This window comes from Maribacter zhoushanensis (assembly GCF_029350975.1).
GTDB classification, from domain to species: domain Bacteria; phylum Bacteroidota; class Bacteroidia; order Flavobacteriales; family Flavobacteriaceae; genus Maribacter; species Maribacter zhoushanensis.
Window position 1 is genome coordinate 57,672 of sequence record NZ_JARKMR010000006.1, and the last position, 57,224, is coordinate 114,895.

The following is a 57,224-nucleotide window of genomic DNA, read 5'->3' on the forward strand; positions in this document are numbered from 1 at the left end:
AACGTTAGGGGCGTGATTACCACCTTTTTGTTCAATTGTAATATAACCAACTGCATTTTCAGCGTATGGTAATGCCAGCAACTTTTCTTGATCACCAGCTTCTTCAATAATACCTAAGTTTATCATTTTGCCGTTAACCTCTGCCCACATTTGAAAACATTGGCTTTCAGGAATATGAGGTAATTTGCTAACGTTGATATAAGATAATTTCTTAACCGGGTTTATATAAGCAACAGCTTTTAAATCTTTTGCTTTCTGATTACCCTTAACATTATACTTTTTAGTTTGTGGGTTGTTTAGAACAATGAACTGGTTACGTACATCTTCTAACTGCTCCTTCATGTTTTCCTCAAGCAATTTTATTTTATTGCTAACCACACTGTTCTCTTCTTGCAAACTCTGGTTTTGGTTCCAGAAAAAAGTAGAGATGCCTATAAACATAATTGCGGTAATACTTGCCGCGATAGCATAACTATAGAATCTTTTTCTGCCTTTACGTTCAGCTTTTATTCTAGAGTTGATTTTATCTTTTAAACCTTGTGGAGCTTCAATAGCATGAAGTTTGGCGAAGATTTCAAGATTATCCTGTAATTCGCTATAGGTTTCCCTTACCTCTGGGTACATGGCAATATAGCGCTCTACCTGTAGGCTTTCCAACTCGGTAGTTGTTCCCAAAAGATACTTTTCTAATAAATCAGAATCAAGGAAAATTCTTATTTTGTCTTTCATAATACGAAATTTAATAACATGGCAACTAAGGCAGGGCCGTAGATTTTGCCTAACTCGCGTAATCCAATTTTAAGTCTAGACTTAATAGTTCCCAAGGGAATGTCCAACTCATCACTAGCTTCTTGTTGGGTCATGCCTTGAAAGAAAAGAGCTTCTAGAACAATTTGATATTTATCTTCAATTTTGTCTAGATGTTCTCTTACATCCATTAACTCTGGCCTAGTACTTTCCACGCCTAAAGTATATACGTCAGAAACGTCTATTTGGATTTCTTTATCAGATTTTGTGTTGACACTTCTTAATTTGTCAATGGCAGTGTTACGTGTAATTCTAAAAAGCCAAGTAAATAGTTTCGCTTTTTTAGGATCATAAGAGTCTGCTTTTTTCCAAATCTTCACGAAAGATTCTTGAACAACATCTTGTGCTAAATCTGGGTCACGCACCACCTTATTAGCCACACCTAGTAGGGTGTCGGCATAATTATCATACAAGAGAGAAATCGCTTTTTCGTTTCTTTCCTGTAGTAATTCAACAATATGGTTTTCTAATAGAGTGCTCATAATTTAAAAGATGTACATATTTTTTTTAAGATGAACATCCAAATGCTAACATTGAACCGTATATGATTAAACGCTAAATTATAAAATTGATTGTTAACGATGCGTTTTCTAAAAATATATATTGAATAAGTGGTCGGCTGGTAACTGCCCACTTTGTTTTTGGTTGGTTTGGTTTGGTAATAACCCCTGTAATTTTTACAGGGGTTATTTTATTAAATTAACCTCAGGACTTATTTCAATATTGAACTTTGTTTTCACGGCATCAATAATTTTTTCCGCTAAGTTTAAAATATCCTTACCAGTTGCGTTGTCATAATTTACAAGAACCAATGCTTGATTTTTATGAACACCAGCATCACCAAAACGTTTTCCTTTAAAACCGCATTGCTCAATTAACCAACCTGCCGGTATTTTGTAATACTCATCTGACACTTTATAAAAAGGAGCTTCAGGATTTTTTAATGCAAATTCTTTAAAGATTTCTTTCTCAACTATTGGGTTTTTAAAGAAACTGCCACTATTACCAAGAACTTTTGGGTCTGGTAGTTTACTTTGTCTTATGGCAATGACAGCATTGGAAATATCTTTAATACTGGGGTCAGAAATGGAATCTTTTTCTAGTTGTTGTTCAATGGCGCCATACCCTGAATTAATTTTATGGTCTTTTTTAGAGAATGAAAAGGTAACCGAAGTAATTACATATTTATCTTTTCCTTCATTTTTAAAAAACGAATCTCGATACCCAAACTTACAATCTTCTTTAGTTAACGTAACCAGTTCTTGATTTTCTATGCTAACAGCTTCGCAACTAACAAAGCAATCTTTTAATTCAACGCCATAGGCCCCAATGTTTTGTATGGGAGCAGTACCAGTGTTACCAGGTATTAAAGACATGTTCTCTAATCCTCCAAAATTTTGGTCAAGAGCCCACATGACCATATCATGCCAATTTTCACCTGCCATTACCTGTACTTCTACAGTCTCATTAGATTCTGAGATGATTTTCTTTCCCTTTAAATCTACATGAATAAATAATGCTTCAATATAATCTGAAAGTAACATATTGCTACCACCACCAATGATAATCTTTCTATCATAATCTTGGTTGCCCAGAATATCTTGTAATTCTTCAATAGACGTAACTTCAACAAAAAATCTTGCTGTAGCATCAATACCAAAAGTATTGTAGTTTTTTAGGGAAAAGTGTTCATGTACAATCATTAACCTTTATAGCTTTTTAGTGCTTCCTTTAAAATTTGAACAGCTCTTTTTAAACTATCTTGGTCTAAAACATAGGCAATTCTAATTTGGTTTTTACCCAATCCGTCTGTAGCGTAAAACCCAGCTGCTGGTGCTACCATAACAGTTTCGTTGTCAATATTAAAATCTTCTAACAACCATTGGGCAAAATGATCGGCATCTTTAATAGGTAGTTCAGCAATACAATAAAAAGCACCTTGTGGCTTTGCAATTTTAATGCCTTCGATTTTTTCTAACTCCGCTATTAGAATATTTCTTCTTGCAACATATTCCGTTTTAACCTCGGCGAAATAACTGTCAGGTGTATCTAAGGCCGCTTCGCTTGCTATTTGTGCATATGTAGGGGGTGATAATCTAGCCTGTGCAAACTTCATTGCCGTGGCAATAAACTCCTTATTTTTAGAAACTAGGTAACCAATACGTGCACCACACATGCTGTATCTTTTAGATACAGAATCTATTACTATGGCATGTTCTTCTAAACCTTCTTCCTTTAAAATAGATGTATGGGTTTTGTTGTCATAAGTGAACTCTCTGTAAACTTCATCGGCAACTAGATATATGTTATGCTTTTTAACTAAAGCTGCTAATTTTTGAACTTCTTCTTGGCTGTATAGATATCCGGTTGGGTTACCAGGATTGCATATTAAAATAGCTTTGGTTCTAGGCGTAATTAATTTTTCAAAATCCTCAATTGGCGGTAGCGCAAAGTTGTCTTCTAACTTAGAAACTACCGGTACAACGGTTACACCGCAAGCAGTGGCAAATCCGTTATAATTAGCATAAAAAGGTTCGGGTATAATAATTTCATCATCTGTATCTGCAATAGTGTTCATTGCAAAAGACAATGCTTCAGAACCTCCGGTAGTTACAATGATATCCGTAGCGCTTACTTGTATATCGTTTTTAATGTAATACTTGGCAATTTTGGTTCTAAAGGTCTCTGATCCTTCAGTACGGCTGTATTCCAATACATTAATATCATTATTTTTTACAGCATCTAAAGCTTGTTGTGGGGTTTTTATATCTGGTTGTCCAATGTTTAAATGAATAACCTTAACTCCTCTTTTTTTTGCATTTTCAGCAAATGGAACTAACTTTCTAATAGGTGATTGAGGCATGGTAAGCCCCTTATTTGAAACAGATGGCATATAAATTGAATTTTTCACAAAAGTGATAAATGATTATGGTACTTACAAAGTAATTAAGCTTTTATTTGGATTTGGCAATACTGTTAAAATTGAGTGTTATAACAAATTATTACGTATCTTAAAAAGGGTTAACTAATTCATATAGATTATGTTACGTAAAAGAGGTGTTCTTCTAATTCTATTGTTTTGTTGTTTTTCGTGGTTAGCAATAGGTCAAAACTATCAATTACCTGCAGGAAAGAAATTTGATAAAGTCAAGTTTCAGTTGATTAATAATCTCATGGTAATACCTATTAATGTCAATGGAACGGAATTGTCATTTGTATTGGATTCTGGAGTTGGTACACCCATATTGTTCAATTTGGCGGATCAAGATTCTATTCAGCTAAACAACGTAACAGAAATTACCATTAATGGGTTAGGGGAGGGTGAGCCTATAAATGCGTTAAAGTCCACTGGTAATTTTATTCAGATGGGTGATGTTAAGAATGTGTCTCAGAACATTTATGTGGTGATGGATGCCGGTATAAATTTTTCTCCAAGTCTTGGTGTTCCTGTTCATGGAATAATAGGTTATGACTTGTTTAAAGATTTTGTGGTTGATATTAATTACATAAAACGTACTATAAAATTTCATGACCCCGAACTTTATAAGTACAAAAAATCAAAGAATACGCGTATAGTAGATATGTCGGTCATTAGAAAGAAAGCATATTTAGATGCCTTTGTCATGATAAGTAAGGACGAGGAAATACCTGTAAAAATGTTGTTGGATACCGGCAGTAGCGATGCGGTATGGTTATTTGAAGATGAAAGAATTCAATTACCGGATAAACATTACCAAGATTTTTTAGGAAAAGGTCTTGCTGGTAATATTTATGGTAAGAGAACTAAAATCAATCATTTAAAGATTTCAGATTTTGTACTGAGTGATGCTAAGGCTGCCTTTCCTGATATGGAGACGTTTACAACAATTTCAGATTTTGGAGGTAGAAACGGTAGTTTAGGTGGTGAGGTTATAAAACGTTTTAATGCGGTGTTCGATTATAAGAATGAAAAATTAATCTTGACTAAGAATGCCAATTTCAGTAAAATGTTTCAATACAATGTTAGTGGTATTGATTTACAACATGCCGGTATGCGCTATGTGTCAGAACGAATTACAAATTCAAACGGAGTAGTAAATAGCGATGCTAAGACCTATGGGGATGTGCAGATTATTCTTCACGGGGCAACAAGGTTAAGCTTGGTGCCAGAGATTATAGTTTCGGGAATACGCCAGGGGAGTCCCGCACATTCGGCAGGGTTAAGAGAAGGTGATGTCATCTTGGCGGTAAACGGTAGGCGCATCCACCGATATAAATTACAAGAGATTATGCATATGCTCAATGTCAAAAAAGATAAAAAAATTAAGGTACTTGTAGAAAGGTATGATAGTGACCTACTCTTTAGTTTTGAGTTAAAACCTTTATTTGACGAACAATAAAGCACAAAAAAATGCCCAACTTCTCAGTTGGGCATTTAGTTTTCTAAAAGTTCTTTTATTTGGTACCGGTAGCAGCTTGAACTTCTCCTTTTATTTTTAAAACTTTTGTAGGAGTGTCAGCGTTAGAAATAACCGTAATTGCTTTACGGATAGGACCAACTCTATTGGTATCATATTTCACTTGAATTTCACCTGTTTTACCTGGTAAAATTGGGTCTTCTGGTTTTTTTGGAATTGTACAGCCACAACTAGAACTTACTTTACTTACAATAAGTGGAGCAGTACCGGTGTTTGTAAATTCAAAAACTCTTACTCCGTCTGATCCTTTAGCGATTTCTCCGTAATCAACGGTTTCAGATTTAAACTCTATTTTGGCAGCTGCATCTTGTGCAGTTAAACTAAAACCTAGTAAGCCAACAAATAATACAAGTACTATTTTTTTCATCATTTATAATTTTGGGTGGATGTCAAAATTAAATCTTTTCAGATCAACCTCAAAATCCTTTTGTTATACTCTAACGTTACTTATTTTTGTTTCGTATTTATCTTTGGGTGAAATTTAGCTGAAATGACCGTTAGAATGTCAGTTCGGCTTTAATTTTTAATAACCCAGTTTATTATTATTCAAAAACTGTTCCAAAAAATGGAAATTCCTTCAAAATATAATCCGCAAGCCACAGAATCGCAATGGTATGATTACTGGATGAAAAACGGCTACTTTCACTCAGAACCAGATGAGAGAGAACCTTATAGTATTGTAATACCGCCGCCAAACGTAACCGGTATTTTGCATATGGGGCATATGTTGAACAATACCATACAAGATGTTTTAATAAGAAGAGCCCGCCTTTTAGGTAAGAATGCTTGTTGGGTACCAGGTACCGATCATGCCTCTATTGCTACAGAAGCAAAGGTCGTTGCCAAATTAAAAGAGCAAGGCATCAATAAAAATGACCTTACTAGAGATGAGTTTTTAAAACATGCCTGGGATTGGACAAATGAATATGGTGGTATCATTTTAGAGCAGTTGAAAAAACTGGGATGTTCTTGTGATTGGGACCGTACTGCGTTCACCATGGATCAAGAGCGATATGATAGTGTAATAAAGGTATTTATTGATCTTTATAACAAAGGTTTAATTTACCGTGGGTATAGAATGGTGAATTGGGATCCAGAAGCGCAGACAACTTTGTCAGATGAAGAAGTTATTTATGAGGAGAAACAAGGTCTTTTGTACTATTTGTCATATGCTATTGAAGGGTCAGATGAAAAGGTGACTATTGCAACCACAAGACCTGAAACTATATTAGGCGATACAGCAATATGTATAAACCCTAATGATGAAAGGTTTACCCATTTAAAAGGTAAGAAAGTAATTGTACCAATTTGCAATAGAGTAATACCTATAATTGAAGATGAGTATGTAGATGTTGAGTTTGGTACAGGATGTTTAAAAGTAACGCCAGCTCATGATATAAATGATAAAGCGTTAGGAGAAAAACATAAGTTAGAAACTATTGACATATTTAATGATAATGCAACCTTAAATAGTTTTGGATTGCATTATGAGGGTAAAGATCGTTTCGTTGTAAGAAAAGAAATATCTAAAGAATTAGAAGATTTAGGTGTTTTGGTTAAAACCGAAACCCATATTAATAAAGTAGGTACTTCAGAAAGAACCAAGGCTGTCATTGAACCAAAGTTGTCAGATCAGTGGTTTCTGAAAATGGAAGATTTGGCAAAACCTGCTTTAGAAGCGGTAATGGAAAGTGGCGATGTAAAATTGCATCCAAAGAAATTTGAAAATACGTACCGTCATTGGATGGAGAATGTTCGCGATTGGAATATTTCTAGACAATTATGGTGGGGTCAGCAAATACCGGCGTTTTACTTTGGTGACGGTCAAGAAGATTTTGTTGTAGCGGCTAACATAGCAGATGCATTAAAACTTGCAAAAGAAAAATCGGGTAAATCAGATTTACAGGAAAGTGATTTACGACAAGATGCCGATGTGTTAGATACTTGGTTTTCGTCATGGTTATGGCCAATGAGTGTGTTTGGCGGTATTATGGAGCCAGATAATGAAGAGATAAACTATTATTACCCAACAAACGATTTAGTAACTGGTCCGGATATTTTATTTTTCTGGGTAGCAAGAATGATTGTTGCCGGTTATGAGTTTAGAGGAGAAAAACCTTTTGAAAATGTTTATTTCACCGGATTGGTGAGAGATAAGCAACGTAGAAAAATGTCAAAGTCATTGGGTAATTCACCTGATGCTTTAAAGTTGATAGAAGACTATGGTGCGGACGGTGTGCGAGTAGGTCTATTATTAAGCTCGGCTGCAGGTAATGATTTAATGTTCGATGAAGATCTTTGTCAGCAAGGAAAAAACTTTGCCAATAAAATCTGGAACGGTTTCCGATTGGTGAAAGGTTGGGAGATTGCAGATATTCCTCAGCCAGAGGCTTCAAAGCTTGGTTTAGAGTGGTATGAGTCTAAGTTGAATAAAACATTATTAGAGATAGAGGATCATTTTAGCAAATTCCGTATTTCAGATGCTTTAATGTCTATATATAAATTGGTTTGGGATGATTATAGTTCTTCTTTATTGGAGATTATTAAGCCTGCGTATCAACAACCTATAGATAGAACTACCTTCAATAAGGTAATAGTGTTATTTGAGCAGAACCTTAAACTTTTGCATCCTTTCATGCCATTTTTGACAGAAGAAGTTTGGCAACATATTGCAAAAAGAGATGAGACTGAAGCTTTGGTAATATCAAAATGGCCAACTGTAGGTAAAATTGACGAAGAGTTAATTGCTCAGTTCGATTTTGCAGCCGAAGTGATTTCTGGTGTTAGAACTATAAGAAAGAACAAGAATATTCCAATGAAAGAAGCTTTGGAATTATCAGTGTTAAATTCTGAAAATGCAAGTAACCGTTGGGATGTCGTAATTGCTAAACTTACCAATGTATCTGAAATCAGTTACCTAGATGAACAGTTAGAAGGGGCATTGACTTTTAGGGTAAAGAGTAATGAGTACTTTGTGCCAATGGAGGGTGCTATTGATGTAGAGGCAGAAATTGTTAAGATTAATGAAGAACTGAAATATACTAAAGGCTTTTTGATGTCTGTTCAAAAGAAACTTTCTAATGAACGATTTGTTAATAACGCTCCTGAAAAGGTTATAGCTATAGAACGTAAAAAGTTAGCGGATGCCGAAGCTAAAATAGAAACGTTGGAAAAAAGTTTAGCTAGTTTAGGCTAATACTTAATCTTATAATCAACGAAGCCTCATTTCTATTCAGTTAGAAATGAGGCTTTTTCTATTGTTAAAAGTATTTAGGTAGTCATGTTGTTTTCGTACTTTTAAATAGAACAAAAAAGCTAAGAAAATGAAACCACTTAAAAAAGAAGATATTAAGCAAGAGGTATTTGATCTTTATGATGCCTATGCCCATAATAAATTAGAACGCAGAGACTTTGTGCAAAAATTATCTATGTATGCCGTTGGCGGTCTCACAGTGCCTTCTTTAATGAGTTTTTTAATGCCAGATTATGAGAATACCTATTTGGTGGATAAAAACAATCCAGATTTAGATTCGGGTTTTATTACCTATAATTCTGAAAAAGGAGGTGGTGAAATAAAAGCTTTATTGTCCAAACCCAAATCTGCTGAAGTTAAATTACCTGGTATAGTGGTTGTGCATGAAAATAGAGGATTGAACCCTTATGTTGAAGATACAGCCAGAAGAGCTGCCTTGGCTGGTTTTATTACCATAGCACCAGATGCATTGAGTCCGTTAGGAGGTTATCCCGGTAATGATGATGAAGGTCGTGCAATGCAGAAAACGCGCGATAGAAATGAAATGCTTGAAGATTTTATAGCAGCATTTGAGTATTTGAAAAATCACGAAGGTTGCAATGGTAAAATTGGTGTAGTAGGTTTTTGTTTCGGTGGATGGATTTCTAATATGATGGCAGTAAAAGTGCCTGATTTATCTGCAGCGGTACCATTTTATGGAGGGCAACCAACAGAAGATCTAGAAGATATTAATGCACCATTATTATTACAATATGCAGGTTTGGATGAACGTGTAAATGCGGGATGGCCGGCATATGAAAAAGCATTGAATGAATTAGGGAAAGAGAATGTAGCTTATTTCTATGACAATGTAAATCACGGCTTTCATAACACGTCTACGCCTAGATATGATGAGCCAGCGGCAGAATTGGCCTGGTCACGTACTATAGATTTTTTCAAAGAAAAATTGGTATAAAGAATTGAATTTAAGTACTTATGAATGTGCTTGTTTTGGTGAAGTTTCTGATTTAGAGCTAGTAATCAATTTGTTTGAGTTAAGCTAACACGGCTAATCCCTTTAGTTTTGTAGTATAAACAATCTAAAAAACACACATTATGAGAAGTCTATTATGGTTAGTAGCAGTTATTTGTATAATTATATGGTTATTGGGAATGTTAGGTATAGTACCTGGTCTTGCAACCGGTAGTTTAGTCCACATTTTATTAGTAATAGCGGTTATCGTTATTCTTTATAATATCATTTCAGGTAAAAAGGTATTGTAAGTAAAATTTCACAAACCAATTTTATCAAAAAAAATAAACGAACCCTTGATTAATTTCAAGGGTTTTTTTATGCTTAAATGGTATCTTTAAGACTATGATTAGACCTTACGTACTTGCCGAAACAAATTGGGAACACCTGAAAGATGAACAAATAGAATTGGCAATTTTGCCTTGGGGAGCCACAGAGGCGCATAATTATCATTTGCCATATGGTACCGATAATTACCAAGTACAAAGTATGGCCGAGTCAGCTGCTGGTGTTTCTTGGCAGAAAGGAAAGAAGGTAATTGTATTGCCTACCATACCTTTTGGTGTAAATACCGGTCAGAGCGATATTTATTTAGATATGAATCTAAATCCGTCTACTCAATTAGCTATTTTAAAAGATTTGGTGACAGTATTAGATAGGCAAGGCATAAAGAAATTACTGTTGTTCAATGGTCACGGCGGAAATAATTTTAAGCCTATTATAAGGGAGTTAGGTTTGTTGTTCCCAGATATGTTCATCAGTTTTTGTTTCTTTCCACCAATGTTCGATAAATCTAAATATTTTAAAGAAGAAGGTGATCATGCCGATGAAATGGAAACTAGCTTAATGCTTTATTTAAGACCTGATTTAGTATTGCCCAAGGAAAAATGGGGTAGTGGTAGTGCTAAGAAATTTAAAATAAACGCTTACAATGAAGGTTGGGCGTGGGCAGAAAGACAGTGGTCTAAGGTTAGTAGTGATACGGGTATTGGTAATCCAGAATTTGCTACTACTGAAAAAGGAGAGCGTTTCTTTAAAGATGTTTGTGCAAAATTAGATGATTTGTTTTGCTCCCTTTGCGACGCCGATTTAGACGATCTTTATCATTAATTTTTCACAACTATTAAATGTTCTGCAGTAGATTCTTTCATCGCAGAACGTTTTAGATGAATGTCCAAATCAATTTTTAAGGAAAAGAGGGCGCTTAGAATAATAATGTTTTTAAATATGTATTGTCCTGCTAGAGTAAAAACCAATTCACCTTTGCCAAAGATTTCTTCAGGCATTAAAAATAGAGGCGTAAACGTAAATAGAATATGAATTATAGCTATGCTGATGATAATTCTAGGTTTCCAGTTAAGTAGAAGAAAAATACCTATAAGCGTTTCGCCCACTGCTAATAATAGTAATCCCCATTGAGAAGGTAGTATTCCTAATGTTAATATGCCAATGGTGTTTTTTGCTAAATCTTCTGCCGGGCTCAAATGTGGTATAAACTTTATGAATCCAAAAATTAAATAGACAATGCCAATAGAGATTCGAAGAATATTGGACTTTAATTTTTCTAATCTTTTCATTGAATGTTAGTCAATTGTTTAAGAATCATTTTAGACCATACAAAGACAGTACTAGCTAAACTAAGTATTACTAGTTAATTAGTATTTAATTCTTTGTTGGCTAAATCAATGTAAGATTGCATGGCTTTTTTCTTGCTCATGTTCTTTGCCTGAATTAGTGCATTTGCTTTAAAAGCATTAATTAATGGAGTTTTACTGCCAGGATTGTCAAAATTAGCATTTGCAATCTTATAGTATGCATATAGTTTTAAAAGTATATCTGCCGGTATTGGTTCAGTATAGTTATTGACCAAAGTAACGATCTCCTCAAATTCAATACGTAATTTCTTCATTTTCGTTTGGGTCAACAAAAGTAGCTATACAAGTCTCATTACCTTTAACCTTTTGGTTTAGCTTTACATTAATTTGGCAATCTAAAGGTAAAAACAAATCGACTCTAGAGCCAAATTTTATAAATCCTGCATCATCTCCCTGTTGTACGCTTTCTCCTTTTTCGGCATAATTTACAATTCGTCTGGCAAGTGCACCAGCTATTTGTCTGTATAGGATTTCGCCAAACTTAGGGGTTTTTATAACTACAGTGGTTCTTTCGTTTTCTTCACTTGATTTTGGGTGCCAGGCAACTAAGAATTTACCAGGGTGATATTTGGAAAAAGTAATTAAACCACTAGCGGGATATCTAGTTACGTGAACATTGACCGGTGACATAAAAATAGAAACCTGTCTTCTTTTTTCATTAAAATATTCTTTCTCTAAAACTTCTTCTATAACTACAACTTTCCCATCTACAGGTGAAAGAATTTCATTGAAATCCTTTCTTGCCAATCTCTTTGGATTTCTAAAGAATTGCAAAATTATAATGAGTAAAATTAGACCAAGAATTTGTATAGCTAATTTTAGCCATGCTATGTCAATAAAGTAGTGGGCCAAGATTATACTTGAACCTATAATCAAAAAAGAAAACAATATTATTTTTTGTCCCTCTCTATGAAACATAACTGAATATATTTAAAGTTAAATAAGCAAATGGTGCGGCAAAGACCAAGCTGTCCAAGCGATCTAACATACCGCCGTGGCCAGGCAATATAGCCCCACTGTCCTTTACGCCTGCAGCTCTTTTAAATTTAGATTCTATTAAATCTCCTAAACTACCGGCTACTACAATAACTGTTGCAAGAATCATCCATTGAACAGGACTGATAAGAGCTTCAAAAGTAGCCATTAAATAAGCTGCCGCTAGTGCAAATATAAAACCTCCTAAAGTACCTTCAATGGTTTTTTTAGGAGAAACTGAAGGAAAAAGTTTAGTTCTACCAATACTCTTACCTACTAGGTATGCAAATGAGTCGTTTACCCATATTAAAATAAAAATACCCATAATCAATAGTTTCGCAAAAGCATCATTCTTGTAGGGTATCATTGTGAGAAAAATACAGCCTCCGCCTATATAAAAAAGACCAATTAGGAATTTTAAAGTCGTATTAAGTTTTAAAGGTTTTTTAGCAAAAAGATTGTACAACAGATAAATATCTACAGCTATGGTAATTACCATAAGAATGGTAATGATCTGTTGATCTTTGACTAAATAGATATAAACCCACCATAACGCTAAATAGGCAGCGAAAATATGGTATCCTTTTAAATGTACTAGTTTTTTGTACTCATATAAACAAGCCAAACCAAAGGTCATAAATAAAAAATCAAAAGCATCAGAACTTAAAAAGACTGCTGACAATAATAAGATTATGTACACAGCCCCTGTTAGTGACCTTCTTAGAATTTCTTTCATACTATAAATCTTCCAGAAGTAAAAGATAAAGATTTTTAGTACTACTACCATATGTTAGAAAATCATCTGAGTTTTCCGCGGTAGCTTTAAAGTGCTTTAATGTAGTTATATTGGCCGGAATTTTTTGACCGTATTTTTTCTTGATAGTTTTTAAACCTTCTCCTATAGATTCAATTAGTTGGCTTGTAGTGGCAAATACTACAACATTGCTAGGTAGTTCATTAACCTTTTTTTCTAAAAGTTGATTAGAACACACTAAAATACTTCCATTTTGGGCAATGAGATGTTCGCAAGTAGTAAAGAATACTTCGCTGTTACGCGCATTATCTGTAAACGTAATTGATTCTTTTGAAAATTTTTGGGCTAGCCTTTCATTGAGAACAAAGAAAGGCTCACTTTCCCAATTATTTTCTGTAACAATATTTCTAATTGCTTTTGAAACTTCTGCATCAGAATCGCAATAAATAAATTTACCTCCATTTTGTTTAAAATGAATTGTAAATTTTTCATCAACAGGAATATTTAAATCAGGCATATGATCGCCGCGCGTTTCCGCGGTTTCTTTCGAAACCTTCTTCTTGCCACCACCAAATAAAATATCTAAAAACCCCATTTATGTTGTTGAAATAATTGCTAATCTAAAGTACTGCAATATTACTTGTTCTCTGTAATTTCTTGCTCTTCTGTAGATTTGTTATCCTCTTCTTCTTTCAGTTTCTTTTCGTTCTCTAAGGCTAAAATATCCTTTTCGAAATTTCGCTTACCAAAGATTTTTTCTAAATCTTCCTTAAAGATAACTTCTTTCTCTAACAATCTTTCAGCTAAAGTTGTAAGTTTATCCTTATTGTCAGTTAAAACCTTGATAGCGCGTTGATACTGCTCTTCAATTATTTTAGAAATTTCAGCATCTATCTTACGAGCGGTGTCTTCACTGTAAGGTTTTGAGAAACCGTAAGAATCTTGACCAGAAGAATCATAATAGGTAATATTACCTATTTCATCATTAAGACCGTAAATGGTTACCATTGCTCTTGCTTGTTTGGTAACTTTTTCTAAATCACTTAAGGCACCAGTAGAAATTTTATTGAATATAACTTTCTCTGCGGCTCTACCACCCATAGTTGCACACATTTCGTCCAACATTTGTTCAGGTCTAACAATTAAGCGCTCTTCTGGTAAGTACCATGCAGCACCTAATGATTGCCCTCTTGGTACAATAGTAACTTTTACTAGTGGAGCAGCATGCTCTAACATCCAACTAGTGGTTGCATGACCAGCTTCGTGGTAGGCAATAGTTTCTTTCTCACCGGGAGTAATAATTTTATTTTTCTTTTCAAGACCACCAACTATTCTATCAACAGCATCTAAGAAATCTTGCTTTGTCACCGCTTTCTTCTCATTACGAGCAGCAATCAAAGCTGCTTCATTACAAACATTTGCAATATCTGCACCAGAGAAACCAGGTGTTTGTCTTGCCAAGAAATCTAAATCTAGAGTTTCGGCTGTTTTAATAGGTCTTAAGTGAACTTCAAAAATTTCTTTACGCTCACGAATATCCGGTAGGTCAACATAGATTTGTCTGTCAAATCTACCTGCACGCATTAATGCTTTATCCAATACATCTGCACGGTTGGTTGCTGCAAGTACAATAACGTTTGTATTTGTACCAAAACCATCCATTTCAGTTAACAACTGGTTTAACGTATTTTCACGTTCGTCGTTAGAACCTGTAAAATTATTTTTACCTCTAGCTCTACCAATGGCATCAATTTCATCAATGAATATAATGGCAGGCGATTTGTCTTTTGCCTGCTTGAACAAGTCACGTACTCTAGATGCACCAACACCTACAAACATTTCTACGAAATCTGAACCAGATAAAGAGAAGAAAGGAACTTTAGCTTCACCGGCAACGGCTTTTGCTAAAAGTGTCTTACCTGTTCCTGGAGGTCCTACTAGCAATGCTCCCTTTGGTATTTTACCACCTAAAGAAGTATACTTATCTGGGTTTCTTAAAAACTCAACAATCTCTTCTACTTCTTCTTTTGCACCTTCTAAGCCGGCAACATCTTTAAAAGAAGTTCTAGTATCTGTTTTTTCGTCAAATAATTTCGCTTTAGACTTACCGATATTGAAGATTTGACCACCAGCGCCGCCGCCGCCGCCGCCGGACATTCTACGCATTAGATAAATCCAAATACCAATAATCAGTACAAAAGGTAATAGAGACAGCAAGAAATCTAAAATGGCCGTAGATTCTTTGCCAAATTCAATAATGGTATCTAAATTATTTTCTTTTTTGATTTCAGTTATTTCATTTTGAAATATTTGAAGATCACCATAGTCTAAGGTATACTGTGGTACATTGCCAGAGGATGGAAGAAATGATTTCTCATTTACATCTTTGTGAACCTCTTTTGCAATAGCCTCGTCAGTTAAAAATACTTTAGCTTGATTGGTGTTTGTTATGATTAAAATCTTCTTAACATCACCATTTCGCAAATACTGCTGTAATTCTGAAGTAGTCGTCTTTTGGGTGTTAGCTAAGTCATCACTATTGAATAATTGAAATCCAATTAGTAATACTGCTACTAATCCATAAATCCACCAAGAACTAAATTTTGGTTTTTTCGGATTTGTTTTGTTTTCTTTTGCCATTTTAATTTTTTATTAATTTACGCCACTTTCTATGGTTGTGAATTTTGCATCTCCCCATAAACCTTCTATATCATAAAAATCTCGAACTTGCTTTTGGAATACATGAACAACTACATTTACGTAGTCCATTAATACCCATTCTGCATTGTCTTCGCCCTCTACGTGCCAAGGTTTATCTTGAATCGCTTTACTTACTGTTTTCTGGATAGAACCTACAATAGCATTTACATGCGTATTTGAAGTACCGTTACAAACTATGAAGTAATCACAAACGGTATTCTCAATTTCTCTTAAATCTAATAGGTTGATATTGTGACCTTTTACTTCGTCAATTCCCTGAATTATTAATGCAATTAACTCATCTTTGCTAGTTTTACTTTCCTGCATTCAAAAATTTTAGTTTTTACAAAGTTATTATTTTTTTGTTCTTTTAGGACTAGTTTTTAACAATACATTAAAGATTCACAATAAGAACAGTAAATGCAAATAATCAAACTTGATGCCACGCAATCTACAAACACCTATTTAAAAGACCTGTCATTTAATAAAGAGCTTAGTGATTTTACTGTAATAACTACAAAAAATCAAACTTTAGGTAGGGGGCAAATGAGTGCTAAATGGGAGTCTGAGTCTGGTAAAAACCTAGCATTCAGTATATTGAAAAATAATATTAATGTGCCAATACAACGTGTTTTTCTGGTAAGTGTTTGCGTGTCTCTAGCAATAGTAGATGCTTTAAACCGTTTAGGAATACCCAATTTAAGCATTAAATGGCCTAACGACATTCTGTCAGGTAATTCTAAAATAGGCGGTATATTGATAGAAAATATTTTATCGGGATCTAAAATTAAACGAACTATTATAGGATTTGGCTTAAATGTGAATCAAGAAGTGTTCAAAAACGCACCAAATGCATCTTCATTGAAAAATATTATGGGTACTAATTTTGATTTAGATTCGGTTTTTTATTCTTTAATAGAACAATTGCATTCATATTTAAATAAGCCCATAGATTCTTTAGAGCAAGAATTGTATGGTCAATATCATTCTCAATTATTTAGAATAGGAGAGAGTAGTAGCTTTAAAAATCAAGATGGTTCACTATTTACCGGCACAATAGAGGAAGTTTCTATTGGCGGTAAACTTATTGTGAAACATGAAAATGGTGATTTTCAAGAATATGGGTTAAAAGAAATACAGTTATTGTATTAGACTTTTGCCAAGTTCGTTGATAAGGTATTGATGAAATTAGTAATAGGTTTTTTGATCATCATTGCCATCATAGCATTGAATTCACCTTTAAAACTTAAAACAACTTCACTACTATTAGCATCAATCTCAATAATATCTGCGGTTAACGTAAAAGGTAGTTTTTCACTAGCAGCACCTAAAATTATTTGACTAAAAGGTGTTTGTTCTTTTTTCTCCAAAACAATTTCTGGCATTCCTTTTAATGCAAAAAGAAATCTATTCTCGTTTAATACTTCAAATTTGTCAATATTTTCAGGCATTAACAATCTAAAATTAGGCAGGTCGTTTAAGAAGTTAAAAGTGTCTTCTGTATTTTTAGCAATTACTGCCTTAGGTGTTTCTATAAACATAATTATTTATTTGTCCATTTTGAAGGGTCTTTCCTCCATTCCATTAATGTAATTAACTGCTCTTCTTTTACATACCCTTTATCAGATGCTTGTTCAATTAAATATTCATAGCTACTTAACGTATGTAGCTCCGTGTTTTTTTCTTCAAAATTTTTGCTAGCCGTCTCAAATCCGTAAGTGAAAATCGCCAACATACCCTTTACGTTTGCGTCAATAGCTCTAAGGGCATCTACAGCATTTAAGCTACTTTTACCTGTACTGATTAAATCCTCGATAACAACAACCGTTTGGTGCGCTTCTAAATGACCTTCTATTTGATTTTGACGACCGTGAGATTTAGGCTCAGGTCTAACATATACGAAAGGTAAATTAAGTTTATCGGCAACTAAAGCCCCTATTCCTATTGCGCCTGTAGCCACGCCTACTATGCAATCTGGCTTACCGTAAAGTTGTTCTACTTGCTTGGCCATTTCATCACGAATACAGTTTCTGATGATAGGATAAGAAAGTAAAATTCTATTATCGCAATATATAGGAGATTTCCAACCCGAAGCCCATGTAAAAGGATTTTCGGGTTTCAATTTTATTGCATTAATTTGCAAGAGAAGCTCTGCTGTTTTTTTTGCAGTGTTTTTGTCTAAAACCATGACGCAAATGTATAAAGTTTTTGTTAATGAATTGCCTTTGATTTTGACAAATAAACTCTCTGATACCACAAATGGAGAGTATTTTTCATTAAATCAAGAATCTATTGAAGATGCAATTAGTTCATTGAGGAAAGGGAAGTTGAAGGAAGCGTTTATTTATCATCCTAATTATGAAGAAATTTTAAAAAAGTTTACTCAAGTTGTTCCTTTAGTAATCGCCGGTGGGGGCGTAGTGAAAAATAAAGAGGGAAAAGTACTTTTTATCTACAGAAACGATAAATGGGATTTACCTAAGGGTAAATTGGACAAAGGCGAATCAATTGAAGAATGTGCCATTCGTGAAGTAGAGGAAGAAACTGGTGTTAGAGGGCTAGTAATTGATGATTATATTAGAACAACATATCATGTTTTTAAGCGTAACGGAATTAATAAGCTTAAACAGGTGTATTGGTATGATATGAGTACCGATTTTGATGGTAAATTAAAGCCTGAAAAAAAAGAAGGTATTTTTAAAGTACGCTGGAAAGGTCCTGAGAAAATCAAAAAAGCTCTTGAAAATTCTTACGTAAACATTAAAATACTCTTCGGGGAAGATTAAAGACTACTTTTTTATTCGATATACCGGATATTGTAGATGTGCTTTTTCATAAAGATCACTTCTTTTGAAAAGCCAATCTAATTGCTTGTACCAGTTTTCTTTGAAATCTGAATCAAGCATTTTTTTGTCCTCAAACTTAGCTTTGAGTATAGAATCATTTTCTAACATTTTAAGGGTGGTATCTTCAAATACGTAGGGGGAGAAGCCTTCTTTTTGCTGTAGTATGGTGTCAAAGAAATTCCAATTGAAAAATGAATCTACTGCAGAAGGTTCCAATGTTTCTAAAATATATCTAAAACCTGGTTGGTCTGTAGGTATGATGATGTCTCCTGTATGAAAATCTTTAGTTTCATATGTGGTATTTACCTTTGTGTTATAATGTGGGTAGTGACCCTCATATGGCGATGTATACGTTTGGTATTCATCTATTTTATATGCTTCTACAGATATGGTAGAATCTTTTTGTAGCTTAGTGTAAGAGATTTTATTTACATCTAATTTTTCAATAATAGTTTCCCATTGCCTACCTAGCACATATGCTTTTGGAATTTTAATAGAATCTGATGGAGCGAAATAATCTTGATACGCTACCTCTGTTTCTATAGGTAGATTTCGGTTGTATTTTAATCTTTTTAGACCGGTAACTTCACTAATAATGGTATCTGCTTTGTAGCCTTTGAACATATATTTAGAAACCTTTGTGGTATCAACTGCCCATGCAATAGGATAATACTCTTCTGTGCTATTATTTAAGAATGCAGCATCTCTTAAAGATCTAATTTTGCTACCGTCTTTTTCGGCAATGGCAATCATTTTTAGCATAAGTTCATAAGTGCCCTCTACGCGCATGTCATATGGCTTTAGCATATGAGTTTCAACCATCATACCTACAGTATTAAATAGGGTTGTGTATCCGGTAGAGTATCTAGGGTGATCCATGAATTGTTTAAAACCTTTTTCAGGCGGACTATTAAAGACATTTACATATGGCGTAATGTCCCAATTAGATTTGGATAAAGAATCATGTAATTGTGGCATTAATGAACCATGAATATATTCACCTAATTCACCTCCCAATTTATTGTGTTGCGTAAATAAATGTGTAAGGGTATATTGATAATCTGCACCATTGCTTACGTGATTGTCTATATAAACATCAGGATTTATAAGATGAAAAATTTCTGCAAAAGTTTCAGCATTTTTGGTGTCGCTTTTAATGAAATCTCTATTTAAATCGTAATTCTTGGCGTTACCTCTAAATCCGTATTCTAATGGTCCGTTTTGGTTTGCGCGTGAGGTGCTGTTTCTATTTAACGCACCACCAACATTATAAACAGGAATGGTGGCAATTATAGTTTCTTTTGGGGTTTCGATCTCGTTACTTGCCAAATCACGAAATAATAACATGGTTGCATCAATACCATCACTTTCGCCAGGATGAATGCCATTGTTTATTAGCAACATGGTATTGCTTTCGCTTAGCTTTTTAAAATCAAAATCACCTTTGTCACTATAAGTAACAATATGTAAAGGTTTACCACTATCGGTAGTACCAATAGTTTGTATGTTGATGGTTGAAAACTCTTTTGATAGTTTTAGGTAAAAATCTATTACCTGGTCATAAGTAGCGGTTTCTTTTTTATTAGATGCTTCAAAAGGGGTTGGGAAATCTGTTTTGGTATTTTCAACTTTACTTTCGCAAGAAAAAATTAATAGCGCTAAAAAAACGAGTGATATAGTTTTCATATACAAACAATTACAATGGTAATAAATACCATTAATTGAATGTAAAAATAATCAATACTTTTATTGACTTAAGCTACTTGGGTAATTTCTGTTATTTTATTTCTGTCAATTGGTTTTTGATTGAAAGTGATTAAGTGATGACTTTTACTTTTGTAATGTTCCCATTGTTTTTGGTCAAAGGGATCTATAGAGGAGGTTACTATATTAATTCTAATTCTATTACTGATCGGTAGTTCAATAAAAGCCTCTAAAAATTCCCAACCATCCATTATAGGCATATTGATATCTAGAAAAATAACCTGTGGAATTTGCTTGTTATTATTATAAAATTCAGTCAAAGCATCTAATGCAATTTTACCATTGTCATATGATTTTATTGACTCGCACTCAACACTTGAAGATATTAGTTTACGTAAGCCAAATACTGTAATGGCATCGTCATCAATTATAGTGATATCACTAATTTTTTTCATTAAAGAAAATTTTAAATTCTGTTCCTTTTCCTACTTCACTACTAACTTCTATCTTGCCGTTCATAGCGTCTATTTGGTTTTTGGTCAAGTACAACCCTATTCCTCTTGCATCTTTATGATCGTGGAAGGTTTTGTACATACCAAAAAGTTTTTTACCGTACTTTTTTAAGTCAATACCCAGACCATTATCCTTTATGGAAAGTACTGAATACCCTTTCTTTTTTTCTACACTTAAAATTACATGACCTTCTCTTTCAGGATGTCTGTATTTAACAGCGTTGGTAATAAAGTTTGTAATTATACTATCTACATATGCCGGCACCACTTTTATATTGAAACTAGCCGGAATATTATTTTCTATTTTGCTCTTGTTATTTGAAATAAATGGAGAAAGGTTGTTGCATACATCTACAACTTTATCATGTAAGTTTATTTCCTTGATTTCAATATTGGTATTTGTATTAATTGAAACTACCTCGTTCAAATTATCTAATGTTTCTAATAAGTTATTAGAGGCTTTTGTAAGCATAGTAAATATGTTCTTCTTTTCATCCTCATCTTCTTCGCTTTCTAAAAAGTTTAGAAGCATGGAGAAGTTGGCAGAGTGCGAACGTAGATTATGCGAAACAATATGAGCAAAGTTCAATAATTTTTTATTTTGTACAGAGGCAATGTTTATAATGTTTCTAAGCTCTTTTTCTTTTTCTTTTAAGGTAGAGATATCCATACTGATACCTACAATACCATAAGCTACACCTTTATTGTTTAAAAGAGGTATTTTAGAATTAAGAAAAGAGGTTACTTTTCCGTCTAAAGTGGTTTTAACTGTTTCCTTGCCAATTACAGGTATAAGCGAATTCATTACTTTTAAATCTTCTTCTCTAGACTTTTTAGCTGCGTCAAAAGGGTAAAGTTCAAAGTCACTTTTTCCAATAATCTCTTTTGGGTCGTTAATACCTAAATATTCACATTCAGCTTTATTGACTAGTACTTTTCTAGATTCGGTATCTTTTATATATACATTGACCGGTAGATTGTCTATCAGTGTTCTAAGTAGTTTTTCATTATCAATAGTCTTTAAATCTGCAACTACTTGCTCATGAATATCTTGAAAAGTACCTATTAAGCCTACAACTTCTCCTTTGTTGTAAATAGGTTTTCCGCCGGCCATTACCCATTTTTCCTTACCTGTGGCGGTTATGATTTGTAATTTAAGATTGCTCCAAGATTTACCTTTGTTTTGAGCTTCAAAAAGTGCCATAGATATAGCATTTCTGCTATGACCTTCTTTATAATAAAAGAGAGCTGTTTCAATATTTGGACGAAAACCTGGGGTAACCTCATGAATAGATTTGGTTGTAGAACACCAAAATAATTGGTTGTCGGCAATATTATATTCCCATCTTCCAATTTTAGTGATTTCCGCTTGTTGCTGTAATAGTAGCTCTTTCTTGTTCAGCTCTAGCTCATTGTTAACAGCTTCGGTAATATTACTTAATTGTATAATTGCCCCTACTATATTTTCGTCTGTATCATACCACGGTGCATTTGTCCATTCAAACCACAGTTCTTGACCATTGGTGTTAATAGTTTGGTGAATGCCCATAGGTTGAGGGTTTCCTTTAAAACAATTGTCTAAAACCATTTTCCATTTATGACTTAATTTGGGGAAAACCGCAAATAAGCTTTTTGAGTTGTTGTGCTCGTCATTTTTGTTAAAAATACTCGTCCATTTGTCAGATGTCTGAACAATATTATAATTAGTATCAATGAATGCCGTTGGTGACGGTAATTGTCTAATTAGGTACGAGGTATTTGATTTTAGGGGAACTTTTATCATACCGATGTAATTTCTTACGAATGTAGTTGGATTACTGCATTTTATTACATATTTGTTGTGAATACTATTATTAACGTTGTCTATGGTTTAATAAATTACATTAAAGATTACTTTCTACTTTTTATTAAAATAGAATTTAAAAGTTGTGCCTTGCCCAGGTGAGCTATCAACAGTAATTTTTCCGTTCATAGCATCCATTTGGTTTTTGGTAATATAAAGACCAATACCACGAGATTCCTTGTTTCTATGAAAAGTCTTGTATAGTCCAAATAACTGATCGCCATATTTCTCTAAATCTATACCTAGACCATTATCTTCAATACTTAGAATGGTATAATCTTTATTTTCTTCCGTACTTAATATGATAATTGGCGGTTTATTATCGCACTTATATTTTATTGAATTGGTAATGCAATTTGTTAATATACTATTTAGATAGGCAGGTAGAGCTTTTACTTTGACATCATCAGGTATTTCGTTAACAATTTTACCATTGGTCTGCTTTAATAAACCAGCTACATTTTGTTCAACGATAAAAACACTTTCATTTAAAGGAAGTAATTTTTTCTCGTTATTTAGATTAGATTTTACGGCAACGATTTCTCTTAACCCTTTAATCGTCTCAGATAAGTTGTCAGATGCGTTGAAAAGCATTGTCATGTACTTATTGCGTTGGGTAAGTCCTTTTTCGTCGTTTAAGAAATTTAATAATAATGAAAAGTTGGTAGCGTGGGTTTTAAGATTGTGAGAGACCATATGAGCAAAATTAAGAAGCTGATCATTTTTCTCTCTAGAAGCAATTATGGTATTTTTTAATTTCTTCTCTAACTTGGTTTGTGTTGTTATATTTTCAATGGTACATAAAATACTTTTCTTGTTATTGAGACCCTTAACCAGGTTACCGCTAACTTTTAAGTTTAATGTATGATTCAATTTATTTGAAAATGTAAACTTTACAGAATCAAAAGATTCTTTTTCTTTCAATTGTGTTACCAAGTCTTTTTCTTTATTCAGAAAAGATTTGCCAATAAATTCTTTGAAATTCTTATTTATAAAATGTTCTTTTTCAAAACCTGATAGTTTTATGAACTGTTGGTTTACATTTAAAAAGTTACCATTATCAAAATCTATAATAGCTAAACCTAAAGGTACTTTTTCGAATAAAGGATATTCACTTAATTCAGCCTCAAGAACGGTTTTTTTAACTTCTATTTTATTTTCTTCATCTACCTGTTGAATTGTACCTATTATTCGTGTACAGATACCATCCTTAAATTTAGGTCTACCTATAGTGTTAACCCAAATAATAGTGCCGTCTTTTTGTCGTAATTGCGCTTTTACATTCCAGGGTTTACCTAGTGTTAAAGCTTCGTTTACAACTTTCTGTATTACCTCTTTAGATTCGTCTGTATAAAAATCAATAGCAGTTTCTAGAGTAGGGTGAAAATCTACCGGAAGACCATAAATTTTATTTACTATAGGTGTCCAGAGTAAAGAATTATTTATAGCGTCTAGTTCAAAACTACCAATTTTGGCAACAGAGGTTTTATTGTTAAGTAATAATTTAGTTTTATTAAGTTCTAGCTCTAGTTCTTGAGTTTTTGTTATAGGTTCAATTTTGATAATTACACCTATAATATTACCATAGCCATCTTTCCAAGGGTTTAAATGCCAAATAGAATCATCAGATGAATATTGGCATTCATTGGCGTTGTATTTAAATTTTATATCGCGAAGACCATCTAAACTATATTTTAATCTAGTTTTCAGTTCTTGTGCTAATTCAGGAAATAAATCAACAAAGTACTTGCCTTCTATCTGCTCTAAATTTAATTGAAAATTAGCCTCCCATCTTGGTGATGCGCTAATGAGTTTAAAGTCTGTATCTATAATTACAATAGATGATGGAATTTGCTTGATCCAGTCTAAAGAAAACGATGAACTATTTTTTGATCTAATCATTGGTGGAAAGAATTTTCTTACGAATTTATAGGAAAATTAGAGTTTACCCACCTAAATTGTTGTGTTTTTGCGAAAAGTTGTGGTTGAAAGGGGTTTTCTTGTTGTCAGGCCGACGAACGACACTTATTTTCTTACAGAATCAGGTACTAAGCCCGTATAATCACCACCATTGCGTATAACGTCTCTAACTATAGAGGAGCTGATGTATGATTTACCCGATGAGGTCAATAGAAACACGGTTTCTATCTCAGATAATTTTCGATTTGTATGTGCAATTGCCTTCTCAAATTCAAAATCGCCCGGATTTCGTAATCCTCTTAAAATAAAATTCGCGTCTACTTTCTTACAAAAATCTACAGTTAGTCCTACATATGATTTCACCGTTATTGAAGGAACATCTTTGAAGGCTTCCTCTATAAATTGTATACGCTGTTCTAAGCTGAACATGTACTTTTTGTCGGCATTTTTTCCAATAGCAATAATGACCTCGTCAAATAAAGTTATGCCACGCATAATTATATCATGATGTCCTAAAGTTAAAGGGTCAAAAGAACCTGGAAAAATTGCGCGTCTCATATGTGTATTTTACTCGTTAATCGAGATTTAAAATAATCCGATGTTTGTGTCGAATCATTCGTTATCTTTTTATCAATATCTCGCAGGCTTTACCTGAAGTTATTTACTCTTTAAATATAGTCAAATTATGACAATGCCTCATTAATGGCGTACTCAAATAACATCCCTAGTTCAATACCGGCCTGTTTAGCCTGCTGCGGTAAAATACTCTCAGTAGTTAAACCTGGTGTTGTATTCATTTCTAATAAGAAGGGTTCATCACCTATAAATATAAATTCACTTCTAGAAAAACCTGTCATTTTGAGCACATCATAGATTCTTTTAGATACTATGGTTACTTTTTCTAATTGCTCAGCATTTATTCTTGCAGGAGTTATTTCTTGAGATTTACCTTCGTATTTTGCTTGGTAGTCAAAGAAATCATTTTCTGACACTATTTCTGTAATAGGGAATACGGTAGTTTTGCCATTCAATTTTAATACGCCTACAGAAACTTCTGTACCGTCAAGAAAGCCTTCTATAATAATTTCATCATCTTCTTTATAGGCTGTTTCAATGGCGCCTTTAAGCTCTTCTGCTTTATAGACTTTAGTAATGCCAAAACTGCTACCAGATTTATTGGCTTTTACGAAACAAGGTAATTTGACCTTGTCAATGATTTCGGATTCATTTATTTCATCACCAAGGTTTAGGTAGTAAGATGGTGCAGCTTTAATTCCATATGGTTTTAAGACACTCAGTAAATCGCGCTTGTTAAAAGTAAGGGCCGCTTGGTAGAAATCGCATGAAGTGTGCTTAATACCTAAAAGTTCAAAATAAGCTTGCATGAGTCCGTCTTCCCCTGGTGAGCCATGAATGGCATTAAAAACACAATCAAATGTTATTGATGTACCGTTTAAAGGAATGGAGAAGTCATTTCTGTCTATAGGTGTCTCATTGTTCTGTTCATCTACATAGACCCATTTATCTTTAAAAATATGTATTCTATATAGGTTGAATTTATCCTTGTTCAGATAGTCATAGACCACATTACCACTTTTAAGCGATATTTTATATTCACTAGAATAACCGCCCATTATAATTGCAATATTTTTTTTCATGTGTATGGTCTATTAGAATGTTAAAGCAAAGATGGAGTATTGAAATAAAATAAAAAAGAAAACATACAGCATTCATTAATTAAGAATTAATTTTTATGATACCCATAACTATAAACCAATGCTGTAAAATGGTATGAGGGCATTTACTATATTTGTCGGGTCAAATAATACGTATGAGGAATTTTTTCAATTTTTTAAAAAGTAAAACCTTTTTTATTCAATTAGGTCTTGCGGTGTTGGTATTGATAATTGTGATTTTTGTCACATTAAGATACCTGAACAGTACCACCAATCATGGTGAGTTTGTAGAAGTGCCAGATTTTTCTAAAAAATCTGTTATGGATATGAGAAAATCAATTGAAGAAGCTGGTTTGCGATATGAAGTTTTAGACTCTGCAAACTACAATCCAGATTACCCAAGATTCTCGATTATAGAACAAAACCCTTCAGCGGGATCAAAAGTTAAGGAGAATAGAAAAATTTATTTCACCGTAAATCCGTCAGGATATAAAAAAGTAACCGTTCCTAAAATTATTCAGGTAACCAAGCGTAATGCATCTTCAATGTTAAAAGCTGTAGGTTTAGATGTGCAGCGTGTTACCTATGTAGATGAATTAGGTAAGGATATGGTGTACCGTATAAAATATAAAGGAAAAGATATAAAGCCCGGTGACAAGCTACCTAAAACATCTAAGATAGAATTAGTTTGTGGCAATGGTAGTATTACGGAAAGAGCAATAATTAAAGCGGAATCTGAAGATTAGATGGAGGAGAATATTGAGCGGCCAGAAAATGAAGATGGAGAACTTTTTGAACATCATAAAGTTATAGCCTCTAAAGGTCAAGTTCCTTTGCGTGTAGATAAATTTTTAATGAATTTCATTGAAAACGCCACACGAAATAAAATACAGCAATCAGCTAAAGATGGTCACGTTTGGGTCAATGACAAAATCGTAAAATCTAATTATAAGGTAAAAGCAGGTGATGAGGTAAAGGTGTTGTTTGAGCATCCGCCACATGAATTTTTGTTGGTGCCAGAAGATATTCCGTTAGATATTGTGTATGAAGATGATGTTTTAATGGTTGTGAACAAACCTGCGGGCATGGTAGTGCATCCTGGGCACGGTAATTATTCAGGTACGCTAATCAATGCATTAATTTATCATACAGATAACTTACCATCTAACAGTAATGAAAGACCGGGTTTGGTACATCGTATAGATAAAGATACCTCGGGTCTGTTGGTAGTTGCAAAGACAGAAGCTGCTATGACACATTTGGCAAAACAATTTTTTGATAAGACTTCTGAACGTGAATATGTTGCCCTTGTTTGGGGAAATATTGAAGAAGATGAAGGTACAGTGGTAGGCAATGTAGGTAGAAATCCTAAAAATCGCTTACAGATGCATGTTTTTCCAGAAGGGGAAGAAGGTAAGGAAGCTGTAACCCATTTTAAGGTGTTGGAAAGATTAGGTTATGTTACTTTGGTGTCTTGTAAATTAGAGACAGGCAGAACGCATCAAATTCGTGTGCATATGAAATACATAGGGCACACTTTATTCAATGATGAACGTTACGGTGGTGAAAAGATATTAAAAGGTACAACCTTTACAAAGTACAAGCAATTTGTAGAGAATACTTTTAAATTACTACCAAGACAAGCCTTACATGCCAAGACATTAGGTTTTGTGCATCCGGTTACGGGAGAGCATATGAGCTTTGATTCTGAAGTGCCCGAAGATATGACGAGTGCCATTGAAAAATGGAGAGGTTACAGTAAAAATAGTACAGAATAAGTTTCTCCAATACCACTATTTAAACTCTTTTTTATCTTTTGTAGGTCTATCTGTTTATCCTTTTTATTTTTGGGAATATTAAAATTGTACTATGAAAATTGTTATTTCTCCGGCTAAGTCATTGAATTATGAAAGTGAGTTGCCAACAACAAAATATACTTCTCCAGAATTTATAGAAGATGCTGAAAAGCTGAACAAGGTTTTAAAGAAAAAGAAACCCAAAGCACTTTCTGAGCTAATGTCTATTTCAGATAATTTGGCGCAATTGAATTGGCAACGAAATCAAGATTTTACAGTACCATTTACATCAGATAACGCAAGACCGGCAGTTTATGCTTTTAGTGGTGATGTATACCAAGGTTTGGATGCGTACACGTTATCCGATGAGAAAATAGAGAAGTTGCAACAAACACTTAGAATTTTATCTGGGCAGTACGGTATATTAAAACCATTAGATTTAATGCAGCCCTATCGTCTAGAAATGGGAACTTCTTTGAAAATTGGCAGAAAGAAAAACTTGTACGAATACTGGGGCGAAAGGCTTACCGATCACTTAAATAATGAGATGGTAGAAGGTGAGTTGTTGGTGAACCTGGCAAGTAATGAGTATTACAGCGCTTTAAAGCCTAAAAAGATTAAATCTGAAATTATTACTCCGGTCTTTAAAGATTGGAAGAACGATAAATTAAAGATCATAAGTTTCTTCGCTAAAAAAGCAAGAGGGGCAATGGTTAGGTATATTATAGATACCGATGCCAAATCTTTAGAAGATATTAAAGGGTTCAATTTAGATGATTATCAATTTAGTCAGGAACATACCTTAAAAGAAAATGAACCTGTCTTTATTAGATAAAATATAATCTACTCTTTTTCGTTCTTAAGTATATATAAAATACGTCTATGAAAAGGGTTGTTTTACTTGCTGTTATATGTCTTGGTGTTCTATTCTCATGTACAGATAGAGATGATGAAGTTAACTTAGTCAATATTCGGGTTCAAAACAGTACGGAACTTTTTTTTAGTGAAGTACGTATAGTTGAAAATGATACCGTTTATGAGAATATTGAAGCAGGTGAATTTTCAGAATACATGGAGTTTGAAAGGGCATATGCATTTACTGAAATATCAATTCTTACAGATTCTACTAGCTTGAATTATGTACCTGTAGAGATGTCAACGGATACTTTGCCAATTGGTTTTTACACGTATGAGATTTCTTTAGATGAAGAGAACCAAGTAGACTTGACCTTTAAAATAGATAATTAAGTTTATTTCTTTTTATTGATTTTTATTTTTTCTTCTATAGTAGGTCTCTTTTTAATTTTACGGGGTCTTCTAGTTCCGTAAGAGTTATTGGATATTTTTCCTTTTCTAGATTTCTTATCTCCTTTTCCCATATCTCGTTTTCTTTGATTTCCGTTTAAGTTAGTAATTTAGAGAAGATTTGGCTTTAAAATAAGCTCATGAGAATAAAACACTAATGCAAAAGAAATTTCAACATACGCATCCGTATGAACCGTTTATAAATGAATCTACTGAAAAATTGATTGTAGGTACATTGCCACCACCACGTTTTACCACAGGAGAATTAAAAGAGGGCGATGTCAATTTTTGTTATGGAAGTCGTGATGGTCAGCTGTGGCCAATTTTAGATAGAATATTCAATTTAAATCTAAAATTTGAAACTACGGCTGAAGCCGTAGAACAACGCAAAACATTTTTGAAAGAAAGAAAAATTGGTGTTTGTGATATTGTAGCATCTGCAGAAAGGGAAAAAATAGATGCCTCAGATATTGGTATGCAGAATATTAAATTACGAAATGTAATAGGGTATCTAGAAAAATATCCTAAAGTAACGACCTTATTGTTTACAGGAGGCAACAGTAAAAATGGTCCTGAGTATTTTTTTAGAAAGCTATTGAAGGAGCATAGTGTTTCTTTGTTTCCTATTTCTACAAATGTACCACGCATACATGAGTTTATGCATCCTATAACAAAAGTAACAATTAGAACAGTTTCTTTGATTGCTCCTTCTGGAGCAGCAAATAGGGCGGTAGGTAGTCTTGAAAGTTATAAAAGAATGAAAAAGGAAAACCCTAAGTTCAATACATTAGATTTTAGGATACTGCAATATAAGGAACACTTTTAAGGTGGTTTAGTTTTAAAACTGCTTTAAACTAAAAAGAGTCCTGTTTTTAAAACAAGACTCTTTTACGAGAACACTATATGAAAATGAAAAATTTTATTTCTTATTAACACTGTAAAGGTAGATAGCTTATACAGTATTTTGAATTATTTGTTGTCAATACACACAATTTTGTGGTATACTTCTATGAAAATGATATTTCACAAAAATGATTCTCTAAATTCTCTTGGAATAGCGATATTTATGTTCGAATTTTAGAAAGTTTGCCGTAATGGTACGGCGTAAAGTTTTTGATATATGCAACAACAAGAAAGGTTGGCAGAATTTAAGAAGTCTGTCCAAAATAAATTTAATGTTTATAATAGTCTATTCTTAAACCTACCTTACAAGAATATTGAGAATGTGGGTATGTTAATTCCGTTATTACTCAATCAATCTGAAAAGGGATTGAGCGATGGTCTTAACCCGAAAGAAATACTAGAGAATTTTTTCGAAAATTTTGTGGATATCAAATCAGAAAAAGAGCAGATAGACTTCATGTTTCGTATTATACAGTATGTAGAGAGACAAGTGGTACTTTATGATAGTGTAGAAGATGCTGCTTTCCCAAAACTTCACAAACATTCAAGTTCATTGTCTTTAAAAGATTATTTTCAATTAGTAGAGAAAAATAATTCTTGGGATACCATTTGGGATAAGTTGAGCACTTTCAGTGCGCGTATTGTCCTAACGGCACACCCAACTCAATTTTATACACCTGCGGTTTTAGATATTATTACAAACCTTAGAACATTGATTTTAGAAGATAAAATTGATGAAATAGATGTTGGCTTACAGCAATTAGGGTTAACGTCTTTGATCAATGCTAAAAAACCTACACCTTTAGATGAGGCTAAGAATATCATTTACACACTAAGGCATGTATATTATGATGCTATTGGTGATATGTACGCATATATAAAAGGTAGTACAGGTTCTAAGGCGTTTGAAAATCATGATATTGTAAAGTTAGGTTTTTGGCCAGGTGGTGACAGGGATGGTAACCCATTTGTAACTGCTGATATTACTAGAGATGTAATGAACGAACTTCGTTTAACATTAATGAAGTGTTATTACAATGACTTAAAAGGTTTAGTAAATAAACTAACCTTTAAAGACGTACAAGAACCAATACAGAAATTGAGGTCAAATCTGTATACCGCAATGTTCGATAGTTCTAAGGATATTGGCTATGAAGATTTAATTATTCCTTTAGAAGAAATTAGATTGATTCTTATTGAAAAATATCAAAGTCTTTACTTAAAAGATTTAGAGAAGTTCATTGATAAAGTGAAAATATTTAAAGTTCACTTTGCAACAATAGATATACGCCAAGACCACAGTATGCATACCAAGGTAATGGTTGAGGTTTTGAAAAAGAACGGATTAATTAAAGAAGGGCTTAGTGAGTTATCTGAAGAGAAATTAATAGATATTTTATTACATGAGAATTTACAATTAGTTCCAGGTGATTACAAAGAAGATATTGTAAAAGATACTATTAAGAACATACTACAGTTACAGACAATACAAGAGAAGAACGGTGAAGAAGGCTGTAATAGGTATATCATTAGTAATTCTGAAGATAAGTTCTCTATTCTTTTTGTTTATGCATTGTTTAGATGGTGTGGTTGGGCAGGTAAAGAAATCACTTTTGATATAGTGCCACTTTTTGAGACTATGAATGGTATGGACACTGCGCAAGACACCATGCAGTTCTTGTTCAATTTACCTGAATATAAAGCACATTTAGAGAATAGAAATAAAAAGCAAACCATAATGCTTGGTTTCTCTGATGGCACAAAAGACGGTGGTTACTTAAAGGCGAACTGGTCTATTTTGAAAACAAAAGAAGAACTTTCAGAAGTGTGCAATCAGCATGATATAGCAGCTGTTTTCTTTGATGGTAGAGGAGGACCACCGGCAAGAGGTGGTGGAAAAACACATCGTTTTTATGCGGCCCAAACAAACAAGGTTGCAAATAACGAAATTCAACTTACTATTCAAGGGCAGACTATTACCAGTACCTATGGTACCAAGGAGCAGTTTATTTATAATAGTGAGCAGTTGTTAACAGCAGGTTTGTCAAATACTATCTTAGAAAAAGAAATTGTTATATCTGACGATGATAGGAAACTTATAGAGGAATTATCTGAAATGAGCTTTAAGAAATACGATGATTTAAAACATCATGATAAGTTCATGCCTTATTTAGAGAATATGAGTACCCTAAAATACTATACCAAAGCAAATATTGGAAGTAGACCGGGTAAAAGAGGAAACAAGGCTAAATTAGAACTGTCTGATTTAAGAGCTATATCTTTTGTAGGTTCTTGGAGCCAGTTGAAACAAAATGTGCCAGGTTATTATGGTATTGGTACCGCTTTAAAAACATTAGAAGATGATGGTAGGTTAGAAGAGGCTAAAAGATTATATGAAGAAGTACCGTTTTTTCAAGCTTTGATGATGAATAGTATGATGAGTCTTACCAAATGTTATTTTGAATTGACCAGCTATATGAAAGAGAATGAAGAGTATGGTGCTTTTTGGGAAATTCTTCATGCAGAATATGAATTATCAAAATCAATGCTTTTAAAACTTTCAGGTATGGAAATATTGATGAAAAAAGAAGCAATTTCTAGAGAGTCAATTAAAATACGTGAGAATATAGTATTACCATTATTGGTGATACAACAATATGCGTTACAGAGAATTGGCGAGGGTACGGAGTATAAAGAATTGTATGAGAAAATTGTTACAAGATCTCTTTATGGAAATATTAATGCGAGTAGAAACTCGGCATAATAATTAATATTGCAAAAGTAAAAAGGCTCTGTAAGTAAAATTACAGAGCCTTTTACATTACAAGTATTTAGGTTTAATGAACTTTACGTACAACTTCTATTGAATTAGAAATATCAAAGCAACCATTGAATTCATCAAATGTCCATCCAGATTCCATACCTGTTAGTCCATCTTCATATCTAATGTAATAGATAAAACATGTTCCTTCGCCTGCAGCATTGAAATCAACAGATTTAAGATCAGCAATAGTTGGTGGAAGACCTAGTATTTTACCAGTTTCATCAGTAATTATCCAAGAACTATTAGCACCTGAAACATTTTCATTGTTTATAGCTATACCAGTTACAAAATCAGAGGTTTCATCGACTATAAACTCAAAAGGCCCTCCGGTTATCGTTCCTGCGTGTGGTTCGGTTCTTACCACTGTTAACGGGTTAGATAAAGCAAAATTACCAGAAACATTATTTGCGTTCATATCAACCTCTAGTCCTGAAATTTCACCTTCGTAACGTGCGTACCATATAAGACAAGTTCCTGCACCTGCTCCGTCAAAATTAACTCCCTCAACAGCTTCAAGAGTAGGTGGTAATCCTAATATTTTCCCTTGGTCATCTGTAATGACCCAAGTGCTCTGAGAACCTGTAGCATTAGAATTATCTAAAGAAATACCGTACACATTGTCAACTTCGCCATCTACACAGAAACTAAAAGGACCACCTTCTAGCGTACCCGCATTTACACCTTGTATTCTTTGAACTTCAATTGAGTTAGATAGATCAAAACATCCTGTTAAATCTGCCGCATTGTTACCCATTGCTGCACCTTCTAGATCATCTTCATATCTTAAATACCATATAAGGCAAGTACCTACACCTGCAGCATCAAAATTTACGCCCTTAACAGCATCTAGTGTTGGTGGTAGACCAAGAATATTCAAATCTTCATCAGTAATCACCCATGTGCTATTAGTACCCGAAACTTCAGAAGCATCTAACGTAATATCGGTAACATAATCAGCTTCACCATCCACGTAGAATTTGTATGGACCACCGGTTAAATGACCAGCTTCTGTTTTACTACGAACTACTTCTATTGAGTTTGATAAATTGTAATTTCCTTGAAGATCATTTGCATTCATGTCAACTGCAAGTCCGTTCAATTCGCCTTCATAGCGTAAATACCAAATAAGACAAGTACCAGCACCTGCACCATCAAAATTCACTCCTTCAACAGCTTCTAATGTTGGTGGCAATCCTAATATTTTTCCTTGCTCATCTGTAATTACCCAGCTACTATTGCTTCCTTTTGCATCAGAACTATCTAAAGTTATACCGTAAACATTATCTACTTCACCATCTACACAGAAGTTAAAAGGTCCGCCTGAAATGGTACCAGCGTTTGCAGCATCCAATCGTGTAACTTGAATAGAATTTGATAAGCTAAAACATCCTTCAAGCTCGCCTGCGTTCATACCAGCTTCTGCGCCTACCAGACCATCTTCAAAACGAAGATACCAGATAAGGCAAACTCCCGCTCCGGCCATATCGAAATCAACTTCTTTGACTGCATCTAGCGTAGGTGGTAGTCCTAGAATGTTCAGTTCATCATCGGTAATTACAAAGGTACTATTGGTACCTATTGCATCTTCTGAGTTTAAAGTGATATCGGTAACGAAATCTGCATTGCCGTCAACAGTAAATTCATATGGTCCACCAGATAGAACACCGGCAATGGTTTCATTTCTTTGAACTTCTATAGAATTAGATAAATCAAACGAGCCTTCAAAATTGTTGGTATTCAAGCCCATTTCTAGACCTACCAACCCTTCTTCATAGCGCAGATACCAAATAAGGCAAGTGCCGGCACCGGCAGCGTCAAAGTCTACCCCATAAACGGCATCTAAAGTTGGCGGAAGACCAAGAATATTATTCTGGTCATCAGTAATGACCCAGGTACTTAAACTGCCGGAAGAGCTTTCACTATTTAGGACAATGCCATTAACCATGTCTGGTACACCATCTACACAAAAGGTAAAGGGTCCGCCGGCAATATCACCAGATGCTGGTATGATTACATCAACAATGGCATTGTCGTCATCTGAACAACTTGCCATAACTAGCAAGAGCATTAAAATGGATAAAAAGTTGAAATTTTTCATATGTTCTGTTTTTTTTGGTTACAAACAAATGAATGAAATTGGTATAACAGGGTAATCACAAGAATATCAACTTGTTGTGATAACTTCCGTGATGTTTTCGTGATAATTGATAAAATTCACCAATATTACTAGGTGTAGAGGTAGTTTATTGATTTTAAGATGTTTAAAGAATATGACTTTAAATAAATTAATTAAAAAAAAGGTTTATTAAAAGCTATTGGTGTATAGAATAAAAACGCGGTATTACAATTTATGTGAGCGTATTTTGCTATGCTTCTATTTGTAGATGGCTCCACTTTATTTTGTAAACAAAGCTATAAGCTTTTTATAGCCAGACCAACTGCAAGTACTGTCGCTAACTTTGTAAGAGTCATAGGTATTGCTTAGAACGTAGGTGTCTACGGTTGTGCAACCGCCAAATTTTAATTCTCTTAATTGAATTTCAAAATCTATGAATTCATTAATGTCTGATAGCGATAAAATTTTTCTTTTTTCATTTAAGCGAGCAGATAGTACTCCTGCATTATTATGTACCGTAATTGTTTGGCGTTCGCCGTGATAACAACCAATAGAGCTAATTTGAATAGTAAATTGTTCTCCGTCTCGTAAAGATTCCGTCATGGTTGGAAATCGTTCTATTGAATATTTATAGGCTTCGGCGGATTTAGAATCATCTAGCGAAAAGCTTGTTGTTAGTATAAAAACAGAAAGAAGAAAAATATTAAATCTAAATATCATAATAATTTAAATTCAAATACTATGCCGATAATTTTGCTGGTTGAGTGCAAAAGAATCGGCATGTATGAAAAGGTTATAAGTAGTTACCAAAATGTAATACAATTACATTTTAGTACTTAAGAGTGCATAGAATGTTTCTATACCATATGCAATTTGCCCAATTTTTAAATTCTCGTTAGGGCTATGTTGATTATTGTCGGCATTTACCATAGGTACAATAAATGCAGGTATTTTCAATTCATTGATGAAAGGGGAAATTGGAACTGTACCACCCATGATTCTTATTTGAACCGGCTTTTCTCCAAACTTTGTTTCCATAGTATTTACAATACTGTTCCCAAACGGATTATTCAAATCCGTACGAAACGCATCTGTTACCGTACCTTCTTTAATAGTCACTATCCTGTCATACTTCAAACGGTCATCCATAGTTGGTGCTGTGTCCATTATATGAAAGCCTTGGTTTTTAATATGCTCTTTAACAAGTTTTTTAAGTCTGGTACCATCAGATTCTGGTACGAGCCTTAAATCTAATTCTGCTGTAGCGGTAGCGGGTAGAATAGTTCTTGCCTGATCCCCGATCCATCCAGAACCTAAACCTCTAATATTTAAAGAAGGATACTGTAAAGCCTCTTGATAAAAACCACCTACTTTTTCAGGAGTTAAAATTGCTAGGTTCTTATTGATTTCTTCAATATTATCGGGTACACTCTTTAGAATTTCTAATGTTGCATCATCTAAGGGGATTCCGTCATAATAACCTTTAATTAGAACTTTGCCATCTGCATCTTTCATAGTTGCTAGAAGTTGCGCTAATTGAAAACCTGGGTTTGGAGCGTAATTTCCATAATGACCACTATGCTGAGGTTTTATAGGTCCGTGAGTTGTAATTGATAATGTGGTAATTCCTCTACAACCATAAACTATAGTTGGTTTTCCAGAAACATGAACCGGACCATCGTTTATAACTAAAAAATCAGCTTTAAGTAAATCTTTATAGGTACGTACAGCTTGCGGTAACGGAGCGCTGCTTTTTTCTTCTTCACTATCTAAAATGACCTTAACATTATACGGTATGTCAATACCATCTTTTTTGAGCGCGTCAATAGCGTTTAAGAACATAATGATTGGTCCTTTGTCATCAGAAGTGGATCTGCCAAAAAGTCGCCAATCATAATTAATATCATCTTCTAGTTCAGAAAAGGATTCTTTTTTCCATCCATCATCAGATTTAGATTTCAAAACTACTTTGTAAGGGTCAGGTTGGTCCCATTTTTTAGCGTCAACAGATTGCCCATCTAAATGCATATAAAACAAGATGGTTGGTTTATTATCATCCATTGGTAAAGCTGCAAAAAATAACGGAAGACCTTCTGTCTCTAAAATAGTACTATTAAAACCTCTTTCTGTAAATTTCTTTCTAAGCCAAAAAAGGTTAGAATCAATATCATCGGCATTTAAAGCATCGTTTGGTATTGCTACGAATTCTCTTAATTCGGTTATAGCATTTGCTACTTTAGATTTTATTAAAATGGAGTCTTGAGAGTATCCAGAATAAAGGGAAATAAGTAATAGAAGGGTAAGTGATTTTTTCATGTTCGTTCTCGTGAATATATTCTTTAAATGTAAGCAAAATGCAGAGAACTAAGCCTCAATTAGATTATGTCAATTGTTAAGGTTTTCTATATTAGAAATAAATATGCTCAAAAGTGTAGGTTGGTAGTTGGTTGTTATTGGAGTTACCTATACAAAGTGAAGTAATTATATTTTTTTGTAGCGTATAGACTAAAAAAAGGTTACCCTATTTGGTAACCTTTTTTTTAGTATTTCGGAATACTTTGTGTGCCCAACAACAATTTGAATAACTGAAATTTAATCTGAAGTTTTTGAGCTGAATATTTTCATCATAATCAATCTAATTAGAAGTACAAAAGGAAAACCGTGTAAAACTACATCGAACCAATCCATAAATACCATTCCATTTGCGCCACCAAAAATCCATTTTAATTTACCCAAAATATGAGGTTCAGGGAAAAATGGGGCTAAACCTAGGGTTAGGCATAGTAGAATAATCAGTTTCCAATTATTAAAAAATTCTTTCAACTTAGCGAATTAAGTTAGTAAACTCATCAGTTTTTTCAGTTCCGTTAGCTGTCAAATGTTTAATAAAGGCGGAACCAATTATTGCACCTTTAGCGGTTTTGGTCGCTTGCTTAAAAGTTTCTTCGTCTTTAATACCGAAACCTACTATTTGTGGGTTCTTTAAATTCATTGAAGCTATACGTTCAAAATAATTTTCTTGATCTTGACCAAAGCCAGATTTAGAACCGGTAACACTTGCAGAGCTAACCATGTAAATAAATCCATTAGAGGCGTCGTCTATTTGATGAATACGAGCATCACTAGTCTGTGGTGTAATTAGAAAGACATTGATGAGACCGTATTTCTTAAAAGTAGCCTCATAATCTTCTTGATACACATCTAACGGTAGATCAGGTAAAATGAGTCCGTCAATACCAATTTCTTGACATTTTTTACAGAATGCTTCTACACCGTATTGCAACATTGGGTTAAAATATCCCATAATAATTAACGGAATAGAAACCGTTTTACGAATATCTTTTAGTTGATTGAAAAGAATTTCGGTAGTCATTCCATTTTTCAACGCAGCAGTAGAGCTTTCTTGAATTGTTGGTCCGTCTGCTAAAGGATCACTAAAGGGTAATCCAATTTCAATCATATCAACACCGTTCTTTTCTAAATCTTCAATGATTTTAACGGTATCGTTAAGCGTAGGATAACCAGCGGTAAAATATATGGATAGAAGTTTTTTATCTTCTTGTAATCTTGTTGTAATTCTATTGCTCATAATAGTATTATGCTAACTTAAAATAATCTATATATGTGTTCAAATCTTTATCGCCACGACCAGAAAGGCTAATAACCACCACATCATCTGGTTTGAATTTTTTATGTTCAAAAATTGCAAATGCATGTCCCGTTTCAATAGCAGGAATAATACCTTCTAATTGTGAAAGTTCCAATCCGGCAGCCATAGCTTCATCATCTGTTGCCGAATAAAATTCTGCACGACCAGATTTGTAAAGATGTGAATGCATAGGACCAACGCCAGGGTAATCTAATCCGGCAGAAATAGAGTAGGGTTCTGTAATTTGACCGTCTGTCGTTTGCATCAACATAGTTTTACAACCGTGAATAATACCAACTTTACCAAGAGCCGAAGTTGCAGCACTTTCACCAGAATTTACTCCTTTCCCGGCAGCTTCAACGGCAATAATACCAACCTCAGGTTCATGTAAGAAATGATAATATGTACCGGCGGCATTACTGCCACCACCAATACAAGCCACTACATAATCAGGATTTTCGCGCCCCTCTTTCTCTTTTAGTTGCCATTTTATCTCTTCTGATATTATAGACTGAAAACGAGTAACCATGTCTGGGTAAGGATGCGGGCCAATGGCTGAACCAATAATGTAATGTGTATCTACAGGATTGTTGATCCAATCTCTAATAGCTTCATTGGTTGCATCTTTAAGAGTTCTGCTCCCAGATTTTGCAGGTCTTACTTCAGCGCCTAGCATTTTCATACGGGCAACATTAGGAGCTTGACGGGCAATATCAATTTCACCCATGTAAACGATACATTCCATACCCATTAAAGCACAGACCGTAGCAGTTGCAACACCGTGTTGACCTGCACCGGTTTCGGCAATAATTCTAGTTTTGCCCAATTTTTGGGCCATTAAAATTTGACCAATGGTATTGTTGACCTTATGGGCTCCAGTATGGTTTAAATCTTCTCTTTTTAAATATATTTTGCAACCGTGTTTTTCAGAAAGGCGTTTTGCAAAATATAGGGGAGAGGGTCTACCTACATAGTCTTTTAAAAGCTGATTGAATTCTTTTTGAAAAGAATCTTCATACATCAGTTTTAAATAATTTTGTCGTAGCTCTTCAACGTTTGGGTACAACATCTCAGGTATATAGGCACCACCAAATTCTCCGTAGTACCCTTTTTCGTCAGCATTATAATTCATAGCGCTTCTTTAAACTTTTGTAATTCTTCAATATTTTTCAAGCCTGGTTCTATTTCAAAAGAGCTATTCACATCAATGGCATAGCAATATTTAGATTCAGGCGTTTTCATAAACTCATTAATCTTGTTCAGATTATTTAAACCAATACCACCGCTTAGAAAGAAAGGTTTTGTGGATGGGTAATTTTTTAAAACAGACCAGTTAAAGGTGTATCCGTTGCCGCCAGGTAATTTTCCCTTAGTGTCAAAGAGAAAATAGTGGCACACATTTTCATAGGGTTTCAATACATCAAAATCAAATTCGTCTTTTATGGAGAACACTTTTATGATGTCTACTTTATGATTTAATTTTTTTAATTCAGTTGCAATTTTAGTGCAATATTCTGGACTCTCATGGCCATGTAATTGTAACCCTTGTAACTGGTGTTTACTAACCATATCAATGATATAATCAAATTCCGCATCAACAAAGACCCCAACTTTACTGATTGTATGTGGAAGTTCAGGAGTCTCACCTTTAAAAAATCGAGATGAAGGTTCCCAGAAAATAAAGCCTAAATAGTCTGGTCGCAATTGTGCGACTTCAGTTGTATTCAGTTTCATTCCACAAATTTTAAGCTTCATTAGTTCTTAAGGTTTTTAATGAATTCAATAGCACTTTTACCAGGATTATCAGTTTTCATAAAGTTCTCACCTATTAAAAAGCCCTCATAACCATAAGGTTTTAATTCTTTAATAGCTTCAACAGAACTTATTCCGCTTTCAGAAACCTTTACAAAATCATCTGGAATCAATTTTGATAGCAATTTACTTGTATCTAAACTCACCTCAAAAGTCTTCAGGTTTCTATTATTTACACCTAACATATCTAAACTTGGCATAATAGATTTATGAAGTTCAGCTTCATTATGAACTTCTAACAATACATCTAAGCCTAAGCTTTTTGCCAATTCAGAATACGTCTTAATTTCTTGTTTCGTTAATATGGCAGCGATAAGTAAAATAACATCTGCACCATTAGCTTTAGCTTCAATAATTTGATATTCGCTAATAATAAACTCTTTACGAAGTAAAGGAAGTTGAGCAGATGCACGGGCTAAAATTAAATCTTCAATAGAGCCGCCAAAATATTTAATATCTGTAAGTACGCTCATACCGCAAACACCAGCTTTTTCATAACCTTTGGCAACTTGCCCAACATTAGCATTTTGGTTGATGCTTTCTTTAGATGGAGATCTGCGTTTAAATTCAGAAATAATTCCTGTATCACTATTTTTAAGTGCTTGAGCCAAAGAAATTGTTTTTCTTTCAAAAAGCACAGAAGCCTCATGTTGAGAAACGGGTATAATCGACTTCTTTAAATCGACCTCTTTACGTTTGTCAGCTACTATTTTATCTAAAATATTCATATACTAATTGTTCTTTGCCATCTCGTTATTACGAGACACGAAGCTTTAATTTTTACTCAGTTCCTGTATTTTTTTCAAAGCAGTTAATCCGTGTCCACCTAGTAAAGATTCTTTAGCTTTTTCAAACCCTTCAAGAGGAGTAAGGTTCTTTACTGTAGCAATTGCAATACCTGCATTGGCACACACTACATTATTTTGCGGCTCAGTACCTTTACCTTGTAAAACATTAAGGAATATTTGCGCCGAAGTAACAATAGAATCTCCACCAACAATATCACTTTGCTTTATTTGATTTACACCAAAATCAGATGGTTTTAGCATGCTTTCAGTATGATTAGAAATGGTTTTGGTATTTCCTGTAAGGGAAATTTCATCATAACCATCTAATGCATGAAGAACAGTAAAGTTTTTATCGGTTTTCTGATACAGATATCCGTACATGCGAGCTAATTCTAAATTGAAAACACCCACCATTTGGTTTTTAGGAAAAGCAGGATTTACCATAGGACCTAACATATTAAAGAATGTCTTTACCGCTAAATCTTTACGAATAGGAGCTACATTTTTCATAGCAGGGTGAAATAGGGGAGCGTGCAATACACAAATACCAGCTTCTTCAATACATTTTTCTAAGAAACCTGCATCATTACTAAATTTTATCCCTAAAAATTCCATCACATTACTACTACCACATTTAGAAGATACCCCGTAATTACCATGCTTAGTAACTTTAATGCCCGCACCAGCGGTAACAAAAGAAGAAAGTGTAGAGATATTGAAGGTGTCTTTACCGTCACCCCCTGTACCACAAAGGTCAATAGGGTTGTAGGTAGATAAATCTACCGCCAAACATAGATCAAGCAATGCGTCTCTAAATCCTTCAAGTTCCTCTATGGTAATACTACGCATCATATATACGGTTAAAAATGCAGCAATCTGACTAGTGTTGTAATCACCTTTGGCAATATTTACCAAAATGCGTTTAGCATCTTCCTTAGAAAGTATTTCGTGATTTATAAGTTTATTTAATGTCTCTTTCATTTTTTAAAGTATTACCTAGTTCGTATTGGTACGGCGCAGTCAATATTGCCCTCGTACTTGATACTTATTACTATGCTTTGGCGTTCAACCAATTCTCTAACATTTTTTTTCCATGTGGTGTAAGAACAGATTCTGGATGAAACTGCACGGCACGTACATCATAGGTTTTATGGCGAAGCGACATAATTTGCCCGTTCTCATCAACCGAAGTAGCTTCTAAAACTTCTGGCAAATCAGTATTAACAACCCATGAATGATATCTGCCTACTTCAATTTCGTTAGGTATATCTTCAAAAATGACATCTTCTTTTGTGATTTTTATCGTCGTAGCAATGCCGTGATATACTTTGTCAAGGTTTATTAAGGAACCTCCAAAAACTTCAGCAATAGCCTGTTGTCCTAAACAAACACCAAAGATACTTTTGGTTGGAGCGTATTTTTCTATAATCTGTTTTAATAAACCAGCTTCATCAGGTATGCCTGGTCCTGGAGAGAGTACAATTTTTTCAAAAGCATCAACCTCTTCAAGGGTAAGTTGGTCATTACGTTTTACAATTACTTCACAGCCTAATTCTTCTAAATAATGCACTAGATTGTAAGTGAAACTATCGTAATTATCTATAACTAATATTTTCTTCATTTTAAATGTCTTCAGCTATTTCTAATGCCTTGGTCAAAGCTCCTAGTTTATTGTATGTTTCTTGTAATTCACTTTCAGGGTCTGATGCAGCAACTAATCCGGCACCGGCCTGATAATGCAATTTGTGATTCTTGCTTAGAAAAGTTCTAATCATAATGGCATGATTGAAGTTTCCGGAAAAATCCATAAAACCTATAGCTCCGCCATAATAACCACGACTGGTTTTTTCATATTTTTCAATAAGTTGCATTGCCATGTGTTTTGGCGCACCGCTTAATGTACCGGCAGGAAAAGTATCTGCAACCACTTTCATGGTAGGTATATCACTTTTCTTCATTCCGGTAACCTTAGAAACCAAGTGTATTACATGAGAGAAGAATTGTACCTCTCTATAATTTTCTACCTGTACTACACTACCGTTTCTACTAAGGTCGTTACGGGCAAGATCAACTAACATGACATGCTCACTGTTTTCTTTATTGTCCGTTTTCAATTCTTTGGCAAGTTGAGCATCTTGCTCATCATTTCCGGTTCTTTTAAATGTGCCGGCAATAGGGTGAATTTCAGCCTTGCCTTCACTAACGATTAGTTGGGCTTCTGGTGAACTCCCAAATATTTTAAAATCACCATAATCAAAATAAAACAAGTATGGAGACGGATTAACAGAACGTAATGCTCTGTACACGTTAAATTCATCACCTTTAAAACCTTGAGAAAAACGACGGCTTAAAACAAGCTGAAACACATCGCCACGTTGACAGTGTTTTTTAGCTAAGTCTACATGTTCTCTATATTCAGCATCTTCTAGGTTAGATTCTCTTTTACCCTCTATTTTAAAATTGTAAGTAGCAAAGTTTCTAATACTTAAAAGTTGTTCTAATTCTGGTATATTATTCTCGGTATTATAACAATGTGCAAATAGGTAGGCTTCATTTTTATAATGGTTTATAGCAATGATATTTTGATATACGGCGTAGTAAATATCTGGAATATGAACAGAGTCATCTTTAACCGAAATATCTACATCTTCAAAATATCGAACAGCATCGTAAGCCATATAGCCAAACAACCCATTGTTAATGAACTTATAGTCATTGTTATCTGCCTTAAAAGCTTTACTGAAATTATCTATAATCTCTACAACGTTTGTTTCAGGGGAAATTTTAATTTCTTCGGTAACCCCATCAGGAAATTGTTTAACAATGATTTCATTTTCCACTTTAATAGAAGCAATTGGGTTACAGCATATATAGGAGAAGCTATTGTTGTTAGCGTGGTAATCGCTACTTTCTAATAATATACTATTAGGAAAACGGTCTCTAATTTTTAAATAAACGCTTACCGGCGTCATAGTGTCGGCAAGAATTTTTTTATGATATGTCTTAAATTGATAGGTCATAGCTAATTTTATAAAATAAAGAAGGCTTGTCGTGATGACAAGCCTTTATATAGTTTTACTACAATGATGCTTTGCTCACGATGTTTTTCGTAAGTTGTTCCACCACCAAGTATTTGCGATTAAATTTTTCATTGAGCATCAAATATAAAAAGGAAATTTAAACTTTCAAACTTTACTTTGTCAAAAATAAAAATCCCTTTGAATATATCTCAAAGGGATTTTAAATTGTTGTAATATGATTCTTTTAGAAGATTCTATAGTGCTAAATCTACTACCAAATCAAAATCATCATAAATAGCTTTGTCTCCTAAATTATCAAAGAAGCTTCCTGAACCATACTTAATATCAAATTTAGTTCTGTCAACTTTTAAGGTTGCGGTAGCCTTGTTTTCAAACATAGAAACTACAAGTGTAACAGGCTTTGTAATACCTTTAATAGTTAAGTCTCCGGTTACAGTATATGAATTGTCGTTCATAGCTTTAACAGAAGTAAAAACTAATTTAGAAGTAGGGTTATTTTCAACACCAAAGAAATCTGCAGATTGTAAATGACCTTCTAACTTTTCTTTTCCTTGACCTGCTTGTAAATCTGAACAAGAAATGGAAGTCATATCAATTACAAACTCGCCACCAATTAATTTCTTGCCTTTCATTTCTAAATGACCAGATTTCAGATTGATAGTTCCTTCATGAGAACCTGTAACTTTATAACCTTTCCAAGTAACGGTGCTCTCACTAACTTTTACTTCTTTTTTTTCTGACTCAATAGGGGTAGAAGCGGTTGCTGTATATCCGAAAACGGCAACGAATACTAAACTTAATAATGATTTTTTCATGTGTCTAATTTTAAAATGATTGTGTTTAATTTATATATGTGTAATTATTTGTTCTTTTGAATATCTTACTTTAGGGTAATTTTGAGTCTCGTCTTCAGAAGATCTGTAGCCAACGGCTAAAACAACTGCAGCATTTAAACCTTTATCGCTAAGACCTAAAATTTCACTGTACTGCTCTTTGTCAAAGCCTTCCATAGGGCAAGTATCTATTTTGATTTCTGCCGCAACCGTCATTAAATTGCCTAAAACAATATATGCCTGGTTTGATGTCCATAAGTTTTTTTGGGCATCTGGTAAATCTAATAAAGTTGATTTCATAGTCTGTGAAAAACCTTCTAAATCATCTTTAGATAAACCACGAATTGCCATGATATTTTGAATATAATCATCTATCATGGTACCATCAAAAGTAGGTTTATTAGCTAAAACAATGATATGGGAAGCATCTGTTATTTGTGGTTGGTCATAAGAAGCTTTTCTTAGTTGAGTTCTTATATCCGCGTTTTCAATAACGTATATGTGGTAAGGTTGAAGACCGTATGAAGAAGCTGTTAATCTTGCAGCTTCTAGTAAAGTATTTAAATTCTCGCTGCTCACTTTTTTAGAGCTATCGAATTTTTTAGTGGCATAGCGCCAGTTTAAATTATCTAGTAATGTGTTCATTTATTTTACTTAAAATTTATTTAATAGTTCATTAAGTTCATGTAGTTCTGTCTTGTCAAAATTTTTAAGTATTCTCTTTTCGGCTTCAAAAAGTATTCCATCAATTTTATTTAGTATGTTTAAACCTCCCTCTGTAATTACAATTTCAACTTTGCGCCTGTTTTTTAAACAGACGGTTCTATTGACAAAACCCTTTAATATTAATTTATCGACTAGGCGAGTGGTATTACTCATTTTAGTTACCATTCTTTCGTTGATAGTAGAAAGATTTGCTGGTTTGCCATTTTGACCTCTAAGAATTCTTAAAACATTAAATTGTTGAATAGAGATATCAAAAGGTTTAAGTACCGTTGCTATTTCTTCGTCAATTTTATTAACAACCAAGGCTAAGTGAATAAGCGTCCGTTTTTCTAACGGCATCTGCTGGTTGGTTTTAATAATCTCTTCTACATTCATGTTTGTACAATAATTGTATATACAAATGTATGTTTATTTTTAGTATTTCACTTTATGTGTAGATTAAAAATTTGTTAAATTCGTAAGTAGTAATAGAATAAAGAAAAATCGATTAATTTTACTACTTATAATATATACTATGGCAGATTTATCACAACAAGATTGGGAAGAGCAGTTAGAGAAAGATTCTAATGCAGTAATTTTAGATGTAAGAACAGAAGAAGAAATAGAGGATGGGATCATACCTAATGCTTTAAATATTGATATTTATAAAGGACCTGAGTTTGTAGCAGAACTTGAGAAACTTGATAAAACTAAAAATTATTACGTGTATTGTAGATCAGGTGCCAGAAGTGGTCAAGCATGTGCAATTATGAATAACCTAGGTTTTGACAAGACATTTAACCTTCAAGGAGGATTTATGAATTGGGAAGGCGAAACAGCATAATTTCATTTCTTTTTAAAAAAATGACCCGCTTAACGGCGGGTTTTTTATTTTTATATAATGAAGGAAGACTTGCTTCACTTTATTTGGAAGTATAAAAAGTATCCTATTAAGGGGCTTGTCACTACATCTGGTGAAGTGGTACATGTAGTATCTACCGGAATGCATAATCATTTAAGTGGACCAGATTTCTTTAACGCGCAGGTAGAATTGAACGAACAATTATGGGCGGGTAATGTTGAAATTCATTTAAAATCATCAGATTGGTATGCGCATAATCATCAAGAAGATGATAGTTATAATAATGTAATTCTTCATGTAGTTTGGCAAGATGATGTAGCTGTATTTAGAAAAGATGGAACTGAAATACCTACATTGTCTTTAAAAGAATATATACCCTTAAAGCTTTTACATACCTATCAAGAACTTTTCAATAGTAAAAATTATAAATTCATTAATTGCGAAAATGAGTTTACGAGGGTTGATGAGTTTTTGAAAAATAATTGGCTAGATCGTTTGTTTGTAGAGCGATTAGAACAGAAATCAGATTTTATTAATCAACTATTAAAAGAAACAAACAATGATTGGGAGCAAGTGTTATTCTTAATGCTATTAAAAACCTTTGGTTCTAAAATAAATAGAGAATCTTTTGTTGAAATCGGAAAGTCAATTGATTTTTCAATAATAAGAAAGTTATACCACAAGCCACTTCTAATGGAAAGTTTGTTTTTAGGACAGGCAAGCTTATTGAATAAAACAAATGACGGTGATACTTACTTTGCTGAATTGAAAAAAGAATATGAATTCTTAAAACATAAGTTTAGCTTAAACCCTGTTTTTAAGTCTCCTGAATTTTTTCGATTAAGACCATCAAATTTTCCAACCATTAGACTAGCTCAATTAAGCGCATTATACGCTGAAAATAATAATCTCTTTCATTTGTTGATAGAGGATGAACATACCGACTATACCAAAATCTTAAACATAGGTACATCTGAATATTGGGAAACCCATTTTAATTTCGGTAAAATTTCAAAAAAGAGTAAAAAGGGAATTTCAAATTCGTTTTTAAATCTTCTGCTCATAAATACTATAATTCCTTTAAAGTTCGCCTACAATCGCTATAAAGGTGGGTTAGAAAATGAAAGATTTCTTAAAATGATGTCAGGAATTAAAAAGGAAGAAAACAGTATTATATCTAAGTTTGGTAAACTAGGAGAAACGCTTGAAAATGCTAAGGATTCTCAGGCATATCTTCAGTTATACACTAACTATTGTATAAAAGATAAATGTTTAGATTGTGCTATTGGGGCTTCATTAATGAATATAAAAGGCTAATTTTATACCCTATGAACGTGTTTTATAAATTACTACATTATTTTCAAAAGAGAGGATATGAGGTATGCGGTAGAATAGCGGAACGATTAGGTATAAGGGCTAGAGTGGTAAGAACATCATTCATTTATCTCACCTTTGTCACTGTAGGCTTTGGTTTTGCTCTTTATTTGTTCTTGGCTTTTTGGCTAAGAATAAAAGATTTGATATATACCAAACGAAATTCAGTTTTTGATCTTTAACATATGATGAAATTATTTAAGTCTAAAATATATTTAGCATTGACTTTGATGCTGATGGTTTTGGCTTTTGGAGTTTTAGGATATCGTTTTGTGGCAGACTATTCTTGGGTCGATGCATTTTATATGACCATAATAACGGTAACCACTGTTGGTTTTTCAGAGGTTAGGCCAATGGGACCTGAAGGGAAAATATTCACTATCATCCTTATTGTGACAAGTGTATTCATAGTTGGTTTTGCTATAACTATAGTTACTGACTACCTGCTCTCTAGAAATTCAGTAGAACTGCTAAAAAAGAAAAAAATGAAAAATGCTATTGCAAATTTAAATCAGCATGTTATCGTATGTGGTTTTGGTAGAAATGGTATGCAAGCTGCAGAAAGGCTTAAGGCATATAAAAGACCATTTGTGGTGATAGAGAAAGATAAAGAGGTGATAGAGCGCTATGAAGATGATGTCTTGTTTATTGAAGGCGATGCCAATGATGATGATGTATTGTTAGAGGCGGGTATTGAAAGAGCTCAATATTTAATAGCTACTTTGCCAGATGATGCGGCAAATTTATTTGTAGTACTGTCGGCAAGACAAATGAAAAAGAATCTTTTTATTATCAGTAGGGCTTCTTTAGTGAATTCTCAGAAAAAATTATTCTTGGCAGGAGCAAATAAGGTAATTATGCCAGATAAAATTGGAGGTGATCATATGGCATCTCTAGTGGTAATGCCAGACCTTATCACTTTTATGGACAAGCTCTCTATGGAGGGTGAACATACTACTAATTTAGAAGAGGTAGCCATAGAGGATTTTGCGGATCAGATTGAATGTAATTCTTTGAGAGATTTAGATTTACGAAGAAAAACAGGATGTACTATAATAGGTTATATTTCACCGGATGGTGAGTATACTATAAACCCAGAAGCTGATATGGAATTACAGCCAAAAAGTAAGGTTATAGTACTGGGTAGGCCAGAACAAATTAAGAAATTGAACGAAATGTTTAACATAGAATAATCATCTTTCTACCATATATATTTGATTGCATCCATTATTTTTAGGATATTGCTAGACAAACTAACTCAAAAAATAAATTCTAAACTTATGAAGTATAAACTTCTAAACCTGTTTACCTTTTTATTTCCTTTTTTAATATTTTCTCAAGAACAAGGATTAGATCAACAAATTGATCAAGCCTTTCAACCCATCTCCGACTTCTTTTCAGCGGTAATTTTCTTTAATGTTTGGCATGATCCAGACATACCGTTCGTATTAGTGTTATTAGTAGGTAGTGCATTATTTTTTACAATATATTTTGGGTTTCCAAACATTAGATTTTTTGGAAAAGCCATTAATACCGTTCGCGGTAAGTATGAGGATATAGAAAAACATGGAGCGCAAAATCTTTATGGTGAAGATGGTATTGCTCAAGGTCAAGATTTGACTAATGTAGATATAGAAGACCATCTGGTTAGTATGGAAAATGATTTGGCTATAGATGGCGATATCATTGATACTATTAGGGATGAAAGCTCAGAAGGTGAAGTAAGCCATTTTCAAGCATTGGCAACTGCAGTTTCCGGTACAGTTGGTAACGGTAATATTGCAGGTGTAGCTTTGGCTATTGCCTTAGGTGGACCTGGTGCTACATTTTGGATGATTGTATGTGGACTTTTAGGTATGTCATCAAAATTTGTGGAATGTACGCTTGGTGTTCAATATAGAGATGTAGGTGAAGATGGTACCGTTTATGGTGGTCCAATGTACTATATAAGTAAAGGTCTTAAAGAAAGAGGCTTTGAAACCATAGGTAAGGTTGCTGCTGTTATTTTTGCAATTTTTTGTATTGGTGGTTCTTTTGGTGGTGGTAACGCGGCTCAGTCAAACCAAGCTACTATAGTAATCAAAGAACTTTTTAACTGGCAAAGTACTGCAGCCGGGGCTATTGTGGGTCTTGTGTTGGCAATCCTTGTTGGTGTAATAATCATTGGTGGTATTAAGCGTATTGCTCAAGTAACTGAAAAAGTAGTGCCATTTATGGCGGTAATGTATATTGTTGCTTGTCTATATATCATCCTTAGTAATTTTTCACTTGTAGATGACGCTATTTCTTTAATAGTTACAGAGGCATTTAACCCTACTGCAATTGGTGTGGGTAGTCTTATTGGTGTGCTGTTGGTTGGTTTTAAAAGAGCGGCATTTTCAAATGAAGCAGGTGCGGGTTCAGCATCTATTGCCCATTCTGCGGTAAGAACAAAATATTCAGCTTCTGAAGGTTTGGTAGCTTTGTTAGAGCCTTTCATTGATACTGTAGTTATTTGTACAATGACAGCGATAGTAATTATCATCTTTAATTTTGGTGGTGCATTTACTTATGGCGGTGATGGTTCTGGTGCAGTTTTAATAGATGGCATGCCGTATGAAGGTGCTGGTATTACTGCTGTTGCTTTTGCTGAGTATATACCTTATTCTAATATATTCTTGACTATAGCGGTAGTGTTATTTGCAGTTTCTACCATGATTTCTTGGTCTTATTACGGACTACAGTCTTGGAAATATTTATTCGGTAGAGGTAAAACAGCTGATATGGTTTATAAATTATTGTTCTGTACGTTTATAGTAATTGGAGCTGCAGCAAGTATGAAATCTATTTGGGCTTTTTCAGATGCAATGATATTTGCAATGGTATTCCCAAATATGGTAGGTCTGTTCTTCTTGTTCCCAGTTGTGAAAAAACAATTGAATAGATATTTAGATGCGATCAAACTAAAGTATGACGCTATAGAAGATTAAGAATTGTCATGAATTCATTTAAATCCCACTTTAAGTTCAATAAACAAGAACGAAGTGGGATTTTCTTTTTGCTATTTTTTCTGATTAGTATTCAAATAGGATATTATCTGTACAATACATACGCGGTCAATCAATCTACACCCTTGCAAATTGATAGTGTGGCTCAAGCTGAAATAGATTCTTTGAAAATTGTAGCGTTAGAAAAAGATACTGTTCGCATATTTCCTTTAAATCCAAATTTTATTACTGATTTTAAAGGGTATACATTAGGTATGTCAGTTGCTGAAATAGATAGGTTACATGTTTTTAGAACTAAAGAACTATTTGTGAATTCGGCTAAAGAGTTTCAAGATGTTACAAAAGTTTCAGATTCATTACTAGATATTATATCTCCATATTTTAAATTTCCAGAGTGGACTCAGAATAGAAAGAGGAAAACGGCATTTAAATCAAACACATTTAGCCTGGATAATAAACTAAAGAAAGTTGTTTGGAAAGATTTAAATACCGCGACGGCAGAAGAGCTACGGCAAGTAAGCGGAATAGGGGAGAAATTATCGGCTAGAATAATTAAATTTAGAGATCGCTTGGGCGGTTTTTTAATTGAAGATCAATTGCAAGATGTTTATGGTCTAGAGCCAGATGTTGTGGAAAGAGCTTTAAAACAGTTTAAAGTAGTAACCAAGCCTGATATTTTAAAAATAAATGTAAATACTGCTACTGTTGAAGAATTGTCTAAATTGATATATCTGCAAAAACACGTCGCTCAGAGCATTGTAAATTATCGTAATCTCAACGGAAGTATCAATTCTTTGAACGAATTAGTAAAAATTGAGGAATTTCCGTCAGAGCGTATTAATAGAATTGCTTTATATTTGTCATTATAAAAAAAACGCTATGCAAAGTATGTACTTCACAGAAGAACATCAATTATTTAGGAACAGCCTAAAAGATTTTTTACAGAAAGAAGTAGTCCCTCATGTAGATAAGTGGGAAGAAACAGGAACTATAGAAAGGTTCATTTGGAAGAAATTTGGAGATATGGGCTATTTTGGCCTAGCGACGCCTGAAGAAGATGGTGGTCTAGGTCTTGATCTTTTCTATACTATTATCTTGTTAGAAGAGTTGCAAAAGATAAATTCTGGAGGTTTTGCAGCGGCTATGTGGGCGCATACTTATTTGGCAATGACTCATTTAAATAAAGAAGCGGATTCCTTTTTAAAGGAGAAGTATTTACGACCTAGTGTAAATGGTGATAAAATTGGTTGTTTGTGTATTTCAGAACCTTTTGGGGGTAGTGATGTAGCGGCAATGAGAACAACGGCAGTAAAGCAAGGTGATCATTATGTGTTAAATGGTTCCAAAACGTTTATCACAAATGGGGTCTACGCTGATTACATGATCGTGGCGGCAAAAACAAGTCCTGAGCTTGGTAATAAAGGAATTAGCATTTTTACGGTAGATAGAAATAGTGAAGGGGTAACAGCTAATAAATTAAATAAATTAGGTTGGCGAGCGTCAGATACTGCTGAATTGGCTTTTGATAATGTCAAGATTCCTGTAGAAAACCTAATGGGTGAAGAAAATATGGGATTCTCATATATAATGGAGCATTTCTCTTTAGAAAGATTGATAATGGGTGTTAATGCTCATGCAAGAGCAGAGCATGTTTTGGATTACGCATTAAATTACATGTCAGAAAGGGAAGCTTTTGGTAAATCTATAAATAAATTTCAGGCACTTAGGCATAGAGTAGTTGATTTACACGCGGATATAGATATGTGTAAAGAATATAATTATTCCGTTGCCTACCGTTTGGATAAAGGACAGTATGTAGTTAAAGAGGCAACTATATCAAAACTAAAATCGACAAAAGTTGCTGACGAAGTAGCTTATGAATGTTTGCAATTTTTAGGTGGTTACGGTTATATTGAAGATTACCCAATGGCACGTAACTTTAGAGATAGTAGACTAGGACCAATTGGTGGTGGTACATCAGAAATATTGCGAGAAATTATTTCTAAAATCATTATTGATAAGAAAGAATATAAGCCAGCTACGGTGTAGTTGGTCAAATTAAAATTTTAAAATTAGTTTAAAGGTTGTCGGTTTAAATATAGTTACTATATTTGCAGCCTTAATCACAAAAGAGAGGAGGTTTAGCCCATGTTAATAATACCAGTAAAAGAAGGAGAAAACATCGATAGAGCTTTAAAGCGTTTCAAGCGTAAGTTCGATAAGACAGGTACAATGAGACAGTTACGTAAGCGTCAACAGTTCAATAAGCCGTCAGTTGTTCGTAGAGCACAGATACAAAAAGCAGAATACATTCAAGGTCTAAGAGATCAAGAAGAAGTTTAGACTTTGTCGTACAAAATATAAAATCCCGCAATTTGCGGGATTTTTTTTGCTCAAATTTCAGTAAACTCAAAACTTTGATACCTTTAGATAATGTTTTTAAGTGAATTTATTTCTTATCTCTCTTTGGAGAAAAATTATTCTAAACATACGGTTAAGGCGTATGAGAATGATTTACTAGAATTTAGTAATTTCTGCTTAACTAATTATGATGTTGATGATATTGATAACATTGAATATAATATTGTTCGATTTTGGATAGTTGAATTGTCTGAAAAAAAAATCAACAATAGGTCTATCAATAGAAAAATAGCATCGCTGAAAGCTTATTTTAAGTTTCTTCAAAAAATAGAAGTTACAGATGTAAATCCGTTGAACAAGCATAAGGCATTAAAGACTGCGAAGAAAATTGAGATTCCCTTCTCTGAATTAGAGATGGAAAAGGTGTTGTCTGAAATAGAGTATAAAGAAGATTTTGAGGGGAGAAGAGATGAGCTGTTGATACATGTGTTGTATGTTACGGGTATGCGTAGGGCGGAGGTTATAGCCTTAAAAGTGGTAGATGTGGATTTTGAAGCGATGACGATCAAGGTCTTGGGCAAACGCAATAAGGAAAGAATTATACCTATGCTTGTTGAGACCAAAAAGAAGTTTGTAGATTATTTAGAGGGTCGGGAGAAATTGAGCAAGGTGGTTGATGAAGACACTATGTTCTTGACGAAGTCAGGCAATAAATTGTATGAAACACTTGTTTATAGATTAATAAAAAAGTATTTTAGAGAGGTTTCCTCGAAGGTAAAGACGAGTCCGCATATTCTTAGGCATACTTTTGCAACTCATCTATTGAATAAAGGAGCAGATTTAAATGCTGTTAAAGAGTTGCTAGGTCATTCTAGTTTGGCTTCTACTCAAGTTTATACGCATAATAGTATTGCAGAGTTAAAGAAAGTTCATGCAAAAGCTCATCCTAGGGGAAATAAATAATTATTGTTAAATCAGGCTAAATTCTTAAAGCCATAAATTTTCTGACTATGAAAGTAAATACGCAATCGGTAAATTTTAATGCAGACGATAAGTTGATAAATTTCCTTCAAAATAGACTTGACAAAGTGGAAACCTTTTATTCTAAGGTGATTAGCTCAGATGTTTATATGAAAGTGGAGAATACAAGTGCTAAAGAGAATAAAATAGTAGAGATTAAAATTTCGGTTCCTAAAGATAAATTTGTAGTAAAAAAACAATGTAAATCATTTGAAGAGGCTGTAGACTCGGCTTGTAGTTCCCTGGAACGTAGGCTAATAAAGCAAAAAGAAAAAATAAGATTACATGCTTGATAAAAATTTTTCAAAATTTGTTTTGAATAAACAAAAAATACTATACATTTGCAGTCCGTTAGAAATAGCGGGCTTTTTTATGACAGAAAAAGTCGTGAAATAAGCCGATGTAGCTCAGCTGGCTAGAGCAGCTGATTTGTAATCAGCAGGTCGTGGGTTCGAGTCCCTCCATCGGCTCTTAAGTTCTTTAAAATATTAGTTTGAGGGGAGATACTCAAGCGGCCAACGAGGGCAGACTGTAAATCTGCTGACTACGTCTTCGCAGGTTCGAATCCTGCTCTCCCCACTAAACTATTTTATAGAGAATTTTATTGAAATATTGTAATATTATAAGCGGGAGTAGCTCAGTTGGTAGAGCGTCAGCCTTCCAAGCTGAATGTCGCCGGTTCGAACCCGGTCTCCCGCTCTATAAATTTGACAGTAATGTCATCCCTGCGAAGGCAGGAATCTATCTTTTGGGTGGGTTCAACACTTTACGCCGGTGTAGCTCAGGGGTAGAGCGTTTCCTTGGTAAGGAAGAGGTCACGAGTTCAATTCTCGTCATTGGCTCAATTAAGGTATAAATTTGTACACTAATATAAACTAAGAATAAAATACATTAAACATGGCAAAGGAAACTTTCGATCGTTCCAAACCGCACTTAAATATAGGTACTATTGGACACGTGGATCACGGTAAAACTACATTGACTGCTGCTATTACTACTGTTTTGGCAAATGCAGGTCTTTCTGAATTGAGAAGTTTCGATTCTATCGATAACGCTCCTGAGGAAAAAGAAAGAGGTATTACAATTAACACTTCTCACGTAGAGTATTCTACAGCTAATCGTCACTATGCACACGTTGACTGTCCTGGTCACGCGGATTATGTGAAGAACATGGTTACTGGTGCTGCTCAAATGGATGGTGCTATATTAGTTGTTGCTGCTACAGATGGTCCTATGCCACAAACACGTGAGCATATATTATTAGGTCGTCAGGTGGGTATTCCAAGAATTGTTGTATTCATGAACAAAGTGGATATGGTTGATGATGAGGAATTGATCGAGCTTGTTGAAATGGAAGTAAGAGAATTACTTTCTTTTTATGAGTATGATGGTGATAATGGACCTGTAATCGCTGGTTCTGCATTAGGTGCATTGAACGGTGAGCAAAAGTGGGTTGATACTGTTATGGAATTGATGGCTGCTGTTGATGATTGGATCGAGCTTCCTAAAAGAGATGTTGATAAAGATTTCTTAATGCCAGTTGAAGATGTATTTACTATTACTGGTCGTGGTACTGTTGCTACTGGTCGTATAGAAACTGGTATTGCTAATACTGGTGATCCTGTTGAGATTATTGGTATGGGTGCTGAGAAATTAAACTCTACTATTACTGGGGTTGAAATGTTCCGTAAGATATTGGATAGAGGTGAGGCTGGTGATAACGTAGGTATCTTGTTAAGAGGTGTTGAAAAATCTCAAATTAGCCGTGGAATGGTAATCTGTAAGCCAGGTTCTGTTAAGCCACACGCTAAATTTGAAGCTGAGGTTTATGTATTGAAAAAAGAAGAAGGTGGTCGTCACACACCATTCCATAATAACTATCGTCCACAGTTCTATGTAAGAACAACAGACGTAACAGGTAACATTGCACTTCCTTCAGGAGTTGAGATGGTTATGCCTGGTGATAACTTAACTATTACAGTTGAATTGATTCAGCCAATCGCATTAAGCGTAGGTCTTCGTTTCGCTATCCGTGAAGGTGGTAGAACAGTAGGTGCTGGTCAAGTGACTAAGATTATAGATTAATTATAATCTAAAATAAGTATTGTGTATAAGGGTGTCCTGCTCAAGCGGGACACCTTTACATGCAAATAATAGAATACGTGATTTAAAAGTCACTATTCATACGGGTGTAGCTCAGTTGGTAGAGCACTGGTCTCCAAAACCAGGTGTCGGGAGTTCGAGTCTCTCCTCCCGTGCCACAATAGAATTTGGAATATAGGTATCCTATTTGTTGAAATTGTAAAAAGCATTTAAATGTTCACATATATAAAAGAATCCGTTGAAGAGTTGAGGAATAATGTTACTCTTCCATCACGTGCAGAATCATCTAACTTGATGGTTATTGTAGCTGTGTTTTCTATCCTTTTTGCCTTGGCAACTTGGGGAGTGGATACGGTCTTTAGTAAAGTGATTAAATCTTATTTCAACTTCGTTTTAAACTAATAGGACTATGTCAGAAGTATTGGATAAAAAGTGGTACGTTGTTAGAGCTGTTAGTGGTCAAGAGAATAAAATCAAAGGATACATTGAGAGTGAAGTAGAGCGTCATGGTTTCTCTGACTATTTAGAAGATGTCCTTGTTCCTACAGAAAAGGTTGTTCAAATCAGAAATGGAAAGAAAATAAACAAAGAAAGAGTTTATTTTCCTGGTTATATTATGATAAAAGCAAAC

The 57,224-nt window shown here is 34.0% G+C and carries 61 protein-coding genes and 5 tRNA genes (2 of these 66 cut by a window edge); 31 read left to right on the top strand and 35 right to left on the bottom strand.

Features of this window, described 5'->3' with window-relative positions:
* From PXD56_RS16055 to PXD56_RS16070, 4 genes are all read right to left on the bottom strand, one after another.
* Positions 1–729, bottom strand: partial view of an anti-sigma factor domain-containing protein gene (locus PXD56_RS16055; protein WP_276494362.1) — the 5' portion only. It extends 30 nt beyond the left edge of the window; only the first 729 of its 759 coding nucleotides appear in the window; it begins with the start codon at positions 727–729; the stop codon falls past the left edge of the window.
* Positions 726–1,289, bottom strand: a complete 564-nt coding sequence (locus PXD56_RS16060) for an RNA polymerase sigma factor (RefSeq protein WP_276494363.1) — start codon at positions 1,287–1,289, stop codon at positions 726–728. The genes PXD56_RS16055 and PXD56_RS16060 overlap by 4 nt, the downstream gene beginning before the upstream one ends.
* A gap of 204 nt (positions 1,290–1,493) precedes the next feature.
* Positions 1,494–2,510, bottom strand: a complete 1,017-nt coding sequence (murB, locus tag PXD56_RS16065) for a UDP-N-acetylmuramate dehydrogenase (RefSeq protein WP_276494364.1) — start codon at positions 2,508–2,510, stop codon at positions 1,494–1,496.
* The gene (locus PXD56_RS16070) at positions 2,510–3,700 is read right to left on the bottom strand and encodes a pyridoxal phosphate-dependent aminotransferase (protein ID WP_276494365.1); all 1,191 of its coding nucleotides are present in this window, start codon (positions 3,698–3,700) and stop codon (positions 2,510–2,512) included. Before PXD56_RS16070 ends, murB begins: the two co-directional genes overlap by 1 nt.
* A gap of 148 nt (positions 3,701–3,848) precedes the next feature.
* Here PXD56_RS16070 and PXD56_RS16075 point away from each other — a divergent pair, with 148 nt between their 5' ends.
* Positions 3,849–5,186 carry an aspartyl protease family protein gene (locus PXD56_RS16075; protein ID WP_276494366.1) on the top strand — a complete coding sequence of 446 codons (1,338 nt, stop codon included), beginning with the start codon at positions 3,849–3,851 and terminating at the stop codon, positions 5,184–5,186.
* A gap of 55 nt (positions 5,187–5,241) precedes the next feature.
* On the opposite strand, the gene PXD56_RS16080 is transcribed toward PXD56_RS16075, so the two are convergent.
* Positions 5,242–5,634 carry a DUF1573 domain-containing protein gene (locus PXD56_RS16080; RefSeq protein WP_348353160.1) on the bottom strand — a complete coding sequence of 131 codons (393 nt, stop codon included), beginning with the start codon at positions 5,632–5,634 and terminating at the stop codon, positions 5,242–5,244.
* Positions 5,635–5,829: 195 nt separating this feature from the next.
* Between PXD56_RS16080 and PXD56_RS16085 the strand changes: the two genes are divergently transcribed.
* The 4 genes from PXD56_RS16085 to PXD56_RS16100 all read left to right on the top strand — a co-directional run bounded on the left by PXD56_RS16085 (position 5,830) and on the right by PXD56_RS16100 (position 10,639).
* The gene (locus tag PXD56_RS16085) at positions 5,830–8,460 is read left to right on the top strand and encodes a valine--tRNA ligase (RefSeq protein ID WP_276494368.1); all 2,631 of its coding nucleotides are present in this window, start codon (positions 5,830–5,832) and stop codon (positions 8,458–8,460) included.
* Between the two features lie 127 nt (positions 8,461–8,587).
* Entirely contained in the window at positions 8,588–9,472 is an 885-nt protein-coding gene (locus PXD56_RS16090) for a dienelactone hydrolase family protein (RefSeq protein ID WP_276494369.1), read from the top strand.
* 140 nt (positions 9,473–9,612) lie between these two features.
* The gene (locus PXD56_RS16095) at positions 9,613–9,780 is read left to right on the top strand and encodes a lmo0937 family membrane protein (protein ID WP_027067903.1); all 168 of its coding nucleotides are present in this window, start codon (positions 9,613–9,615) and stop codon (positions 9,778–9,780) included.
* Positions 9,781–9,874: 94 nt separating this feature from the next.
* Positions 9,875–10,639 (top strand): creatininase family protein, encoded by a 765-nt coding sequence (locus PXD56_RS16100; RefSeq protein WP_276494370.1) that lies wholly within the window; start codon positions 9,875–9,877, stop codon positions 10,637–10,639.
* Here PXD56_RS16100 and PXD56_RS16105 read toward each other — a convergent pair.
* The 7 genes from PXD56_RS16105 to rsfS form a co-directional block, all read right to left on the bottom strand.
* On the bottom strand, positions 10,636–11,106 hold the full coding sequence (locus tag PXD56_RS16105) for a hypothetical protein (protein ID WP_276494371.1): 471 nt from the start codon (positions 11,104–11,106) through the stop codon (positions 10,636–10,638). The two genes, PXD56_RS16100 and PXD56_RS16105, sit on opposite strands and share 4 nt — an antisense overlap.
* Positions 11,107–11,180: 74 nt before the next feature.
* Positions 11,181–11,438, bottom strand: a complete 258-nt coding sequence (locus PXD56_RS16110) for an acyl-CoA-binding protein (protein WP_276494372.1) — start codon at positions 11,436–11,438, stop codon at positions 11,181–11,183.
* Positions 11,419–12,102: a phosphatidylserine decarboxylase family protein gene (locus PXD56_RS16115; RefSeq protein ID WP_276494373.1), complete on the bottom strand. Its 684-nt coding sequence runs from the start codon at positions 12,100–12,102 to the stop codon at positions 11,419–11,421. The genes PXD56_RS16110 and PXD56_RS16115 overlap by 20 nt, the downstream gene beginning before the upstream one ends.
* Positions 12,092–12,895: a phosphatidate cytidylyltransferase gene (locus PXD56_RS16120; RefSeq protein ID WP_276494374.1), complete on the bottom strand. Its 804-nt coding sequence runs from the start codon at positions 12,893–12,895 to the stop codon at positions 12,092–12,094. The genes PXD56_RS16115 and PXD56_RS16120 overlap by 11 nt, the downstream gene beginning before the upstream one ends.
* A gap of 1 nt (position 12,896) precedes the next feature.
* Positions 12,897–13,508, bottom strand: a complete 612-nt coding sequence (locus PXD56_RS16125; protein ID WP_276494375.1) for an LUD domain-containing protein — start codon at positions 13,506–13,508, stop codon at positions 12,897–12,899.
* A gap of 41 nt (positions 13,509–13,549) precedes the next feature.
* Positions 13,550–15,553 (bottom strand): ATP-dependent zinc metalloprotease FtsH, encoded by a 2,004-nt coding sequence (gene ftsH, locus PXD56_RS16130; protein WP_276494376.1) that lies wholly within the window; start codon positions 15,551–15,553, stop codon positions 13,550–13,552.
* A gap of 12 nt (positions 15,554–15,565) precedes the next feature.
* Positions 15,566–15,940 (bottom strand): ribosome silencing factor, encoded by a 375-nt coding sequence (gene rsfS, locus PXD56_RS16135; RefSeq protein ID WP_276494377.1) that lies wholly within the window; start codon positions 15,938–15,940, stop codon positions 15,566–15,568.
* 93 nt (positions 15,941–16,033) lie between these two features.
* Here rsfS and PXD56_RS16140 point away from each other — a divergent pair, with 93 nt between their 5' ends.
* Entirely contained in the window at positions 16,034–16,765 is a 732-nt protein-coding gene (locus PXD56_RS16140) for a biotin--[acetyl-CoA-carboxylase] ligase (protein WP_276494378.1), read from the top strand.
* Here PXD56_RS16140 and PXD56_RS16145 read toward each other — a convergent pair.
* Positions 16,762–17,154, bottom strand: coding sequence for an SRPBCC family protein (locus PXD56_RS16145; RefSeq protein ID WP_276494379.1), 393 nt, complete (start codon positions 17,152–17,154; stop codon positions 16,762–16,764). The two genes, PXD56_RS16140 and PXD56_RS16145, sit on opposite strands and share 4 nt — an antisense overlap.
* A 2-nt stretch (positions 17,155–17,156) precedes the next feature.
* Positions 17,157–17,801 (bottom strand): orotate phosphoribosyltransferase, encoded by a 645-nt coding sequence (pyrE, locus tag PXD56_RS16150; RefSeq protein WP_276494380.1) that lies wholly within the window; start codon positions 17,799–17,801, stop codon positions 17,157–17,159.
* Positions 17,802–17,808: 7 nt separating this feature from the next.
* On the opposite strand from pyrE, the gene PXD56_RS16155 reads away from it, so the two are divergent.
* Entirely contained in the window at positions 17,809–18,399 is a 591-nt protein-coding gene (locus PXD56_RS16155; RefSeq protein WP_276494381.1) for an NUDIX hydrolase, read from the top strand.
* A 3-nt stretch (positions 18,400–18,402) separates the two neighbouring features.
* Here PXD56_RS16155 and PXD56_RS16160 read toward each other — a convergent pair whose 3' ends face one another.
* The 6 genes from PXD56_RS16160 to PXD56_RS16185 all read right to left on the bottom strand — a co-directional run bounded on the left by PXD56_RS16160 (position 18,403) and on the right by PXD56_RS16185 (position 26,096).
* Positions 18,403–20,145, bottom strand: a complete 1,743-nt coding sequence (locus PXD56_RS16160; RefSeq protein WP_276494382.1) for a M14 family metallopeptidase — start codon at positions 20,143–20,145, stop codon at positions 18,403–18,405.
* 68 nt (positions 20,146–20,213) lie between these two features.
* Entirely contained in the window at positions 20,214–20,618 is a 405-nt protein-coding gene (locus PXD56_RS16165) for a response regulator (protein ID WP_276494383.1), read from the bottom strand.
* On the bottom strand, positions 20,605–22,458 hold the full coding sequence (locus tag PXD56_RS16170) for a PAS domain S-box protein (protein WP_276494384.1): 1,854 nt from the start codon (positions 22,456–22,458) through the stop codon (positions 20,605–20,607). The genes PXD56_RS16165 and PXD56_RS16170 overlap by 14 nt, the downstream gene beginning before the upstream one ends.
* 114 nt (positions 22,459–22,572) lie before the next feature.
* Entirely contained in the window at positions 22,573–24,420 is a 1,848-nt protein-coding gene (locus PXD56_RS16175) for a PAS domain-containing sensor histidine kinase (RefSeq protein WP_276494385.1), read from the bottom strand.
* Between the two features lie 123 nt (positions 24,421–24,543).
* The gene (gene coaD, locus PXD56_RS16180) at positions 24,544–24,996 is read right to left on the bottom strand and encodes a pantetheine-phosphate adenylyltransferase (RefSeq protein WP_276494386.1); all 453 of its coding nucleotides are present in this window, start codon (positions 24,994–24,996) and stop codon (positions 24,544–24,546) included.
* Between the two features lie 125 nt (positions 24,997–25,121).
* Positions 25,122–26,096, bottom strand: a complete 975-nt coding sequence (locus PXD56_RS16185) for a D-alanine--D-alanine ligase (protein ID WP_276494387.1) — start codon at positions 26,094–26,096, stop codon at positions 25,122–25,124.
* Between the two features lie 173 nt (positions 26,097–26,269).
* Between PXD56_RS16185 and PXD56_RS16190 the strand changes: the two genes are divergently transcribed.
* The 4 genes from PXD56_RS16190 (at position 26,270) to PXD56_RS16205 (ending at position 29,158) form a co-directional block, all read left to right on the top strand.
* Positions 26,270–26,860: a PASTA domain-containing protein gene (locus tag PXD56_RS16190; RefSeq protein ID WP_276494388.1), complete on the top strand. Its 591-nt coding sequence runs from the start codon at positions 26,270–26,272 to the stop codon at positions 26,858–26,860.
* On the top strand, positions 26,861–27,892 hold the full coding sequence (locus PXD56_RS16195) for an RluA family pseudouridine synthase (RefSeq protein WP_276494389.1): 1,032 nt from the start codon (positions 26,861–26,863) through the stop codon (positions 27,890–27,892).
* A gap of 91 nt (positions 27,893–27,983) precedes the next feature.
* Positions 27,984–28,745: a peroxide stress protein YaaA gene (yaaA, locus tag PXD56_RS16200; protein ID WP_276494390.1), complete on the top strand. Its 762-nt coding sequence runs from the start codon at positions 27,984–27,986 to the stop codon at positions 28,743–28,745.
* Positions 28,746–28,792: 47 nt separating this feature from the next.
* A complete protein-coding gene (locus PXD56_RS16205) occupies positions 28,793–29,158 on the top strand; it encodes a hypothetical protein (protein WP_276494391.1) in 366 nt (121 codons plus the stop codon).
* A 2-nt stretch (positions 29,159–29,160) separates the two neighbouring features.
* On the opposite strand, the gene PXD56_RS16210 is transcribed toward PXD56_RS16205, so the two are convergent.
* Complete coding sequence (locus PXD56_RS16210) at positions 29,161–29,289, bottom strand: 30S ribosomal protein THX (RefSeq protein WP_276494392.1); 129 nt, start codon at positions 29,287–29,289, stop codon at positions 29,161–29,163.
* An 83-nt stretch (positions 29,290–29,372) separates the two neighbouring features.
* Here PXD56_RS16210 and PXD56_RS16215 point away from each other — a divergent pair, with 83 nt between their 5' ends.
* Positions 29,373–30,041, top strand: a complete 669-nt coding sequence (locus PXD56_RS16215; RefSeq protein ID WP_276494393.1) for a uracil-DNA glycosylase family protein — start codon at positions 29,373–29,375, stop codon at positions 30,039–30,041.
* 294 nt (positions 30,042–30,335) lie between these two features.
* Complete coding sequence (locus PXD56_RS16220) at positions 30,336–32,882, top strand: phosphoenolpyruvate carboxylase (protein WP_276494394.1); 2,547 nt, start codon at positions 30,336–30,338, stop codon at positions 32,880–32,882.
* 73 nt (positions 32,883–32,955) lie between these two features.
* Here the strand turns inward: PXD56_RS16220 and PXD56_RS16225 are convergent, their stop codons facing one another.
* From PXD56_RS16225 to PXD56_RS16290, 14 genes are all read right to left on the bottom strand, one after another.
* Positions 32,956–35,040, bottom strand: coding sequence for a hypothetical protein (locus tag PXD56_RS16225; protein WP_276494395.1), 2,085 nt, complete (start codon positions 35,038–35,040; stop codon positions 32,956–32,958).
* A gap of 297 nt (positions 35,041–35,337) precedes the next feature.
* Positions 35,338–35,778, bottom strand: a complete 441-nt coding sequence (locus PXD56_RS16230; RefSeq protein ID WP_276494396.1) for a hypothetical protein — start codon at positions 35,776–35,778, stop codon at positions 35,338–35,340.
* Positions 35,779–35,880: 102 nt separating this feature from the next.
* Complete coding sequence (locus PXD56_RS16235) at positions 35,881–37,374, bottom strand: M20/M25/M40 family metallo-hydrolase (RefSeq protein ID WP_276494397.1); 1,494 nt, start codon at positions 37,372–37,374, stop codon at positions 35,881–35,883.
* 276 nt (positions 37,375–37,650) lie between these two features.
* Entirely contained in the window at positions 37,651–37,881 is a 231-nt protein-coding gene (locus PXD56_RS16240) for a hypothetical protein (protein WP_276494398.1), read from the bottom strand.
* 1 nt (position 37,882) lies between these two features.
* Positions 37,883–38,647, bottom strand: a complete 765-nt coding sequence (gene trpA / locus PXD56_RS16245) for a tryptophan synthase subunit alpha (RefSeq protein ID WP_276494399.1) — start codon at positions 38,645–38,647, stop codon at positions 37,883–37,885.
* A gap of 7 nt (positions 38,648–38,654) precedes the next feature.
* A complete protein-coding gene (gene trpB, locus PXD56_RS16250) occupies positions 38,655–39,839 on the bottom strand; it encodes a tryptophan synthase subunit beta (protein ID WP_276494400.1) in 1,185 nt (394 codons plus the stop codon).
* On the bottom strand, positions 39,836–40,462 hold the full coding sequence (locus PXD56_RS16255; RefSeq protein ID WP_276494401.1) for a phosphoribosylanthranilate isomerase: 627 nt from the start codon (positions 40,460–40,462) through the stop codon (positions 39,836–39,838). The genes trpB and PXD56_RS16255 overlap by 4 nt, the downstream gene beginning before the upstream one ends.
* Positions 40,462–41,247 carry an indole-3-glycerol phosphate synthase TrpC gene (trpC, locus tag PXD56_RS16260; RefSeq protein ID WP_276494402.1) on the bottom strand — a complete coding sequence of 262 codons (786 nt, stop codon included), beginning with the start codon at positions 41,245–41,247 and terminating at the stop codon, positions 40,462–40,464. The genes PXD56_RS16255 and trpC overlap by 1 nt, the downstream gene beginning before the upstream one ends.
* A 45-nt stretch (positions 41,248–41,292) precedes the next feature.
* Entirely contained in the window at positions 41,293–42,288 is a 996-nt protein-coding gene (gene trpD, locus PXD56_RS16265) for an anthranilate phosphoribosyltransferase (protein WP_276494403.1), read from the bottom strand.
* Between the two features lie 70 nt (positions 42,289–42,358).
* Positions 42,359–42,928, bottom strand: a complete 570-nt coding sequence (locus PXD56_RS16270; RefSeq protein WP_276494404.1) for an anthranilate synthase component II — start codon at positions 42,926–42,928, stop codon at positions 42,359–42,361.
* Position 42,929: 1 nt separating this feature from the next.
* Positions 42,930–44,327, bottom strand: coding sequence for an anthranilate synthase component I family protein (locus PXD56_RS16275; RefSeq protein ID WP_276494405.1), 1,398 nt, complete (start codon positions 44,325–44,327; stop codon positions 42,930–42,932).
* Positions 44,328–44,581: 254 nt separating this feature from the next.
* Positions 44,582–45,163 carry a YceI family protein gene (locus PXD56_RS16280; protein ID WP_276494406.1) on the bottom strand — a complete coding sequence of 194 codons (582 nt, stop codon included), beginning with the start codon at positions 45,161–45,163 and terminating at the stop codon, positions 44,582–44,584.
* 30 nt (positions 45,164–45,193) lie between these two features.
* Positions 45,194–45,826, bottom strand: a complete 633-nt coding sequence (locus PXD56_RS16285) for an NAD(P)H-dependent oxidoreductase (protein WP_276494407.1) — start codon at positions 45,824–45,826, stop codon at positions 45,194–45,196.
* A gap of 9 nt (positions 45,827–45,835) precedes the next feature.
* On the bottom strand, positions 45,836–46,282 hold the full coding sequence (locus PXD56_RS16290) for a MarR family winged helix-turn-helix transcriptional regulator (protein WP_276494408.1): 447 nt from the start codon (positions 46,280–46,282) through the stop codon (positions 45,836–45,838).
* Between the two features lie 139 nt (positions 46,283–46,421).
* On the opposite strand from PXD56_RS16290, the gene PXD56_RS16295 reads away from it, so the two are divergent.
* From PXD56_RS16295 to nusG, 18 genes are all read left to right on the top strand, one after another.
* On the top strand, positions 46,422–46,730 hold the full coding sequence (locus PXD56_RS16295; protein WP_276494409.1) for a rhodanese-like domain-containing protein: 309 nt from the start codon (positions 46,422–46,424) through the stop codon (positions 46,728–46,730).
* Between the two features lie 57 nt (positions 46,731–46,787).
* On the top strand, positions 46,788–48,065 hold the full coding sequence (locus PXD56_RS16300; protein WP_276494410.1) for a DUF2851 family protein: 1,278 nt from the start codon (positions 46,788–46,790) through the stop codon (positions 48,063–48,065).
* 11 nt (positions 48,066–48,076) lie between these two features.
* Positions 48,077–48,304 (top strand): PspC domain-containing protein, encoded by a 228-nt coding sequence (locus PXD56_RS16305; protein ID WP_073247339.1) that lies wholly within the window; start codon positions 48,077–48,079, stop codon positions 48,302–48,304.
* Positions 48,305–48,307: 3 nt separating this feature from the next.
* Positions 48,308–49,315, top strand: a complete 1,008-nt coding sequence (locus PXD56_RS16310) for a potassium channel family protein (RefSeq protein ID WP_276494411.1) — start codon at positions 48,308–48,310, stop codon at positions 49,313–49,315.
* Between the two features lie 87 nt (positions 49,316–49,402).
* Complete coding sequence (locus tag PXD56_RS16315; RefSeq protein ID WP_276494412.1) at positions 49,403–51,091, top strand: alanine/glycine:cation symporter family protein; 1,689 nt, start codon at positions 49,403–49,405, stop codon at positions 51,089–51,091.
* Between the two features lie 8 nt (positions 51,092–51,099).
* A complete protein-coding gene (locus tag PXD56_RS16320) occupies positions 51,100–51,978 on the top strand; it encodes a ComEA family DNA-binding protein (RefSeq protein ID WP_276494413.1) in 879 nt (292 codons plus the stop codon).
* Positions 51,979–51,988: 10 nt separating this feature from the next.
* Entirely contained in the window at positions 51,989–53,158 is a 1,170-nt protein-coding gene (locus PXD56_RS16325; protein WP_276494414.1) for an acyl-CoA dehydrogenase family protein, read from the top strand.
* Between the two features lie 99 nt (positions 53,159–53,257).
* Positions 53,258–53,452: a 30S ribosomal protein S21 gene (rpsU, locus tag PXD56_RS16330; RefSeq protein WP_036155953.1), complete on the top strand. Its 195-nt coding sequence runs from the start codon at positions 53,258–53,260 to the stop codon at positions 53,450–53,452.
* Between the two features lie 90 nt (positions 53,453–53,542).
* Complete coding sequence (locus tag PXD56_RS16335) at positions 53,543–54,433, top strand: tyrosine-type recombinase/integrase (protein ID WP_276494415.1); 891 nt, start codon at positions 53,543–53,545, stop codon at positions 54,431–54,433.
* 47 nt (positions 54,434–54,480) lie between these two features.
* Positions 54,481–54,783 carry a ribosome hibernation-promoting factor, HPF/YfiA family gene (gene hpf, locus PXD56_RS16340; protein ID WP_036155949.1) on the top strand — a complete coding sequence of 101 codons (303 nt, stop codon included), beginning with the start codon at positions 54,481–54,483 and terminating at the stop codon, positions 54,781–54,783.
* 103 nt (positions 54,784–54,886) lie between these two features.
* Positions 54,887–54,960: transfer RNA gene (locus PXD56_RS16345), tRNA-Thr, on the top strand.
* A gap of 27 nt (positions 54,961–54,987) precedes the next feature.
* Positions 54,988–55,069, top strand: a tRNA-Tyr gene (locus PXD56_RS16350).
* A gap of 47 nt (positions 55,070–55,116) precedes the next feature.
* Positions 55,117–55,189: transfer RNA gene (locus PXD56_RS16355), tRNA-Gly, on the top strand.
* Between the two features lie 71 nt (positions 55,190–55,260).
* A tRNA-Thr gene (locus PXD56_RS16360) sits at positions 55,261–55,332 on the top strand.
* A gap of 55 nt (positions 55,333–55,387) precedes the next feature.
* Entirely contained in the window at positions 55,388–56,575 is a 1,188-nt protein-coding gene (tuf, locus tag PXD56_RS16365; protein ID WP_036155947.1) for an elongation factor Tu, read from the top strand.
* Between the two features lie 100 nt (positions 56,576–56,675).
* A tRNA-Trp gene (locus tag PXD56_RS16370) sits at positions 56,676–56,751 on the top strand.
* A gap of 55 nt (positions 56,752–56,806) precedes the next feature.
* Positions 56,807–56,995 (top strand): preprotein translocase subunit SecE, encoded by a 189-nt coding sequence (secE, locus tag PXD56_RS16375; protein WP_036155945.1) that lies wholly within the window; start codon positions 56,807–56,809, stop codon positions 56,993–56,995.
* Between the two features lie 7 nt (positions 56,996–57,002).
* Positions 57,003–57,224, top strand: the 5' end (the start) of a protein-coding gene (gene nusG / locus PXD56_RS16380) for a transcription termination/antitermination protein NusG (protein WP_276494416.1). It continues 330 nt past the right edge of the window; 222 of the gene's 552 nt are visible here — the first part of the coding sequence; it begins with the start codon at positions 57,003–57,005; the stop codon falls past the right edge of the window.

What these genes read in the sequence shown, in the direction of transcription:
- PXD56_RS16210 (WP_276494392.1), bottom strand. Translation starts at nt 29,289, where the DNA reads ATGGGAAAAGGAGATAAGAAATCTAGAAAAGGAAAAATATCCAATAAC.
- rsfS (WP_276494377.1), bottom strand. Translation starts at nt 15,940, where the DNA reads ATGCAGGAAAGTAAAACTAGCAAAGATGAGTTAATTGCATTAATAATT.
- PXD56_RS16185 (WP_276494387.1), bottom strand. Translation starts at nt 26,096, where the DNA reads ATGAAAAAAAATATTGCAATTATAATGGGCGGTTATTCTAGTGAATAT.
- pyrE (WP_276494380.1), bottom strand. Translation starts at nt 17,801, where the DNA reads ATGGTTTTAGACAAAAACACTGCAAAAAAAACAGCAGAGCTTCTCTTG.
- PXD56_RS16090 (WP_276494369.1), top strand. Translation starts at nt 8,588, where the DNA reads ATGAAACCACTTAAAAAAGAAGATATTAAGCAAGAGGTATTTGATCTT.
- PXD56_RS16270 (WP_276494404.1), bottom strand. Translation starts at nt 42,928, where the DNA reads ATGAAGAAAATATTAGTTATAGATAATTACGATAGTTTCACTTACAAT.
- secE (WP_036155945.1), top strand. Translation starts at nt 56,807, where the DNA reads ATGTTCACATATATAAAAGAATCCGTTGAAGAGTTGAGGAATAATGTT.
- PXD56_RS16105 (WP_276494371.1), bottom strand. Translation starts at nt 11,106, where the DNA reads ATGAAAAGATTAGAAAAATTAAAGTCCAATATTCTTCGAATCTCTATT.
- PXD56_RS16125 (WP_276494375.1), bottom strand. Translation starts at nt 13,508, where the DNA reads ATGGGGTTTTTAGATATTTTATTTGGTGGTGGCAAGAAGAAGGTTTCG.
- coaD (WP_276494386.1), bottom strand. Translation starts at nt 24,996, where the DNA reads ATGAGACGCGCAATTTTTCCAGGTTCTTTTGACCCTTTAACTTTAGGA.
- yaaA (WP_276494390.1), top strand. Translation starts at nt 27,984, where the DNA reads ATGAAAATTGTTATTTCTCCGGCTAAGTCATTGAATTATGAAAGTGAG.
- PXD56_RS16195 (WP_276494389.1), top strand. Translation starts at nt 26,861, where the DNA reads ATGGAGGAGAATATTGAGCGGCCAGAAAATGAAGATGGAGAACTTTTT.
- PXD56_RS16310 (WP_276494411.1), top strand. Translation starts at nt 48,308, where the DNA reads ATGATGAAATTATTTAAGTCTAAAATATATTTAGCATTGACTTTGATG.
- PXD56_RS16080 (WP_348353160.1), bottom strand. Translation starts at nt 5,634, where the DNA reads ATGATGAAAAAAATAGTACTTGTATTATTTGTTGGCTTACTAGGTTTT.
- PXD56_RS16325 (WP_276494414.1), top strand. Translation starts at nt 51,989, where the DNA reads ATGCAAAGTATGTACTTCACAGAAGAACATCAATTATTTAGGAACAGC.
- PXD56_RS16275 (WP_276494405.1), bottom strand. Translation starts at nt 44,327, where the DNA reads ATGACCTATCAATTTAAGACATATCATAAAAAAATTCTTGCCGACACT.
- PXD56_RS16220 (WP_276494394.1), top strand. Translation starts at nt 30,336, where the DNA reads ATGCAACAACAAGAAAGGTTGGCAGAATTTAAGAAGTCTGTCCAAAAT.
- PXD56_RS16335 (WP_276494415.1), top strand. Translation starts at nt 53,543, where the DNA reads ATGTTTTTAAGTGAATTTATTTCTTATCTCTCTTTGGAGAAAAATTAT.
- PXD56_RS16175 (WP_276494385.1), bottom strand. Translation starts at nt 24,420, where the DNA reads ATGATTAGATCAAAAAATAGTTCATCGTTTTCTTTAGACTGGATCAAG.
- PXD56_RS16155 (WP_276494381.1), top strand. Translation starts at nt 17,809, where the DNA reads ATGTATAAAGTTTTTGTTAATGAATTGCCTTTGATTTTGACAAATAAA.
- PXD56_RS16235 (WP_276494397.1), bottom strand. Translation starts at nt 37,374, where the DNA reads ATGAAAAAATCACTTACCCTTCTATTACTTATTTCCCTTTATTCTGGA.
- PXD56_RS16115 (WP_276494373.1), bottom strand. Translation starts at nt 12,102, where the DNA reads ATGTTTCATAGAGAGGGACAAAAAATAATATTGTTTTCTTTTTTGATT.
- PXD56_RS16290 (WP_276494408.1), bottom strand. Translation starts at nt 46,282, where the DNA reads ATGAATGTAGAAGAGATTATTAAAACCAACCAGCAGATGCCGTTAGAA.
- PXD56_RS16225 (WP_276494395.1), bottom strand. Translation starts at nt 35,040, where the DNA reads ATGAAAAATTTCAACTTTTTATCCATTTTAATGCTCTTGCTAGTTATG.
- PXD56_RS16295 (WP_276494409.1), top strand. Translation starts at nt 46,422, where the DNA reads ATGGCAGATTTATCACAACAAGATTGGGAAGAGCAGTTAGAGAAAGAT.
- PXD56_RS16230 (WP_276494396.1), bottom strand. Translation starts at nt 35,778, where the DNA reads ATGATATTTAGATTTAATATTTTTCTTCTTTCTGTTTTTATACTAACA.
- PXD56_RS16085 (WP_276494368.1), top strand. Translation starts at nt 5,830, where the DNA reads ATGGAAATTCCTTCAAAATATAATCCGCAAGCCACAGAATCGCAATGG.
- PXD56_RS16070 (WP_276494365.1), bottom strand. Translation starts at nt 3,700, where the DNA reads ATGCCATCTGTTTCAAATAAGGGGCTTACCATGCCTCAATCACCTATT.
- PXD56_RS16255 (WP_276494401.1), bottom strand. Translation starts at nt 40,462, where the DNA reads ATGAAGCTTAAAATTTGTGGAATGAAACTGAATACAACTGAAGTCGCA.
- trpD (WP_276494403.1), bottom strand. Translation starts at nt 42,288, where the DNA reads ATGAAAGAGACATTAAATAAACTTATAAATCACGAAATACTTTCTAAG.
- PXD56_RS16285 (WP_276494407.1), bottom strand. Translation starts at nt 45,826, where the DNA reads ATGAACACATTACTAGATAATTTAAACTGGCGCTATGCCACTAAAAAA.
- PXD56_RS16095 (WP_027067903.1), top strand. Translation starts at nt 9,613, where the DNA reads ATGAGAAGTCTATTATGGTTAGTAGCAGTTATTTGTATAATTATATGG.
- PXD56_RS16170 (WP_276494384.1), bottom strand. Translation starts at nt 22,458, where the DNA reads ATGATAAAAGTTCCCCTAAAATCAAATACCTCGTACCTAATTAGACAA.
- rpsU (WP_036155953.1), top strand. Translation starts at nt 53,258, where the DNA reads ATGTTAATAATACCAGTAAAAGAAGGAGAAAACATCGATAGAGCTTTA.
- PXD56_RS16165 (WP_276494383.1), bottom strand. Translation starts at nt 20,618, where the DNA reads ATGAAAAAAATTAGTGATATCACTATAATTGATGACGATGCCATTACA.
- PXD56_RS16110 (WP_276494372.1), bottom strand. Translation starts at nt 11,438, where the DNA reads ATGAAGAAATTACGTATTGAATTTGAGGAGATCGTTACTTTGGTCAAT.
- hpf (WP_036155949.1), top strand. Translation starts at nt 54,481, where the DNA reads ATGAAAGTAAATACGCAATCGGTAAATTTTAATGCAGACGATAAGTTG.
- ftsH (WP_276494376.1), bottom strand. Translation starts at nt 15,553, where the DNA reads ATGGCAAAAGAAAACAAAACAAATCCGAAAAAACCAAAATTTAGTTCT.
- trpB (WP_276494400.1), bottom strand. Translation starts at nt 39,839, where the DNA reads ATGAATTATAATGCTGACGAAAAAGGGTACTACGGAGAATTTGGTGGT.
- PXD56_RS16315 (WP_276494412.1), top strand. Translation starts at nt 49,403, where the DNA reads ATGAAGTATAAACTTCTAAACCTGTTTACCTTTTTATTTCCTTTTTTA.
- PXD56_RS16205 (WP_276494391.1), top strand. Translation starts at nt 28,793, where the DNA reads ATGAAAAGGGTTGTTTTACTTGCTGTTATATGTCTTGGTGTTCTATTC.
- PXD56_RS16320 (WP_276494413.1), top strand. Translation starts at nt 51,100, where the DNA reads ATGAATTCATTTAAATCCCACTTTAAGTTCAATAAACAAGAACGAAGT.
- PXD56_RS16160 (WP_276494382.1), bottom strand. Translation starts at nt 20,145, where the DNA reads ATGAAAACTATATCACTCGTTTTTTTAGCGCTATTAATTTTTTCTTGC.
- PXD56_RS16300 (WP_276494410.1), top strand. Translation starts at nt 46,788, where the DNA reads ATGAAGGAAGACTTGCTTCACTTTATTTGGAAGTATAAAAAGTATCCT.
- PXD56_RS16305 (WP_073247339.1), top strand. Translation starts at nt 48,077, where the DNA reads ATGAACGTGTTTTATAAATTACTACATTATTTTCAAAAGAGAGGATAT.
- PXD56_RS16145 (WP_276494379.1), bottom strand. Translation starts at nt 17,154, where the DNA reads ATGTTTATAGAAACACCTAAGGCAGTAATTGCTAAAAATACAGAAGAC.
- PXD56_RS16120 (WP_276494374.1), bottom strand. Translation starts at nt 12,895, where the DNA reads ATGAAAGAAATTCTAAGAAGGTCACTAACAGGGGCTGTGTACATAATC.
- PXD56_RS16060 (WP_276494363.1), bottom strand. Translation starts at nt 1,289, where the DNA reads ATGAGCACTCTATTAGAAAACCATATTGTTGAATTACTACAGGAAAGA.
- PXD56_RS16190 (WP_276494388.1), top strand. Translation starts at nt 26,270, where the DNA reads ATGAGGAATTTTTTCAATTTTTTAAAAAGTAAAACCTTTTTTATTCAA.
- PXD56_RS16140 (WP_276494378.1), top strand. Translation starts at nt 16,034, where the DNA reads ATGCAAATAATCAAACTTGATGCCACGCAATCTACAAACACCTATTTA.
- PXD56_RS16280 (WP_276494406.1), bottom strand. Translation starts at nt 45,163, where the DNA reads ATGAAAAAATCATTATTAAGTTTAGTATTCGTTGCCGTTTTCGGATAT.
- PXD56_RS16100 (WP_276494370.1), top strand. Translation starts at nt 9,875, where the DNA reads ATGATTAGACCTTACGTACTTGCCGAAACAAATTGGGAACACCTGAAA.
- trpC (WP_276494402.1), bottom strand. Translation starts at nt 41,247, where the DNA reads ATGAATATTTTAGATAAAATAGTAGCTGACAAACGTAAAGAGGTCGAT.
- PXD56_RS16215 (WP_276494393.1), top strand. Translation starts at nt 29,373, where the DNA reads ATGCAAAAGAAATTTCAACATACGCATCCGTATGAACCGTTTATAAAT.
- PXD56_RS16075 (WP_276494366.1), top strand. Translation starts at nt 3,849, where the DNA reads ATGTTACGTAAAAGAGGTGTTCTTCTAATTCTATTGTTTTGTTGTTTT.
- murB (WP_276494364.1), bottom strand. Translation starts at nt 2,510, where the DNA reads ATGATTGTACATGAACACTTTTCCCTAAAAAACTACAATACTTTTGGT.
- trpA (WP_276494399.1), bottom strand. Translation starts at nt 38,647, where the DNA reads ATGAGCAATAGAATTACAACAAGATTACAAGAAGATAAAAAACTTCTA.
- tuf (WP_036155947.1), top strand. Translation starts at nt 55,388, where the DNA reads ATGGCAAAGGAAACTTTCGATCGTTCCAAACCGCACTTAAATATAGGT.